Source organism: Methanobrevibacter sp. (assembly GCF_017431965.1).
GTDB lineage: Archaea > Methanobacteriota > Methanobacteria > Methanobacteriales > Methanobacteriaceae > Methanocatella.
The window spans coordinates 115,343-170,523 of record NZ_JAFRKB010000033.1 but is presented as its reverse complement, the minus strand read 5'-3'; the positions used below and the strand labels follow the sequence as shown (position 1 = coordinate 170,523).

The following is a 55,181-nucleotide window of genomic DNA, read 5'->3' as shown; positions in this document are numbered from 1 at the left end:
TTACATATTAAAGTAAGAGCTCCTGGTGGAAACGGACCTAGAAGTCCAGGACCTGGTGCACAAGCTACTATCCGTGCTTTAGCAAGAGCTGGAATTAAAATAGGAAAAATAGAAGATATTACTCCTATTCCTCACTATGGTACTGGAAGACCTGGTGGTAAAAGAGGAAGAAGAGTATAAGTGGAAGGGTTTAATATGGAGATAGAAGTTAGAAGTCAAAGCGACAATGAAATGGTATTCATTGTTCGTGACGCAGAAGTGCCTTTTATAAATGCTATTAGAAGATGCGCAATGGTAAATGTGCCTAAAATAGCTATTGAAGATGTAAATATTATTAGAAATGATTCTGCAATGTTTAACGAGGTACTTGCTCATAGACTTGGTTTAACTCCTTTAGTTTCTGATTTGGACGCTCTTGAAGGCTTACCATTACCTGAAGATGAAGAATGGGAAGATTTCAAAAGCGGAATATTGTTTGAGCTAAAAGAACAAGGACCTAAAGTTGTTTATTCTAAGGATTTAATATCTTCAGACTCAAAAATTAAACCAGTATACGACACAATTCCTTTAGTGAAACTTAAAGAAGATGAAATTATAGATATTGAAGCTTCTGCAAAAGTTGGATACGGTAAAGAACATGCAAAATGGATGCCAACTACAGTATGCGCATACAAACAATATCCTAAAATAACTTTTAATGAAGATGTGGAAATTGACTACGACTGTGCTTTAGCATGTCCTCGTGGCGTTTTAAAATCAGATAGAAGATCCAAAAAGATTAAAATTTTGGATATTGAAAACTGTGCCATGTGTAAAAGTTGCGTAAGAGCTTCTTCAAATGGTTATATTAATGTTGGATATCACGAAAACGATTTCATTTTCAGAATTGAAACAGATGGAGCAATGCCTCCTAAAGAAGTTTTATTAAAAGCTTGTGATGTATTAGGTGAAAAAGCTGATAAGTTTATCAAATTTAGTGAAGAAGGAGGAAGTAAATAATGGTTAAGAAAGTAGTTAAAACAAATCCTAACCTTATTGAACTTATTAATAAACTTTATGAACAATCAAGAAGTGAAGATGCAGCTATTTGGAAAGATGTTGCACAAAGACTTGAAAGGTCTAATAGAAGAACTGCTGAAGTAAATTTGTCTGATATTGCAAGACATGCTGAAGCTGGTGAAACTATTTTAGTGCCTGGTAAAGTTTTATCAAACGGTAATTTAGAAGAAAAAGTAGATGTTGTAGCATTAAAATTCTCAGCTAAAGCACAAGAAAAAATTGAAAGTGCTGGTGGAGAATGCATCTCAATTGATGAGATAATCGAATCAAATCCTAAAGGATCAAACATTAGGATCATTGAATAAGTAGGGTGTTATTATGATTATTGATGGAGAAGGATGCGTTTTAGGAAGATTAGCTAGTGTAACTAGTAAGAATCTTTTAGAAGGCGAAGAAGTAGTTATTCTTAATGCTGAAAAAATTATGTTAACTGGTAATAGGGATTGGGCTTATGCTAAATACAAACAAAGAGTTGACAGGGCAAGTATTTCTAACCCTCGTGACTTAGGTCCTAAATATCCTAGAAGACCAGATGATATATTTAGAAGAACTGTAAGAGGAATGTTACCTTTCAAAAAAGCTAAAGGTAAAACAGCATACAAAGGTTTAAAAGCTTTTGTTGGTGTACCTGCAGAATATGCAGATGCTGAACTCACTTCAGTTCCTGAAGCAGAATACAAGAATATTAAAAAAGGTATTGAGTTAGGAGAAATCTCCAAACTTTTAGGAGCTACCTTTTAGATGAAAAGGATGTGTGATTATGGTTAAAGTTATTCATACAAGTGGAAAACGTAAAACAGCTATCGCAAGAGGGACTGTTAAAGAAGGTACTGGTAAAGTAAGAATTAACAGAATTCCTTTAGAACTTTACTCTCCAGAGCTTGCTAACTTAAAATTACAAGAACCATTAACTTTAGCTGGAGATTTAGCTAATGAAGTTGATATTAATATCAAAGTTGTTGGTGGAGGAGTAATGGGTCAAGCTGAAGCTGCACGTATGGTAATTGCTAAAGGACTCGTTCAATGGTCTCAAGATATGGATTTAAAAGAAAAATTCATCCAATATGACAGAACTATGTTAGTTGGTGACCCAAGACGTTCAGAACCTAAAAAATATGGTGGTCCTGGAGCAAGAGCACGTAAACAAAAAAGTTACAGATAAATACTTCTGTAATTTTATATTTTATTTAAATTAAAAAAGATGATATAAATGATTCCTATAAGATGCTTAAGTTGTGGAAAACCTGTTTCAGCTTACTTTGATGATTATAACAAAAGAGTTGCTGCAGGTGAAAAGTCAAAAGATGTTTTAGATGACTTAGGTTTAAACAGATACTGCTGTAGAAGAATGTTAATTTCCCATGTTGAAACTTGGGAATAGATGTTTCAATTCGTAGGGATATTTTTAATTAAAAATATAATCTTGGTAAAATATGCCTAAAATGGAAGTAATATTCATGAATGTTGAAAAAAAATTAACAAGGTTTGAAAGAGCTAGAATTCTAGGAGCTAGGGCAATTCAAATATCTATGGGGGCTAAACCATTAGTTGATATTAAAGACTCTTTAGATCCGATTGACATAGCTTATGAAGAACTCAAAGCTGGAGTTTTACCATTAGATGTTATTAGAGATGAATAAATAGTTAAACTATTTATTCTAATAATTTATTTAAAAAAAATAAAAAATACCAACATAACTCTATAAAGAAACTTACTGATTTTTTAAAGAGTATAGATTATATGGTAATAAATTAAAGGGCACTGAGGTGTTTTTTTTGGATAGTATAATAGAAGATGTCCAAGTTCGTAAGATTTTGGACAGCAGAGGAAATCCTACCATTGAAGTGGATGTACTTACTTGGAATGGTTCCGGTAGAGCTGCTGCACCAAGTGGAGCTAGTACTGGTTCAAGAGAAGTAGTATCTTTCCCTGAAGGTGGCGTAGATAGGGTTGTAAGTGAAATGGAAGATTTCATTGCTTCTGAATTAATAGGTATGGATGCTGAAGACATAACTACCATTGATGAAGTATTGAAGGAAATCGATGGAACTGACAATTTATCTGCTATTGGTGGTAACACCACTGTAGCGATTTCTATGGCTGTAGTTAAAGCAGCTGCTTCCTCTTATAATATGCCATTATACAAGTACATTGGTGGAAATTTAGTTAATGAATTACCATTTCCTTTAGGAAATATGATGAATGGCGGAGCTCATGCAGGTATTAATGCACCTGATATTCAGGAGTTTTTAGTTGTTCCTATCGGAGCTACTAACGTTAGCGATGCTATCTTTGCTAATGCTTCTGTTCATAAAAGATTAAAGGAATTAATTCAAGCTAAAGACAAAAATTTCACCGGTGGTAAAGGTGATGAAGGAGGATGGGTACCTAACATTACTAATGATGACGCTTTGGAAATTCAGGCTAAGGCTTGTGAAGAAATTGGTGATGAATTAGGTATTGAGATTAGGCCTTCTTTAGATATGGCTGCTTCCGAATTATGGGATGCTGATAAACAGAAATATGTTTATGCTCAAGATGGTATTGAAAGAGATACCGGAGATCAAATTGATTTCGTAAAAGACATAATTGAAACATATAAAATGTTTTATGTTGAAGACCCATTTGATGAATCTGATTTCGAAGGATTCGCTCAATTAACTTCAAAAGTTGGTGATAAATGCCTTGTTTGTGGAGATGATTTGTTTGTAACTAACAAAGAACTCTTGGCTAAGGGCATTGAAATGAATGCTGCAAATGCTATTATCATTAAACCAAACCAAATAGGTTCTTTATCCGAAACTTATGCTACTGTAAAATTAGCAAAAGAAAATAATATAGTGCCGGTTGTATCACATAGGTCCGGCGAAACTACTGATGAGACTATTGCTCATCTTGCTGTAGGTTTTGCTTCTCCAATGATTAAAACTGGAGCTATTGGCGGTGAAAGAATAGCTAAATTAAATGAGCTGATTCGTATCGAAGAAGAACTTCCAAATTCTAAAATGGGGTCATTTTAAGTTAAAATATGGAGAAAAATTTATGGCTAAAGTAACTATTGATTACGATAAATGTGAAGGTGCAGACTGTGCTGAATGTGCTGATGTTTGTCCTATGGAAGTTTTAGTTCTTAAAGGAGACAAAATTGAAATTGTTGACCCTGATGAATGCAGTTATTGTGAAGTATGTATGGACGTATGTCCACAAGAATGTGTAAAAATTGAAGATGATGATTAAATAATGAGGTGTAATTATGGTAAATGATGAACTTTTAATAGATTTAGATAACTATTTAGCAGCAGGTTTACATATCGGAACCCAACAAAAAACTAGCGATATGGAAAAATACATATTCAGAGTAAGATCTGACGGTTTATATGTATTGGATATTCAAAAAACTGATGAAAGAATCAGACAAATTGCAAAACTTTTAGCAAAATACGACCCAGAAGACATTTTAGTAGTAGCAACCAGACAATATGGTCAAGCTCCTGTTAAAAAATTCGGTGAAATTACCGGTGCAAAAACTATCCCTGGTAGATTCATCCCTGGTACTTTAACAAACCCAAATTATGCTAAATTCATTGAACCAAAAATTATTGTTGTAACTGACCCACGATCTGATGCTCAAGCAGTATTGGAATCTAAACAAAATGGTATTCCTGTTGTTGCATTATGTGATACTGAAAACTTACTCAGTTTTGTTGACATTGCAGTACCTGTAAACAACAAAGGTAGGAAAGCTATCGCTTTAGTTTACTGGTTACTCGCAAGACAAATCTTAAGAGAAAGAGGAACTATTCCTGAAGATGGTGACTTAGATATTGATGCAACTGAATTTGAACTTAAATTTTAAGTGAGTTAAATGTTAAGAAAACCTGCTGTTAACGGATTATTTTATCCGGATAATCCCGATAACCTTATAAAAGTGATTGAAAATTGCTTTTTAGATGAGTCTGGAGTTTCTAAAATTCCAAAACTCAATATATTTGACGGTGATGATTATCCTATTCATATAATGGTTCCTCATGCAGGTTATCAATATTCTGGTGCAATAGCTGCTCATGGTTATTGCAACATAGTTCAAAATGGTTTTCCTGAAGTTTTCATTATTCTGAGTCCAAACCATACTGGTCTTGGCAGTGAAGTTTCTGTTTTCAATGAGGGTGAGTGGATTACTCCTTTGGGAAGCGTTGAAGTTGACAATGAATTTGCTGATGAGATAGTTTCTATTTCAGATATTGCAACTTCTGATTTTTCTGCTCATATTCGTGAACATAGTATAGAAGTTCAGCTACCATTTCTACAGTATTTTTCTAATGATTTTAAAATTGTTCCCATTACTATGGGTTCTCAAACTTTCACGGCTTCCAGTGATTTGGCAAAAGCAATTTTTGAAGCCGGAAAAAAATTGGGCAAGTCTTACTGTGTTATTGCAAGTACAGATTTATCTCATTTCAATAATCAAGAGAAAGCTAATAAAGTTGATGGTTTTGTTTTAGAAGATATTGAAGAGATGAATGAATTTAAACTTTTTGAGGAAGTGATTCAGTATAATATCACAATGTGTGGTTATGGTCCGGTAATGACTGCTATTTCCCTTTCTAAAATGTCCGGAAAGAACAATTGTGAAATTTTAGCTTATAGGACTAGTGGTGATGTTACTGGAGATTTTAGCTCTGTTGTTGGTTATGCTTCAGGTATTTTTAAGTAAGGTGTGTTTATGATAGCTAAAGCTTCTGCTCCCGCAAAAACTATTTTATTTGGAGAGCACTCAGTAGTTTATGGCGAACCTGCTATTGCAGGAGCAGTTAATAAAAGGGCTTATATTACAATTAAAGAGTCTGATAGTAATTTTTCTGTATTTAAAGCTCCAGATATTGGTTTTGAAGCGGAATTGTTAACTCGCCAAAAGAAGTATATTTTAACAAAAGGGAAACCAGGTATTATTAGATATATTTTAGAAGCTCTTTACGTTGCTCACGACCATTCTCCAATTGAGATTACTTTATCATCAAAAGTACCTATTGGTTCTGGTCTTGGATCTTCTGCTGCAGTTACTGTAGCCACTCTTGCAGCATTATATAGATATCATAATGTTCGTTTTAATAAAAAATCTCTTGCCCATGATGCTCATATGGTTGAACAAGCGGTTCAGGGTGTTGCTAGTCCTTTGGATACGTTAGTTTCTACTTATGGAGGATTAGTTTACCTATCAAGAAATAAGAAAGTTGAGCGTTTTAATGTAAATTTCAATGTTCCTTTTGTTGTAGGATATACCACAAAACATGGTAATACCGGCAAAATGGTTAAGGATGTAAGGAATTTGAAAACTAAAAATCCTAAGATAATCAATCCTGTAATTACAGCAATGGGAAATTTAACAAATTATGCAAAACAAGCCATTATAAAAAGAGATTTTAACAAAGTCGGTGAATTGATGAATATCAATCATGGATTTTTGGATGTGTTGGGAGTAAATACTTTAGAATTATCTCGTATGGTTTATAATGCAAGAGAAGCAGGAGCTATTGGTTCAAAAACTACTGGAGCAGGCGGAGGAGGCAGTATTATTTCACTTTGCCCAGGCAAAGTAGATGAGGTTGCAAATGCCATTGCGCAAGATGATAATGTATTAAAAATTAGATTTACTCAAAAAGGAGTTTCTTCAAGGGTTTATAAGTGATTTTATGATTATTTTAAAGATTGGTGGGAGCATATTGACTAATAAAGATTCCACTGAGAGTGAAGTTGATATCGATAGTCTTAAAAGAATCGCATCTGAAATCAAGGCTTCTTTAGATAACTCTTATAAAGAATTGGTCATTGTCCATGGTGCAGGCTCTTTCGGACACCCTCCAGCTAAAAAATATAAGATTGGCGAAGCATTTGATGAGTCCGAATTTCCTCAAAAGAGGATTGGCTTTTGCGAAACTCAAAATGCTGTTAAGAAATTAAATATGTATATTTGCGAAGCTTTTATTGAAAAAGGTTTGCCTGTGGTTGCTATTCCAGCATCTAGTTTTATGACTGCTTCAAATAAAAGAATCGTTGAAGGTAATCTTGATAGTTTTAAAAAATATTTAAACAAAGGGTTCATTCCAGTTATTTACGGGGATGTTGTTTTGGATGAGGAACTTGAAATTTGTGTTATTTCAGGCGATCAGCTCATTCAGTATTTGGCAAAAAATCTCAGTCCCGACATGGTTGTTTTGGGAACTGATGTTGATGGGGTTTACAATAAAAATCCGAAAACTCATGATGATGCAATATTTTTCGATAAGTTCTCATCTTTAGATGATTTAGATACTTTAGAAGGAACAACAAATGTTGATGTAACTGGCGGAATGGTTGGAAAAATTAAAGAACTTCTATATTTAGCAGATTTAGGAATCGAATCTAAGATAATAAATGCTGAAGTTGAAAATAATATTTTCAAAGTTTTAGAAAATGAAGAAGTAAAAGGAACTATAATTTCAAGGGGAACTTAATATATGATTTCAGATAGAAAATTAGAGCATTTATTGATTTGTGAAAATTATGATGTTGAGTTTAAAAATAAAACAACTGGATTTGAAGACATTGAATTAATCCATAATGTCTTACCTGAAATAGATAAGCAGGAAATTGATTTATCAACTTCTGCTTTCGGTAAAAAATTAGACTCTCCTTTATTTATTACAGCTATTACTGGTGGCCATCCGGCTGCAAAAAATATTAACAAACAATTGGCAATTGCCGCTGAAAATAATGGAATTGCTTTAGGGGTGGGATCTCAAAGGGCTGCTTGTGAACACCCTGAACTTGAAGATACTTATACTGTTGTACGTGAAAATGCTCCTGATTGTCTGCTTGTAGGCAATATTGGTGCACCTCAGTTGAATCTTGCTGAAAAAGCTGTAGAAATTTTGGATGCAGATATTTTGGCAATTCACCTTAACCCTCTTCAGGAATCTATTCAACCTGAAGGTGATTTGGATGCAAGAGGATATCTTGATTTGATTAAACAAATAACTAAATCTGTAAATATTCCAGTTATTGCAAAAGAGACAGGCTGTGGAATATCTGCAGAATCTGCCAAATCACTTGTTGATGCAGGGGTCGATTATATTGATGTTGAAGGTGCCGGAGGAACAAGTTGGGCAGCTGTTGAAACATATCGCGCTGAAGACAGGTATCTTGGTGAAATATTTTGGGATTGGGGAATTCCGACTGCTGTTAGTACAGTTGAAGTCCTTAATGCAGTAAATGTTCCGGTTATTTCATCCGGAGGTATTCGTTCTGGTCTTGAAGCAGCTAAAGCTATTGCTCTTGGTGCAGATGCTGTAGGTATGGCATTACCATTTTTAAAGAATTCTGCTTCTCAGGAACAGTTAAACAAATTTATTGATAGATTCAATGATTCTTTAAGAATTGCAATGTTTTTAGTTGGAGCTAATAATATTGAAGAATTAAAAAAATCTAATATTGTCATTCGTGGAAAAACACGAGAATGGCTTAACGAAAGAGGAATTAACACAAAAATTTATTCAAGGAGATGAAACATGAGCGTAGAAGTTATCGCCATTGGGGGATATCAGGAAGTCGGAAAAAACATGACTGCTGTCAAGATAGGCGAAGATGTTATTATATTTGATATGGGAATACATCTTGACAGAATCAGTATGCATGAAGATACAGATATTGACAGAATGCATAGTTTAGACCTTATTGAAAGAGGGGTCATTCCTGATGATACATTAATGAAGGATGTTGATGGTAAAGTTAAGGGAATTGTATTTTCCCACGGTCACTTGGACCATATTGGTGCAGTAGCTAAATTGGCTCACAGATATGATGCTCCATTAATTGGAACTCCATATACTGCTGCACTGATTGAAAAACAAATCAAAGGGGAACGTAAATTCAAAGTAACTAATCCAATCAGACCATTAAATCCTGGAAGTAAAATGGACCTTTCCAAAGATATCACTTTGGAATTTGTCCAGTCAACACACAGTATTCCTCAAGCAGTATTTCCAGTTTTACATACTCCTGAGGGAGTCATTGTTTATGCATTAGATTTTAAATTTGATAATCATCAAAAAGTATCTCCACCGCCTGATTACAAAAGGTTAAGGGAATTAGGAAGAAAAGGAGTGCTTGCATTAATTGTTGAAACAACTAATGCTATAAATTATAGTGAAGTAAAAACACATTCTGAAAGAATTGCACGAAATATTCTTGAAGATGTTATGAGAGGGCCGTTACAAGAGAAGACAGGTATGATTGTTACTACATTTTCATCTCATGTTGAACGTGTCCAGGCTATTGCGGATATAGCTAAAAAAAGTCATAGAGAAATATTTTTCCTTGGAAGATCAATGGAAAGGTTCTGCGGTATCGCACAGAACTTAGGTATTTTAAAGTTACCGAAAAATGCAAGTATATTCGGCTCTCCTAAAGCAGTTAATAAGGCATTAATGAAAGCTGATGAAGACAGGGCAAATTATTTGCTTGTAACTACTGGACACCAAGGTGAACCAGATGCTTTGCTTCCAAGAATTGCAAATGGAAGAACTCCATTCAATATCAAGAAAGGAGACAATGTTATTATCTCTGCGCCGATTATTCCAAATCCAACCAATGCGGCTAATAGGCATATTATGGAGAGAAGGTTAAAATTAAAAGGTGCCAGAATTTATCCAAATGCTCACGTTTCTGGTCACGCTGGAAGAGAGGACCACAGGGAATTTTTACGTATGTTAAAACCACAACATATCATTCCAGCTCACGGAGACTTATCTATGCTTTCAGCATATGCGGAGCTTGCTGAAGAGGAAGGTTATAGAATTGGTTATGACATTCATATTCTAAGAAATGCTCAAGCACAAGTTTTTAAAAGTTAGGAGAGGGAATTTAAATGAGTGATGTAAAAGAAGTACTTGGAAGTTATTCAACTGACATTACAAAAACAATTGAAGATGAATTATCCACAATTGTTCCGGATAATCTTGCAGAAGCTTCAATTTACTTAACAAAAGCTGGAGGAAAAATGCTTAGGCCAGCTTTAACATTGATTACCGCGGAGGCTGTTGGTGGTAATCGTGAAGATGCTTTAAAATCTGCAGCCGCCATTGAACTTATCCATACATTTTCACTTATCCATGATGATATAATGGATGATGACGATATGAGGAGGGGAATGCCTTCTGTACATAAAGTATGGGGTGAAGATGTAGCTATTCTTGCAGGAGATACGCTATTTTCAAAAGCATTTGAAATAATTATTGGAACTGAAGGCACTACATCTGAACAAAACAACCAGGCACTAGCTACAGTTGCTGATGCATGTGTCAAAATCTGCGAAGGTCAGGCATCTGACATGGGTTTTGAAGACAGATTTGATGTAACTGAAGATGAATACATGGAAATGATTTTCAAAAAAACTGGTGCTTTAATTGCTGCTGCTACAAAAGCAGGAGCTATTATGGGCGGTGCTACCCAAGAAGTCATTGATGCAATGTATGAATATGGTAGATTAATTGGTCTTGCTTTCCAAATCCAAGATGATTACCTGGATATTGCAAGTGATGAAGAGACATTAGGTAAGCCTATCGGATCTGATATTGGAAAAGGAAAAATGACTATTATCGCAATCAATGGTCTTGCATCTGCAGGTGAAGATTCAGAAAAATTACTTGAAATCTTAAAAGATGACAATAATTCACAAGATGATATAGACTTAGCGGTTGAAATTTTAACAAAATGTGGGGCTATTGAATATGCTCACAATTTGGCATTAAAATCTGTTGATGAAGCTAAAGAAGTACTTGAAATATTACCTGATTCTTCATCTAAACAGGTGCTTGCAGACATTGCAGATTTTGTACTTGAGAGAAGCGCATAATTTCTCTCAATTTTTTATTCTTTTTTTTTAAATTTTTTCATAAAATAGAAGAAAAGAAGTTTTTAAACTACTTTTCTTAGCAATACACTTGTATTATTTGAGTTTCCTATTGGAAGCAACATTATTTCTTTGTGGAAACCTCTAAGAATTGTATCGGTTAAAGGAGCGTAAAGAATAGCTCTCATACCACTATAAGTTCTAACAAGAAGAGGTGTTTTCTCATCAATAATTTCCCAAACATTTGCGAATACTCTTTCTTTAGGCTCGGCGAATGCCGCAACCATCAGTATGTCAAAATCAATGTCCTTAAGTAATGTTTCATCTCCAACCAAGATTTCGATACCGTCATCAAGACCCAGTTTTTTAATAACCTCTCTGGATAATTCAGCTATGTCTTCCTGAATTTCAATACCTATGCATTTACATCCGAATTTTTGTCTGAATAGTATTAATGTTAATGGTAAAGGACCGCTTCCTACAAATACGAAGGTTTTGTCTTCGTGCCAATGTGCTAATTTGGATTCATTTGTAAGCAGACCTTTGTATCTTTCATAGAAATGAAATTTATCTAAAGCCGCTTTGGGATCATCTGAATTGATTATTTCTTCTGCATTGCTTGTTTCCAATCTGGCTCCAATGTATAAATAGAATTTTCTGATTAATTTTAATGCTTGATTCATTTTTTTATCATCTAAAATGTGTTTTGCTGAATCGAAATCTATTGTGTTGTCATGTGCAATGACTTCTATTTCATCTAATAATTTTTTTATTTCATCCAAATCTACGGAATTCAGTGAAGAAATGTCGTCCAGTGAATCAACACCGTAATTTTCTAATTTACCAGCAATTTCTTCTATTTTTGGCCAGTATTTCCAACAACTCATATCTATCACTAATAACTTTTTATCGAAGTTATAATAAATAAACATTTAGTTTTTTTAAATTTTAATTTATTACTTCCTTTTTGTTTGCGTAATACTTAATATATTTAATTGATAAGCACAAATTATTATTATGAAAGGAATTATTGGTGCTATTGCCGGCGATATTATAGGTTCAACAAGGGAATTTAATCAAATTAAAACAAAGGATTTCAACTTGTTTGAAAGAAGATCTATGTTTACGGATGACACTATCATGACATTGGCCGTTGCAAACTGGCTAATTAAGGATAAGGTCTCTAAAAAAGTATTGGTTGATGAGTTGAAATATTGGGGGCTGAAATATCCTAACGCGGGTTATGGCGGAATGTTCATTAATTGGCTAAGCCAGGATTCTCCTCAGGCTTACGGAAGTTGGGCAAACGGTTCTGCAATGCGCGTTTCACCTTGTGCATGGGTTGGTGATTCCCTGGAGGAAGTACAAAACTTAGCTTATAAATCCGCTGCTGTAACCCATAACCATCCTGAAGGAATTAAGGGGGCATTGGCTACTGCAGATGCAATTTATCTGGCAAGAATAGGTGCCAATAAAGATGAAATCAGGCAGCATGTTGAAATAAGGTATGATTATGATTTGAGCAGGTCCGTAGATGAAATTCGCCCATCATATTCATTTGATGTTTCATGTGCAGGAAGTGTTCCGGAATCAATAATCTGTTTTTTGGAAGCCAGAAACTTTGAGGATACAGTAAGAAATGCTGTTTCTTTAGGGGGAGATGCCGATACTCAAGCGGCAATAGCTGGAAGCATTGCCTCAGCTTATTGGGATGTTCCGAATGAATTTGCTTATAAATCTATCAATCGCCTGGATTATGATTTGTTAGATGTTTTAATTGAATTTGAAGAAAAATTTATTTGATGAGGGGTATTATGAGAAATATTATTGTTGTTGAGTGCATATCAACAGGGAAAAATTTTATTGAAGATATTATCAATAGGGGATATAATCCAGTTGTTTTGCATTTAAATGATTCTGATACTGAAGAAGGAAAGAAATTCGGGAAACATATTTTGGAGGAATATGAAGCAATTCCTTATGATTTTGAAATGATTTACGAGAAGGATACTTTCGAAGAAACTCTTGAAGAAGTAAAAAAGTTTGATCCTCTTTTTATTGTGCCGGGTAATGAAAGGGGAGTAATTTTAGCAACTAAATTGTCTCATGAATTGAATCTTTTAGGCAATCCGATAGAAAATCTAGATGCAATGACTTTGAAGGATGAAATGCATAAAAGATTGGCTCAAAAGGGGCTTCGTTCAATAAAAGGAAAGGTTGTTCGCTCTCTTGAAGAGGCATTGGATTTTTATGATAGTGAAGGATTGAAGGAAGTTGTCATAAAGCCAGTTTATAGTGCAGGTTCTGCAAGCGTTAGAATCTGCATCGACAGGGCTGAGATGGTTGATTCAATCAAACACCTATTTGATAACGTAAATTATTATGGTGATCAAATTCAGGAACTTTTAATTCAGGAACGCATCAACGGCATTGAATACATAGTCAATACGGTAACACATAAGGGCGTTCATCGCGTTACTCTAATTTGGAAATATAATAAAGTCAGAACATCTGATGGAGCTATTGTTTATGATTCCTGTGAAACTGTAAACGAATTAAGTCTTGGCGAAGCTGAAATGGTGGAATATGCTTATAAAGTTGCAGATGCTTTGGGAATTCAATATGGTCCTGTTCATGGGGAATATATGATTGATGAAAATGGACCTGTTTTAATTGAGGTTAATTGCCGTCCATGCGGTGGAGGAATGCCTGCCAAATTTTTGGATAGAATTTCAGGTCAACATGAAACGGACAGTATTCTGGATTCCTATTTGAAGCCAGAAAGTTTTTATAATGAACTAAAGAAAAAGTATGAGTTATATGCTCACGGCACTTTAAAATTTTTCATTGTTCCCTTTGATATGGTTGCCCGTTCATCACCTATAGGTGATATGAGCAACAGATTAAAAGCGTATCATGATGCTGTATTAATTAGTGTTGACCAGTATGACATGTTTTTCCAAAAAACCGAAGACTTGAATACTGCCGCGGGATTTATTTTTTTAGTTCATGAAAATAAACATGAAGTGGATAAAAATTTAAACTTTTTAAGAGATGTTGAAAGAAATGCCTTTTCATTAATTCTAAGTGAAGATTCCGTCAATGTTGAAATTAGGGATGATGGGGAATATTTAAGTGAAATTAGGCCAATAATCGAGAAATCTTCAAGATATGGGACTGGACTATTTGTAACTGACCAATTTGCTGAAGATGTGAATATGGTACAAATTAAATCTAGTGAATTAAATGATTTGAAGGGCAATTTTGACTTTGTTGTTATCAATTTAAATAAAAGTTTGTTTGGTAAAAATGAGTCAGATAAGGTTTTACTCATTTTAGATATCTTCTCAAAAGTCAAAACTGGGGGCTTGGTTATTATTCCAAAAAATACATACCAATTGTTCTCCAGTGGAAGAAAAGGTATTGAAGCTTTAATTAAACTTTTGGATTATAAGATAGAGCTTCCGCCTTATGACATATATGATGTTATAATCGCTTCAAGAAGAATATAGTTCTTTTCATCTTTTAATTTTATTGTCCGCTTTTATTCCAATTATTGATGTGATTATGGCAAAAACACATGCAATGCTGCAAACTGCAAAGATTATCTGTGAAGACTGTACAATCATATTGGAATAGATTGGAGATAATTCCAGATTACCCATAATCCATGAGAACACTAATGTCAAAAGACCCAAGCTCATTGATTGGCCTATAGCTCTAGTTGCTAATTGCCCTGCAGATGCAAAAGCAGCATCTTTTTCATCGACAGAGCTCATGACGGCATTTAAATTTGGAGATGAGAATAATCCAGTACCAAATGCCTGTAGAGCCATTGCTAAAATAATGATATACAATGGAGTATTTTTATCTAAGAATGACAGGATAATCATGGAAAAAGTAGTTATTACCATACCAACAGTCGCGATTTTTTGAGGATGCATTTTATCTGAAAGTTTTCCAGCATATGGAGCGGTAATTGACATTACTATAGGACTTACAATTAATATAAAACCGGTTAATTCAGGATTAAACCCTTTTACATATTGGAAGTGATAATTGATTAGTGTTGTAAATACCATCGCAGCAAAATAACCAAACATTCCAGCTAGATTATATGCGGTAAATGCCTTAGTTCTAAATAAATTCACATCAAATACAGGGGATTTTTGTTTTAGTTCATATGAGAAGTATATTACTAGTATAATAATTCCCATAACAAGGGATATTTTCCCGGTTGTGGTAATCAATGCTGAAAATCCATAAATCAACAATGAAATACCCACCATGTATAGGACTGAACCAATCCTGTCAATTTTATCATTTTCATTTGTTTTCCATTCGGGGGTTATTTTCATTTTAAGTAAAATTACACATAGGGCTATGAATATTATTGAAAAAATAAATATTGATCTCCATCCAAAGTTATGAACTAAAAACCCGCAGATAACAGGGGATGCTGAAGTACCTAAGTAAACCCCAGTTATAATAATTCCTAAAGCCTTTCCCCTACTTTCTTTACTAATTGATAAAGTGATTATTGCTATTTCGCATACATTTACAAAAGCTATACCTATAGCCTGCACAATCCTTGAAATTAAAAAGGTTTCAGTTGAAAATGCAATGATTGATCCGATCAATCCAATTAAAAATATTGAATTTGCAATGCTTAATGTTCTTTTAAAACCATATTTGCCTGCAATCTGGCCGGCAGGAATTGTAAGCATTGTTCCAACTAATGTGAAAATAGTTAAAGTCCAATTTTGGGTAAGGTTACTCATTCCAAATTCTTTAGCAATTTCAGGAACCGCAAGAATCACTCCATTTAAGACAAACACTGTAAAAAATGAAGATATGAATGTGATGATTATCATATATTTTTCTATTTCGTTTCGCATAATTAACACCTATTTCCACATTTTTTTAGTTTAATCGTATACTATTTTATTATATTTATGATTGTTATATTAAAAATTTGATGTTTTAGATTTCTTTTTAATCTTTTGCAACTGATTCATAAAACGGTCGTCATAATTTTTAGCTATCTCTTCATATTTGTTCCAGATTCCAATTGCGGTTTCGGGAATAACATTCCTTTTGTCTTCGGTAAATTTAGTGTAGGTGTGCAGCATTTCTTTTGAATCGGCAATCATCACCTTAACAAATGGAATGTCTGCCTTTTGAATATTAATGTCATTTCGCTTGAAAAATTCAATTATTTCAAATTTTTCATTGTTGATGTAGCATGTTGGTGATGCCAAAATATTGACTTCTAAATTACGTCTATGTTTAAAGGCTTTTACAAGTGCCTCCCCTTCACCTTCAAACAGAAATCCAATTCTCATATTTAGGGTATTTTTTGCTCTTTTGATAATTTCCACTTCTTGGTCAATAATTTTTTCAACACCATATATTCTCCATATCGGGGCTTGAACTTGACTCATTCCGTTTTCATAGACATTTGTTAGTCTGGTGATTGTATCGTCCAATTCACTGTTAATTTTTTCTTTTTCACGGCTTAAAACTTCAACGGGGGATTTGACAATGTAGGTTAAAGGCCTCCCATCTTCAATTTCGATAAAACCCTTTTCGTGCAATCCTTTTAATACATCATATATTTTACTTCGGGGAATATTTGATTTTTCAGCTATTTCGGCAGCGGTTGACTCGATTAATGAAGTGAGTGTCACATATGCCTGCGCTTCATACATTGTAAGTCCAATTCCTTTTAAAACAGATATATTTTCATCCATGATTATACTTTAATATTCATGATATTTAAAGTATTGTTACGTTTCACCCTTGAATAGTGACAAAATGTTTATATGCTTTTAATTAATTAATTATTATTAACAATAAAATGAGGTAATTAAAATGGCAGATGGATTAGACATGTTTTGTTATCAATGTTCCCAAACCGCTAAAGGTACTGGATGTACCGTAAGTGGAGTTTGTGGTAAAAAACCTACAGTAGCAAGATTACAGGATAACTTAATCTTCACTATGAAAGGAATTAGTGCATACAACTACAACGCAAATGTTTTAGGCAAATTCAATCCGGAAATTGATGCATTTTTAACCAAAGGGTTGTACACTACATTAACCAATGTCAACTTCGATGTTGAAGACTTGGTTGCTTTAGCTTTAGAAGCAGGTAAAGTCAGTGTTGATGTAATGAGATTACTCAAAGATGCACACATTGAAGCTTATGGCGAACCGCAACCTGTTGAAGTAAAAGTTGGTGCACAGGAAGGACCAGCGATTATCGTAACCGGTCACGATTTAAAAGCATTAGAAGAATTATTAAAACAGGTTGAAGGAACTGACATTAAGGTTTACACTCACTCCGAAATGTTGCCTGCTCACGGATATCCTGGTTTAAACAAATATGAAAACTTGGCTGGTCAATTAGGTGGAGCATGGCATGATCAAAGAACAATCTTTAAAAAATACAATGCAGCTATTGTTGGAACCAGTAACTGTGTCTTACCGGCACTTGATGCATATAAGGAAAGAATGTTCACAATGGATGTAGCAAAACTTGAAGGTGTAAAAACCGTAGATGACTATGACTTCTCAGAAGTGATTGAATGCGCAAAATCCCTTGGCGGATTGGAAGCTGAAGAATTAACTACAATCACTACCGGTTGGAGCGCAGGAGCTATTGTTGAACACGCAGATGCAATCAAAAAATTAGTCGAAGAAGGCAAAATCAGAAGATTCTTTGTTGTTGGCGGATGTGACAAGGCTGCAAAACACAATGACTACTACAGAGAATTCGTAGCTAACTTGCCTGAAGACACTGTAATATTAACTTTAGCTTGCGGTAAATACAAATTCAATGATTTAGACTTAGGCGACATTGAAGGAATTCCAAGATTATTGGATGTAGGTCAATGTAACGATACTATTGTTGCAGTTGATGTTGCTGTAGCTTTATGCGAATTATTTGGCATGGAATTAAATGATTTGCCATTAACCATTGTCCTCAGTTGGATGGAACAAAAAGCAGCAGCAGTCCTTTGGGCTTTACTTTACTTAGGTAAAACCGACATGTGGATTGGCCCTGTGCTTCCTGCATGGTGTAATGAAGACATTTTAAATGTTTTGGTTGAGAATTACAATTTAACTCCAACATCCGGCAATGCATTAGTTGACATTAAAAGAATTATGGGGGAATAAGCTATGAGTGAGGATATTAAGGCAAAAGCTTTGGATATCCAGAAACTAGTCGACTATCAGGACGATACTGTTGTTAGTCGTGAAGTAATCAAAAAAGAGTTAGGGACTGTTACATTCTTTGCCTTTGATCAAGGCCAGGGTTTGTCTGAGCATTCAGCACCTTTTGATGCAATGGTTCAGGTAATTGACGGTGAAGCGGAAATTACAATTTCCGGTGAAAAACACACAGTTAAAGCAGGTGAAATAATTATCATGCCTGCCAATGAACCACATGCTCTTCAAGCTGAAAACAGCCCATATAAAATGATATTAACCATGATTAAGAGTGACTAGTTTTCGTTTTGTGGTTTCTAATCAAAACGTGTATGGTTGGAAGTTTATTCCAATCATATACCAAAATTAAATTATGGTGTTTTAAATGGCATGGATTTGTAAAGTTTGTGGTTTTGTTCTTGAAGAAGACGAATTACCAGAAGATTACATCTGTCCTTTATGTGATGTAGGCATAGAATACTTTGAAGAAGTGTAATTACTTTTTTTTTAAATTATTTTTTTCTAATATTAATATTAACTTATTTCAGAATTTAAATTTAAATATTTCAGTTTTTTTTATCTTTGCTTAATGGATTTTTGATTACTTCTGGCTGGAAAGAGCTTATTGAAATGGTGAAGTCAATGTATGTTTCTGAGGTAAAACAATTGTCTGATTTTGTTAAATTGGTGAGGTTTCAATAGGAAAATATATGTATCTTTATATTATAAACATTCAGTTTAAACTATTATAAAAGTTCATTTATAATCTTTGCAATAACTTCCATCATATAAAGAATGTCCTAATTCACAATAATACCGATACCCGTCATAATCCGGATCGTCAAGTGTTCTTCCACTAGCATCATAAAAATTTTCATGGTAATGTCTGCAACGTGAACTACAATAGCCTCCTCCATGTTGTCTGATATATTCTTCTTTTTGTTTTCTACGTTTTTCTGCCCGTCTTTCAAGTTCTTCGTCTACTCGTTTACGGTCAATTGCATTAATAATATTTATTTTGTGATAATTGTTTTCAGCAAATTCCCATTTAAGCCTCTCCCTATATTCAAACTGGGATTCTCCGATTGCAGGGGCTAAAGAACAGAAATAATCATTAAAAAATTTACGAGTCCATTTCAAGCTTACATCCCAAAATTTAGGTTCAACATATTTATTTTTAGTTTGAAGATAATTAACTCTTTTTTTATCAGCAAATAAACTCAATCCGCATTTTGTACAGGAGTGCTCGCTCGAATTCATTATATTAATACAATTTATACAATAACGGGGTGAAACCACTTTCCATCTAGAACATATTTCGCATAAATACTCATCTATTTTAGATTTAAAACTTTCTAAGTTCTTTAAGTTATTATTACTAAATAAGTATAACTCATAACATTCAAAAATTGTTTTAGTACGTTGCCGTTTGTATAATGATGTGTTGCGTAATGCATAGGGTAATTTTTCATTGAAAATGTGAGTTTCAAAAAGGCGTTTAGGATATTTATACTCATACACATCAGATGTCCAAAGTTTTTTCCCGCAACGGGTGCAGAATCTGTTTGTATATGAATTTTTTGCATTGCATTCTGGACAGTTTATGTCTCTAAAGTCATATTAGCATTCGCATTTTGCTTGGCCTATCTTAACAGGTCTTCCACAGTTAAGACAATATGGTTCGGGATCATCAAGACTTAATCTAATTTGTTCTTGTTCTTTTTTGATTTTATATTCAAGTATTAATTGATTCACCCTGAATTCTACCCCTGCACTTTTAATTTGACCGGAGCCAATTTCTTTTTCAACTTGTTTTATGATAGCTTCTCTATCATGGACAATATCTAAACCATTTTCGGCTAATGTATTAGAAAAATTTTTATTGTATATTAATCTTCCGCCAACCACTCTTTTAAGTTCTTTTTTAGCTTTATTTTTCTCCCTACTATCATAATATTGATTTAAAGATGGATTGTGTTGTTTTATATCAGATTTATCTATTTTAGCTCCGCAGTTAACACAAAAATTATCCTCTTTTCTTAATTTATTCCCACAGTTAGCACAAAAATTGGCCATATTATCTCTTCCAAATTAGTTTTCTTAAACAAATTTCAGTCAAAAAACTTATTTATATATTGTGCATATTTTGTTTAGTAAACTTCATGGACAAACATTCAGTAAACTTGTTTACAATTAGTACATATATTTTTCAGACAATATAATTTTCACCAAAATTATGTAAATCAGTTCTTAATTTCAATTATATATAGAATTAAGAAACTATTTTTAATTGGCACTAAAAGGAAAAAAGGTTTGTGTGGGGGTTTTTCTTCCACTAATTTTTATTGTTTTTTTATAAGGGTTTTTTTTAATAATGTTAAAATATTTTTTTTGGGGATTTAATTTAGTGTTAATATTGTTATGTTTCAATAAAATTTTTCATTCAATTAGGAATGTGTTTTTTCATAAAGTCGCAGTTTGAAAATATTTATTATTGATAAAAAATAATATTATTAAACAAGAGTCCATTACAAGTTGGTGATTTTATGGTTTTTACTATTGAAGATATCAGAAAAAGGATTGTTCCAATTGTTGTTAAATATGGAATCGATAGTTTTAGTCTTTTTGGCTCATATGCTCGAAATGAAGCAACTGAAGATAGTGATTTAGATTTTGTAATGGATGATGGTGATTTAAAAGGATTACAGTATGTTTCTTTAGTATTAGATTTGGAAGAGGAATTTAATTGTCATGTTGATGTGATTAGTAAAGGTAGTTCAAATAAAAATTTTTTAAATAAAATTAAAAATGATGAGGTGCTTTTATATGAAAGAAAAAGATAGGCGAACTGTGGAGACTATCGTTTATTATTGTGATAGATTAAATGATCATATAGCTTCTTGTGATAATAATAAAGAAATTTATATGTCTAATATTTTATATAAAGATGCTTGTGCCTTAGTGATTATTCAAATCGGCGAGTTTGTTGGAAGATTGTCTGATGAATTTATGGATGAGTATGATGGTGTGGAATGGCGCCAACTTAAGGGCTTAAGAAATATTATGGCTCATAACTATGAGGACATTATAGACCATATTGTATGGGACATTATTCATGAAGATATTCCAGAAATAAAAGAATATCTCGAAGATATTCTTGAGGAATAATGAACTTGTATAATTATTTTATAAAGTGTTCCTGTTTCCAATAACACTAGTTATTCTGATTAAATTTAGCAAATATGTAATAAATTTTTAATATATTTTGTTCTATAAGTCATAGTCTTAAAAAATAAATTGAAAAAACATTTTATCATGTTTTTTAATTAATTTGTGTGAAAATATATTAATTAATGATTATGGCTAGAAATTTCAGTTGAAATTGATTATTATTTATTAAAATTGAAGTTATGGTTTAAAAAAGTTTGTTTGAATAATATTTAACATTTAACAATGGTTTTGATATATGAAAGTAACTTTTGATAATATCATTTGTAGACATAATCTAAACCATGATTAAAAGTGATTAATTTCATTTTATTTTTTCTATTTTTTCCACCAAACCATTATCCAATCGGCTTTGTCTTTTTCATTGAACAATTTTCCGGTTTCTTCGTCTTTGATAAGGACTTCTGCCAAATATTTTTTAAGCTTCTCTTTTTGACTGTCTGAGTACAAATCGAGTCTGAATTTACCGTTGTTCATAGCATCTTCGATGCTGTCATATAATTTATAGTTTTTAAGGTCAAAACGTTCAACATTCGCGTAAATTCCCATATTGAATAATATGTTGAAGAAATAATTGTAATCCGGAAAGTCTTCTGTCTGTATACCCAGCCATTTATCAAAGTCTTTTTCTAATTTTTTGTTTTCAGGTCCAAAAATAGTTATGAAAACATATTTGTTGGCAATTTTGTTTAATTCAGCTAATGTTTCTTCAATTGGTATGATTGCATTCAGTGACCTTGAGCAGACAACGACATCAACATCTTCGATTTCATCGTATGTTATCTCTTCAATAGGTTTTAGAATAGTTTCAATGTTATCGATATTATTGTCGGATGCTCTTTTTTCGAGGTATTCCAGCATTTTTGGTGATGAATCAATTCCAATAACTTTTTTTACTTTTTTAGCTAATGGTACCGTAACTGATCCTTCACCGCATCCAACATCTAAAACAGTATCATTTTCACTAAGTATTAATTTGTCAAAAAGAGCAGTATTATAATCCTCTTTATGTGTTCTTTTATAAAAACCAGGTGCTGCTTCATCCCAGTTTTTCATAACTTTATCTTCAAGTCTTTCAGCCCAGTAACTTGCCCAATCAACATCATTCGGATTTTCAATGCACTGTTTCATTATTCCACCTTTGTTTTTCCAGATAAAACATTTTGATAATCTTCATAGTTTTCTTTTAAAAGTTCCGGAATATTTAATTCATAGGGGCATTTGTCAACGCATTCATAACATTCGACACAATCCAGAGTTTTTCTCATTATTTCCTGAGTTCTTTCATCTAAATTTGGTTCGGTTGGAAAACGTCTAATCCAAAGTGACATTCTGGCACACAAACTGACATTGATTTCTTCAGGACAAGGCATACAGTATCCGCAGCCTCTGCAGAAATTAACTCCAAGTTCCTTTTTGTCATATTCAATAATTGATTTTAACTCATCATCTAAATGTGTATTTTCGTTATATGATAAAAATTCGTTAAGTTCTTCAAGTTTTTGAATTCCCCAAATTGGTAAAACATTATCAAACTGATTTAAGAATGCATAACTGGCTTTTGAGTTTTTAATTAATCCTCCACCCATTGCTTTCATTGCAATAAAACCTGCATCCAAATTCTTGCATTTTTCAACAAGCTCAATTTCTTCTTGACCGCTTAAATAGGAAAATGGATATTGTAAAGTTTCATAAAGGCCTGAATCAAGGGCCTCATGAGCATGTGTGATTTTATGGGTTGTAATTCCAATATGCTTTATCATTCCATTGTCTTTTGCTTCAAGCATTGCTTTGTATAGGTCATCTTCCTCTTTAGGGCAGAATGAAATATTGTGGAATTGGTGCAAGTCAAGATAATCTGTTTTCATACTTTTAAGTGATGTTTCCAAATCACTCCAAAAGTCCTCTACAGTTTCTGCTCCACTTTTACTTGCAAGATATATTTCTTCGCGAACATCACTCAATGCACGACCAATTTTTTCTTCACTGTCAGTGTAGAAATGTGCTGTATCATAAAAGTTTATTCCATTCTCATAAGCTGTTTGGAGAATTTCAATCGATTCGTCCATTGTGCATCTTTGGATTGGTAAAGCACCAAATCCATTTTTGTTTACTTCTAAATTAGTTTTCCCTAGCCTCATTTTAAAAACCATTCATTTTTAAGATAAAATATAATATTAAAATAATTATTAATATGATAATTGATGTTTTTGCTGAAAAAAATCTGGTTTTTCTAAATTCCTTGTCTTCAACTTCTCCTTTTTTCAAGATTCTCTCTTTTTCGAAAGAACATTTCTGATAAATGGCTTCAATATCTTTTGGAAGTCTTCCATGCTCATTCAACATACTTATTGTTTTATTTAAGTATTTTATAGCTTCAGCATCGTCATCCATCTTAACACAACAAAAAGCGGCTTTATAATTAAAATTGGTAATCAATTCCAGGTCATCCTCGATTTTGCTTTCATAATGTAGACAGTTTTTATAATTTTTCAACGCTTCCTTGTATCGTTTAAGTTCATATAGCGCATCACCTTTTGCATTGAATCCTATAATTGTATCCTCTTCGAGCAGGGATTTATCCAAATATTCGAGCGCTTCTTCGTTTTTTCCTGTTTTTTGCAGCATTTGCCCTTTATATAAATCTGATTTTTGGTCTGCCCCAAACTGATTTTCATAATTGTTAAGATTTCTTAAGGCATCATCATACCTTTTTGCCTGGATTAACAGTTCGATTCTTGCCATAATAAGTTCTTTTTTTGTCAAACGTGGTTTTTCAATGTTGGAGTAGGATTTATACTTTTCATAAGCCTTGTCCATATACTTTAGCGCTTCATCGATTTTGCCTTTATTAAATCGGGACATTGCCTTATCACAAATGGCATTAATTGATTTGGGTTGTATTTCCAAATATTTATCAAAATATTTTTCACCGTAATCTCCATTATCATGATTGGGGTCATAATATTGGTAGTATAGGCCTTTTTCTTCGATTGCAGGCAAATAATCAATATCAATCAATAAGTCTAAAATAGATAAGTAAGAGTCAATATCATCTTTTCCATGTCTTTTTCTAGCTAATTTCAGAGCTTCGTCATATTTTTCTTCATTAATGAATTGTTTTGCATTTGAAATTGCATCACTCATTATATCAACCTAATTTTTTTATCTAGCTCCCAATTTTTTATAACTACTCTCATCAATATTTATATATCTTCAATTAAATAAATAATATTGCTTATTTTTATTGAATTAATTAAATTGTGATGATTAAATGAATGATTTAGAAAAAATTATTTATAAACATGCTTTATTAAATGCTGCAAAACATAAGGGAAGTGCAAATCCCGGTGCAGTAATGGGTTCTATCATGTCAAATGAACCGGAACTCAGAAGCAAGGCAAAAGAAATTGGACCGATGTCCGGTAAAATTGTGGCCAAAGTCAATGCTTTGAGTCCAGAAGAGCAAGCTAGTGAGATGGAAAAATACGGTGTTGAAGTTCAGGATAAAAAACCTAAAGCCAAAGAAGCAGGGCTTCGGGAGCTTCCTGGAACTCATGAAAATATTGTATTGCGTTTTGCTCCAAATCCAAGCGGACCATTGCATATAGGACACTCAAGAGCAGCCGTTCCAAATGCGGAATATGTAAAAAGGCATAACGGTAAGTTGATCTTGAGGATTGAGGATACTGATCCAAAAAGGGTATTTGAACCCGCTTACGAGATGATTCCGGAAGATTTGAAATGGTTGGGAATCAATCCTGATGAAGTAATCTATCAATCTGACAGGTTTGAAATTTATTATGATTATGCCCGTCAATTAATTGAAAAGGGTGCTGCATACATGTGCACTTGTGATGGAGCAACCTTCAAAGAGCTTAAGGATAATTGTAAAGCCTGTCCATGCAGAGACAATAGTGTTGAAGAAAACCTTGAGCTATGGGATAAATTTGACACCATGCAGGCTGGTGAAGCAGTACTTAGAGTTAAAACAGATATCAATCATAAAAACCCTGCAATCAGAGACTGGGTAGCTATGAGGCTAGTCGATGAAACTCACCCACGTTTAGGTAATAAATATAGAATTTACCCAATGATGAACTTCTCTGTTGCAGTGGATGATCATCTGATGGGATTAACTCACGTTTTAAGAGGAAAAGACCACTTAGCAAACACAGAAAAACAAAAATACTTATATGATGCTATGCAATGGGATGTACCTGAGTATATACACTATGGAAGACTTAAAATGGAGGATATAGCATTAAGCACATCCAAAGCAATGGCAGGAATTGAAGATGGAACTTACAGCGGATGGGATGATCCAAGACTTGGAACTTTAAGGGCTATTGCAAGGCGCGGAATTGATTCAAGAACAATTTACAATTTAATCACTGAAATTGGTGTAAAAATGGCTGATTCTGCCATTAGCTGGAAAAAGATTTATGGCCTAAATCGTAATTTCTTAGAACCTGTAGCTAATAGATACTTCTTCTGTGAAGATCCTCAACTGATTGAAGTTGAAGGTTACAGCGATGGTAAAGTGGACATTGAAAGGCCGCTTCATGCAGACCATTTGGATAGGGGAAACAGAATATTGCCATTTGACGGAAAGGCTTATTTGGCTAAAAGCGATATTAACAATGGAATTTTCAGATTAATGGATGCTGTCAATGTTGAAATTGATGGAGATAAAATTACCTATCATTCTACCTCTTTTGAAGATGCTCGTGAAGTTAAAGCGAGAATTATCCAATGGGTTCCGGTTGAAGACAATGTAAATGTCAAAATTGTTATGGATGATGCATCAATTAAATCAGGACTTGGCGAAAGTGCTCTTAAAGACTTGGAAGTTGGTGATGTAGTTCAATTTGAAAGGGTTGGATTTGCAAGACTTGATGAGATTGGGGATGATGAGCTAACATTTTACTTTGCACATAAATAGGTGATGAAATGACAATGTTTTCAAATGGTTTTGCAACACTTCAGATGCCTGAGGATTTTGAGGCTATTGCTACAAAAGATGAATTCAATGACATGTATTTGGTAAATACTAAAATCCCCATGTCCATTAAATTCTCCACTACCCCTACTCTTGTGGGGCTTCCGGCAATTAAGGAAGATATTGAAAAGAATATACAAAATAACGATAAGATTAATTTAATAGCTTCTGATTTTATCCCTGTCAATGATGATATCTATTATATGATTGTATCTTCTTTTTCAGATGGGGAAAATGAAATTCGCCGCAATGAATTTTTATATGTGGAAGACAATAATCTATATATTTTCGAATACACCTATCCCTATGCGGATAGAGAATTAGACGACTTCTATTTGGATGTGGTTCGTTCTTTAAAAATAATCGTTCCAAAGTATATAGTAGAGGATGGCAGTTATAAGCTAAATAAAAAAGATTAACTTTTTTTTTTAATTATGTGGTGTTTTGTAAAAAAGATATATTAATATACCTTTTTCACATCACTAGGTTTAATGGTAATGTTCTGTCTTCTGTATTTTACAGAGATGTCATCACCGTTAATTGCATAAACTTGGCTTGAATAAGTTTCTCCTAAGTGATTAAATATAATTTCGTCACCTTTTTTAATTACAAATTCATTGTTGTTAATTTGCACTTTGATGTTATCTCTTGATGGCTTATCTTTAATGGTTCCAATTTTTGATTCTTTAATCTCAGGTTCCGGAGAGTTCTGTGCCATGTTGAATATTTTCTGTGTGTTTTGTTGTCTTAATCTTTCATCATCATCAAGTAAATGGTACTCTTCGTAACTTGCTTCAAAATCGCTATGAGTTTCATTGATTATTGGTTCAAATTCATCTTCATATTCATTTACGTTTCTGATGTAGTTTTCTTCATAGGTATCATTTACTTCTATGTTATTAGGTTCGGAGATGAGTTTTTCTTTAACGTCTTGGAAAATTTTAGAACCTTTTATTGTATTTGTGATTTTAGCAAGGTCTTTTCTGTAATCTAAGTCACTATCATATTCGCCAAATGTATTAGTGCCTGTAATTTCATCATCTTTGTTTTCATTAACTTTAGTTGGTGTTTTAAGAATTGGCTCTTTGATTTCTTCTTCAGGTGTTTCAAGTAAAACATCAGTGATGCCTGAACTTTCGGAAATGCTTTCCACTTCTTCTTCAGTTTCTTGAGAGGCGGTATTGATCGCATCTTCAATATCTTGTGATGTAACAGTTGGAGCTTCTATTTCTGCGGTTTCTGCTTCTTCAGTTTCTTCAACAATATCACTAGTGGTGCCGACTAAATCAGTAGTTTCCTCTTTTTCTTCAGTTTTTATTTCATTTGAAGTGTCGTTAATTATTTCGTTAATAGTTTCTTCATGGTTTTCAATAATTTCTTCAATAAGAGCATCTTCTTTTTCATTGTTCTGCCTTTGTTTGATGCTTTCTTTCAATTCGTTAATTTCTTCATCATCCTCATGAGAGACTATTTCTTTTTCTCTTTCACTATCTTTTCTTTTGGATTCTTTAATCAATTCATCTATAGTGAATAAGTCTTTTAGTTCATGTTTTTCATTAGAAGGGTTGTTATTTTGACTCATAATATCCATCTGGCTTTGTTTAATTGGTTCTTGGAATTTTTCAACAGTATTTCCATAATCTACTGTTACTTGATTTGGAGATTCATATTTAATGTTGGCATTCTCATTAGTCACTTGTGCTTCATCCTGTGACTCATATGTGATGTTGCCTTTATTGTAATCGGTTTCAACGGAATATGCGATAGGCTCTTCATAGGTATCTTTAAAAGATATTTCATCGCTTCCAATATCATTAATGTTAAATTTATTAAGTTGGGTTGAATGATTGGATTTGGAATTATTGCTATTTCTTGATAATAAATTTTGCCCTGCATTAATTACCTTGTTAATGGACTGATTTCCATTTAATATTGATAATTCATTGTTTTCAAGTTTATTTCCACCATAATGCATTTTAACAGCTATTATTGAAATAATACCTATTATGGCTATAGCAATCCAAATTATTATTGTTAATCCATTCATGTTTCCAACTCTAAATTTTTATTAAATTAATAGTATCTTATATTTATGTAAAATAGTTAATTTAAATATTTTCATTATGGGCATTTATTATTTATAATATAATTTTTTTTAGAATTTCATTAATCATTCATTTTATATAATTGCAAAACTAAAATATAAATTAGATTAATATTTTATGAGGATTAATCATGGTTGTTAAAATTAATGAAAACTATCTTAAATTAAAAAGCAGTTATCTTTTTGTAGAAGTTGCAAGAAGAGAAGCGGAATTTAGTAAAGCGAATCCTGATGCCAATGTAATTAAAATGGGTATTGGTGATGTAACTAAACCATTAGTCCCGGCAGTTGTTGAAGCATTTAGAAATGCTGTGGATGAGATGGGTGATGCTGAAACTTTTATGGGTTATGGTCCAGAACAAGGTTATGAATTTTTAGCTAAAGCAATTATTGAAAATGATTATAATGAATACGGTATTGATTTGGACACATCTGAAGTATTTATAAGTGATGGGGCAAAATGTGATACCGGAAATATTCAGGAAATATTTGGTATAGACAATAAGATTGCAGTAACTGACCCTGTTTATACAGTTTATGTAGATACCAATGTAATGGCTGGAAGAACTGGGGAAATGAAAGATGATGGAATGTATGAAGGATTAACATACATTAAATGCAATGCTGAAAACGGATTTGTACCTGAACTTCCATCTGAACCTGTGGATATTATTTATTTATGTTATCCAAACAATCCTACTGGTACAACACTTACTAGGGATCAGTTAAAAGTATTTGTAGATTATGCAAAAGAAAATAAAGCAATTATTTTGTTTGATGCTGCTTATGAAATATTTATAAATGAAGATGATGTTCCTCACAGTATTTATGAAATTGAAGGTGCAAAAGAAGTTGCCATAGAATTTAAGAGCTTTTCAAAAACAGCAGGATTCACAGGAACTCGTTGCGCATATACTGTTGTTCCTAAGGAATTAATCGGATATGACAGTCAGGGAAATGAAGTGGAAATTAATCCATTATGGAACAGAAGGCAAACAACCAAGTTCAATGGTGCGTCTTATCCTGTGCAAAGGGCTGCTGAGGCAACTTACTCTCCTGAAGGTAAAAAGCAAATTAAGGAAGTTGTTGATTATTACATGGAAAATGCAAAGGTTATCCGGGAAAGCTTAACTGATATTGGTCTTGAAGTTTATGGTGGAGTAAGCTCTCCATATATATGGGTTAAAACTCCTAATGATATGGATTCATGGGCATTTTTTGATTTATTGTTAAATGAAGCTAATGTTGTTGGAACACCAGGTTCAGGATTTGGCCCTAGTGGTGAAGGATACTTAAGACTCACTGCATTCAATACATTAGAAAATACAAAAGAAGCAATGGATAGAATTTCAAAATTAGAATTTTAGGTGTTAATATTGAAAGTAATAGAAAAACCAGTAACTATAGAAGAAGATGATTCATTCAAGGTTATTCTATCAAAATATGGGGCTTTAGCTTTAGATAGGCAAGAAAATCTTTCGGAATTGATTGGTGAAACAGTTGGTCAATTAGATATTGAAAAAGGAACCATTACATTTGATGAGATCGTTATTCCGGTACAAATTTTAGGATTTTTTTCTCAAGACTTAAATCAGTGGTCTTGGGCATGGGATTGTGAAGAAATTTTTGGAGAAAATTTAATTAAATCATCAAAGCAAATTAAAACAATCGGAGATGAATTTGATATTATTGAGTTCAAATCTCCTGTTTTACAGACTGATTTCAATGCATGCCACACTTTGGCCATGACAGCTTCTTCCATACTTAATATGGATGCATATTATGCTGTTTCAGAAGATGGAATTGAGATTTTTGTTGCGTTTAAATCAGATTTAATTAAAGAAAATAATTCTGTAAAGAAATTCAGGGATACTTTCTACACTTTCCAAAAGAATTTCAAGATTTATCCGAGAATAGCTTTTGAATCCTATACCAAACTTAAAGGATATGGATTCAAACCTCATGATGATTTTGACCTAGCAAAAATAGGTGAAAGTCGTGTAATGGCGGGGTTTACTGAAAGAGGAAATGTCACCCGTATTTTGATATTTGGTGATGATGAAAGGTGAAGTTATGAATCCAGATTTAGTTGAGGAAATTGAATACATGATGGATATACTCACTAAATCCGGCTTTTTTAACACAGATGAAATCCTCGAAATATTGGAAGATGAATTCATTGAAGAAGATGTTGATTTCTCTCAATTCAAATTTTCTTTAAATGAATTCGATAATACTAATTTCAATAAATTGGAATCAGCTTTCAATTCTCTAGCTAATGAAAATATTGTAGCTATACATAATTGCGGCTATGATATTGAAGAGGGTGTTCAAGATGCTTTTGAATTATTTGTTCATTTAAGAAATAATGACTTTTATCCAAAAGGATTTTGTTTTTACACTTTTGAAGATATTGAAGAAGCAATAATTGATAAGAAGTTAAAAATAACCTTTGGCGATTTTGAAAATAGTGAAGATAAAGCTTTGGAAATTGGCAAAATTGTCAGTAACAGTTTGAAGTCTGAAAATTTTAATATTAATTGGGATGGGACTATTAACAACCAAATTGAAATTATCCTATTTAACTGGGATAAGGCTTATGATGATGAAAAAGAATTCGAAATTGAAGGAGCATATGATAACTTTGTAAAAAGGTGTTAAAATGAATGGGAGATCTCTAAAATTAATTCGTGAAGTGTTAATTAATTCAGGTAAACTGACTTCTATAGAAATATCTCAGGATTCCATATATTTGGAATTTAAAGATGTTGAACTAGGGGTTCCAAATGAAATGGAAGATTTTTCTCTAACAGTTCGTTTCGCATCTGATTCATTCATAACTATTTTTTATAATAATATTTGGGATATTGATTTTTTATCAAAATATGATTTTAAAAATCAGTTATTAAGTGAAGAGATATTTTTTGAAATTGAGGATATAAAGTTTGTTGACTTTGAATATCTCAACACATTTTTCTATGATTACAAAAAAGAAAAAACCATTTCTGTAATAGAAGATTTCAGCATTCATAATATCAGAAATGACTTTTTCATGCTAATTAAAACAAAAGAGATGGCTGTTGCTGTTGGTGGAAATCAAATGGATTTCTTTACTAAAGATGAGCGATTAACTGATGCTTCTTTGAGGGATTTGTCAAATCAGTGGATGTTATACTTTTTGAAATACCATCTTAAAAGAAATATAATTAAAGACCCTATGTGTGAAAACCATCCATTAGAATATAATAAGGATTAGTTTTAACTATTTTCAATTTAAGATAATTGCTATTTTGTTTAAATACATCCGATAATAGTTTGACGAATATTGGATATTGGAAAACTTTTTTAATTAGTAATGACATAATATAACTGTTACGGAAATTTTCTAATTTTCCTATCTTATTAATATTTAAGGAGTTATTAAATGACTTGTAGTATTTTAGTTGGTGGAGCATGGGGTGATGAAGGTAAAGGAAAATGTATTACTTACCTTTGTGATGCTGATAAACCAGATATTATTGCTCGTGCAGGAGTTGGACCAAATGCGGGGCATTCTGTTGAATTCAATGGAGAAAAATATGGTTTAAGATTAACCCCATCAGGTTTTGTACATACTGATGCAAAGCTTATGATAGGTGCCGGTGTATTAGTCAATCCGGATGTTTTATTTAAAGAGTTTGAAGATTTAAAAAAATATAATGTAAAAGAAAGAATGTGCATTGATCCTAGATGTGCAATAATCAGCGAGGATCATATGGAAAGGGATAAAAACTCCGAATATTTAGCTAAAAAAATCGGAAGTACAGGTTCTGGCTGCGGACCCGCTAATTCAGACCGTGTGATGAGGACAATTGATTTGGCCCGTGACATTCCTGAACTTGAAGAATACATTGCTGATGTGTCTTTAGCTTGTAATGAAGCTATTGATAACGGTGAAGATGTCTTTATTGAAGGATCCCAAGGTTTTGCACTTTCTCTTTATTATGGATCTTATCCTTTTGTAACCAGTAAAGATACAACCGCATCCACTTTTGCCGCGGATGTGGGTGTTGGACCAACTAAAGTGGACGAAGTCATAAATGTATTTAAATCTTATATTTCCCGTGTTGGTGAAGGTCCGTTTCCAACAGAAATGACTCAAGAAGAAGCTGAAAGTAAAGGTCTTGAAGAATATGGTGTTGTAACTGGACGTAGGAGACGTATTGGTTACTTTGATATGGAACTTGCCAAAGAATCATGTAGAATCAATGGGGCTACTCAAATTGCTTTAACCTGTGTTGATAGGTTATTTGATTGTGCTCGTGTACAAAACTACGATGAGTTATCTGCTGAGACTAAAGCTTTCATTGAAGATATTCAGACTGAAACAGGAGTTCCTGTAACCATTATTTCAACTGGGCCTGACTTAAAAGACACAATTGATTTAAGAAAAGAATTATTATAATTCTTTAACTTAAATTTCTTTTTTTTAACAAACAATATTAAACACAACTTATATTATAACTACTTAACATATCTATTATTAATGAGCAATATTTAGGTATTTTTTATGTTAGAGTGGACTATTTGTAAAAACTGTGGAAAAATCATTGATAACTCTAAGAATACATGTTCCTTTTGTGGAAGCGATGTTGAGAAAATTCAGATGGATTTTTTAACAACCTATTTGGCGGAATCCATGTTTATAATTAAAACACTTGATGTTTTTAAAGACCAGTGTCCTTCTATTTGTGATTTGGATTCGAATTTGGAAAGCATTGTGCTTGATGATTTGTTTAGATGGTTTAGCTATTTGGGGTTGGGTGATGGTAAAATCACAGACAATGAATTGGAATTTATAAATTCACTATTGAATACTTCTTATTTAAAAGAGGATATCTTAAATCTCACAAATTTCAAATTAGATGATAGTTTACCGTTATCATTTAAATGTTTACATGAAATTGATCTATTTACATTGGATTTCAACATGAGCAATGTCAATTCATGTTATTCATTATTTGAATGCTACAAATTCCTAGCCAAGTTTTTCATCACTGTTGATAATGATTTAAATGAAGATGTATTGGAGTTATATGGAAGCTATATAAAAAATATTGAGAATCAATTAATCAGTAATGGTGTTGATTTAAGCCCGTCAAGTAATGTTTTCATTCCACCAACTAAAAATAGTATTGAAGAAGAAACGGAAGATGTTCACTCACTTGATGAATATTTAGAAGAATTAAATAGGTTAATTGGTCTTGATAATGTTAAAAAGGATGTAAATTCACTAATTAATTTAGTGCAAATCAGAAAAATAAGAAAGGAAAGGGGCATCAAACAACCTCCAATGAGCCTGCATTTGGTTTTTTCCGGAAATCCTGGAACTGGTAAAACAACAGTAGCAAGGATTCTTTCCAAAATTTATCATGAAATAGGACTTCTTTCTAAAGGCCATCTAATAGAAACGGATAGAAGCGGTCTTGTAGGAGGTTATGTCGGTCAAACTGCAATCAAAACTCAGGAAGTTATTCAATCTGCTTTGGGTGGAATCTTATTTATTGATGAGGCATACAGTTTGGCATCTAAAAGCGAAAATGATTATGGGGCTGAAGCTATTGATACCATTTTAAAAGCAATGGAAGACCATAGGGATGATTTTATTGTTATTGTTGCAGGATATCCTGCTCTAATGGACAATTTCCTGCATTCAAATCCAGGGTTGGAGTCCAGATTTAACAAATTCATTTATTTTGATGATTATGATGACAAAGAGCTGTATAAGATATTCCTGCTGATGTGCAGCGATGCTAATCTGGTGTTAGAAGATGCTGCCGATGAATATGTAAAACAATACTTTAAAAAGATGTATGAAACCAAAACAGATAATTTTGCAAATGGAAGATCTGTTAGAAACTTCTTTGAAGAGGTAATTGTTGCTCAAGCTAATAGGTTGGCTCCTAAAGAGAATATTGCTGATGAGGAGTTAAACACTTTAACTTATGAGGATTTTTTGGTTGATTGAAATGGATTATAAAATATGTAATGACTGTGGGTGCAGGGTAGACATTAGTTCTAATTTCTGTCCTGATTGCGGAGGTAACTCTTTTAATAATTTACAAACTCCAAAAGTTGTAGATAGCTCAAAGCCAAGTTTGATACATTCTTTACTGTATTGGGATTATGAGGGATATTTTGTTATTTCAAAAACCAAATTTACAACTATTGTCCTATTTTTATTTTTCATGCTGATGGGAATTATATTAAACAATATTCTGGGAGCTGTAATTGTCGGTTCAATAGTTTGTCTTGTTGTATTCTGCATTGGTTTTTTAATTTATAAACTACTTCCTAAACCTTCCCAATTTAAACTTAAATATAATGATTATGGGTTATTAGTTGATTTAAAGCATTTTTTACTATTCTGGCAAAATAAAAACACAGGTGAATTTGTATTATCCAAAACAAAAATTATTTCACATTTGATATTTATTGCATTTGCGTTGTATGATGCTTTGGTTTTAATACCGCAAAATTTAGTTATATCTATTTTAATTGGTTTGACTTTTGAAACCCCTGCATTTTTAATAGGTTATGTAATTCATAAGTTAACTAATCCCAATCCGACAAATCCTAAAAAGGTTATTTCTAAACCGAAGGAAGTTCCAAAAACTAAAGAGGTTCCAAAAGCAAAAACTACACCAAAAGTCATCACTTCCGATTATCAAACAAATTCTGAATTTGAGGCATATGAAAAGCAAATTGATGATTTGGAAAGAGAGTTTTCATCTAAAGAGGTTAATGTTAGAAATTTAATAGAAAAACGTTTCAAACCACCTCAATTGACATATACCAAATTCATATCTGTTGTGGATAAATCTTCAGAGCTATTTAAGAATCAAGTTGAGGCATCCAGGACAATTATTAATCTATCAAGTGATTGTTCACCGAAAATTGAAAATGAATTAAACTCCAAAATCGATGTTTTAAAAACAATCATTGATAAATTGGATGATTTAACTAATGAATTGGTATTGGTGGAGGATAAGTCACAGGATGGAGATATTCATGAGCTGTTTGATGATATGGAGGACTTAATTAAATCAGTTAAAGAGTATGAATAATTTCATCAAAAATCTTTAATAATTTTTTAACCAAATTTATAATAGGTGATATAATGGACAATAAAATTATTGCAATTATTATAGCTATTGTCGTTATTGCTGTTGCAGGTGCATTTTTTTTACTGAATGGTGATGATGGTACTGTAACAATTGGTTATTTGCCTTCTGACCATGATGCTGCATTGTTTGTTGCAGATGCACAAGGACAATACGAAAAAGAGGGAATTAAAACTAAACTTGTTCAATTCAACAATGGTGGAGACTTAATGACTGCTATGGCTAGCGGTGAAGTCGATGTAGGTTATGTTGGAATTACTCCTGTTTTATCATCAATTGAAAAAGGAGTTCCTGTGAAGGTAATTTCAGCGGCTCAAACTGAAGGATCAGGTATTGTCGTATCACAAGACTCTGGAATTAGTTCAGTTGCCGATTTGGCAGGTAAAAAAATAGCTACACCTGGTGAAGCTTCAATTCAACATATGCTGCTCACTTATTATTTAAAAGAGAATGGAATGTCTATTGGTGATGTAAAGGTTTCAGCTATGAAAGTTCCTTCAATGAATGATGCCCTTAAAACTAATAAAATTGATGGTATGATTACATTTGAGCCATATGTAACAATTGCTAGTGAAAATGGGGCAAATCTGTTGGTTGATTCAGCCGATATATTGCCAAATCATCCATGTTGTGTTGTAGTGGCTTCAGATAAATTCATTGAAAATCATCCCAATGAAACTCAAAAAATATTGGATATCCATAAAAATGCCACTGATTATATCAATAATAACACTGATGAAGCGGCAGGACTTCTTCCTGATAATATTGTTAGTGATGTTGAAGTAGAGAAAAAAGCATTGTCTGGATTCCCATTCATATCTGGATTGGATGATAGCTTTAAACAGGATGTAATGGATTTCATGAATCTTGAAGTTGATTTAGGTGTTTTAAAACAATCAATTCCTCAAGATAAAATTTTTTGGCAAGGTAGTTAATTAATTTTAACTACTTCTCTTTTTGAAAATATTTAAATAATATGAATTATATAACAATTGTTATCACAGTATAACAATTGTGATAATAATTAATGGGAGGGATAATATGTGTGAAATTTTTTGTTTTAATTCGAATACGCCAAAACAAATAAATGAATGTTTACAATGTTTTTATAATCACTCAGAAGAACATCCGCATGGATGGGGATTGGCTAATATGCAATCTGATGAATTTGTTATAGATAAAGAGCCGATTAAAGCAACATGTAGTCAACATTTGAAAGATATATTATCCCACCCGGTTATTGGAAAAAATGTATTTGCCCATATTAGATTAGCTACTGTAGGTGAAATAATATCTCCAAATTGCCATCCTTTCACTGAATTTGATGATAACAACAGGTCTTGGATGTTAATTCATAATGGTACAATATTTGATTATCCGGAACTTGATAAATATAAAGGAGATGAAAAAGGTGATACGGATTCTGAAAGAATCTTATTGTATATTATTGATAAGGTTAATGAATTTGAACAAGCAAAAAATGCTCCTTCAACTATTAAGGAACGTTTTAATTTATTAACAGAAATTGTAGCGGATTTGTCTAAAAATAATAAACTTAATTTAATGATTTACGATGGGGATTTAACATATATTCATTCAAATATGAGGGATTCCTTATATTATCTAAAAAGCGATGAGGGATTTTTAGTTGCATCAACTCCATTAGATGATAATGAAAATTGGAAACCTGTAGAATTAAATAAGCTATTTGGATTAATCGACGGAAATATTATTTTTGAAAGCTTGGAACATGATAATGAATTTATTTTAACAGAAGAGCATGAAAAAGCTATTGAAGAATTTTTAAAATCAATAAACGGGGATAAAATTCATGATTAATAGAGAACTGATACGAAATAGGCTGTATGAAGAGTTTATTAAGCCAACTAATCAAAAAAAGAATTTCATTGGCATCGAAATTGAAATTCCAATTATCAATCTTAACAAAAAAGCTGTAGATTTTGATGTTGTTCATAAGGTCACAGATAAATTCCAAAAACAATATTCTGATTTCAAAGATGACGGGATAGATTATGATGGAAATGTATTTTCTCTTAAAAATAAAAATAATGATGATATTGTCTGTTATGATTGTTCCTATAACAATATTGAGTTTGCAATGGGTAGAGAAAAAGATTTGTTTTCGATAAATGACCGTTTTTGTGATTATTATTCATTTACAAAGGAATGTTTCGAAGAATTTAACCATACATTAACTGGAATGGGCATTAATCCCTATAGAAAATATAATGAACACCAGCCTATTCCCTCAGAAAGATATCTGATGTTATATCATCATTTGAAATCTTTTAAGGACTATAAAAATATTCCAATGTATTTTCATAGATATCCAGAATATGGAATGTTTTCATCAGCTTCACAAGTTCAGTTAGATGTACATAAGGATGAGTTAGTCAAAACTATCAATGTTTTCTCAAAAGTTGAACCTATTAAAGCGTTATTGTTTTCAAATTCAGTATTGTTTGATGAAAATAGTAATTTAGTTTGTTTTAGGGATCTTTTATGGGAATATTCAACTCATGGTGTAAATCCTCATAATATTGGAATGTATGATGTTGATTTTAAAGATATTAATGATTTGCAATCATATTTGGAATCATTAAATATCTACTGTGTAATGCGTGATGGAGCATATATTAATTTTCCTTCAATGAACTTGATGGAATATTTTAATAGGGATTATGTTCGTGGTGAAGTATATTGCAATGGAGATTATAAAAGAATAGATATAACACCATGCATTGACGATATAGAATATTTGCGCCCATTTAAATTTATCAATTTAACATTTCGGGGAACTGTTGAGTTCAGAAGTGTATGCACACAACCTATTAGAGATTCAATGTCAGTTGCAGCATTTCACTTGGGACTCAAAGAAAAACTTGATGATTTAGAAGAGTTAATAAATAATGATTATATTATATATCATAAGGGATATACTGCAACCGAACTTAGAAAATTATTAATAAGTAATGAAACTCCTTCTTTTATAGATAAAAAGGATTTATGTAGATTGTCAAAAGACATAGTTGATTTGGCATCATTAGGGCTTAAAGAAAGGGGATTTGGCGAAGAAATCTTTTTAAATCCATTATATGAAAGAATTAAAAAGCATACAAATCCTGGAAGGTATTTAATCTCATCCATACGTAAAGGAATTAAATTGGAGGATCTTATTCAGGATTATGGTAAATTGAGCAATGTGTATTAGATGTTATTTTGGGGGATTAAATGAATTTATTAAATCTATCAAATTTTTCTGCAGATGAAATTTTGGCTGGTTCATTTGGAATAGAATGGGAAAGCTTGAGGGCTCGTGATGATGGAAAGCTATCGTTGACAGAGCATCCTGAAATTTTTGGCGATAAGCTAACAAATCCTGTTGTCACAACAGATTTTTCTGAAAGCCAGATTGAGATAATAACTCCTACTTTTGACAATATTGATAAGGCATTTGATACATTCTCTCTACTTTCAGATATTGTTAATGCATCCCTTCCAGAAAATGAGTATCTTTGGTTTCAGTCAATTCCATGCATTCTGCCATATTGGGATCAAATTCCAATTGCCAAATACTCTGAAGAGGGTGAATCTTCTCAAAAATACCGTGAAGATTTGGCTAAGAAATATGGCGTTAAAAAACAAATGATTTCCGGTGTTCATTTTAATTTTTCATTTTCAGAGGATTTCTTAAAAAAGTTACATTCAATGAATAACGATGAGTTAACCTTTAGAGAGTTTAAAAATAAGGTTTATTTAAAAATTGCTAGGAATTATTTAAGATATTGTTGGTTGATTATATATTTAACCGGTTGTTCAATTGGATCCCATAAAACATTTTCTAATGATTGTATACATTTAATGGATGCTCAGGATAACTATGGCAGTTACTATTCAACTAAGGGACCTTCATTTAGGAATGCATCCTGTGGATATAAGAATTTAAAGGATTTGTATCCTTCATATGATTCGGTAGATGAATTCGTTTTCGATGTTGAGAAATTTATCGAAAATGGAGACTTATCTGAAGCAAAAGAGTTATATACTCAAATAAGATTAAAACCAAAAAACCCTCAAAATCTCTTAAAATCACTTAAAGAAGATGGAATTGAATATGTTGAAGTAAGAACATTGGATATTAATCCATTTTATAAATGTGGTCTTGTAAAACGTGACATGGAATTTTTACATTTATTTTTAATATATATGTTAGTTAAAAGCGAATCTGATTATGATAAATGGCAAATTGAATCTAAGATTAATGAAGAAAGAACTGCTGAAAGAGCATATGATAAGACAATGAGACTACTTAGGGATGGAAATGAAGTAACAATTAAAGATTGGGCATCTGAGATTATTAATGAAATGTATGGTATGTGTGAGGTATTAGGTATTGATGAGTTTCACACTTTAAATTTAATGCTTAATCGCATTTCAAATCCTAATTTGACATATGGCAAAAGACTTTTACATTTGATTAAGCAAAATGGTTACATTAATACTCATATTGAATTATCTAAAAACAATAAACAAACCAGTATTAACAATTTAAAGAATGTTGAGCTTAATGAGCATGAGGAATTTAAAAAATATGAGAATTTAGCTTTAGTTGACAAATGAGGGGTATTTTATGGATTTTATCAGACAGAGTGATGTTATTCAATGGAATGATGGTCAATATAAAAAAATTAAAGAAAATAGTGTTGATGATGAATATACTTACTTATTCATTGATTATTTGCCTCCCCGTAAATTTTCAACATATCCTAAAGATTTAGAAGATTTTGCTGTAGGTTATTGTCTTGGGGAAGGGTTAATTAAAGATTATTCTGACATTAACTCAATTAAATTAGACGGAACAAATGTTTTAGTTTCTACAAATCTTAACCATGATCCTGAAGAGGATTTGGAGCAAGAAGGCATCGTTCAAGAGAGGAAAGGTAATTGTGAACATGCTTGCGTGTGCAGATTACTTGAATATCAGGGTGTCAATTCAGATAATGCTGGTGGGATTCGTTCGGAGCTAAAAACAATTGAACCGAACATGTCTAATCTCACAGTTGATGCAACACAAGTCATCAATGATATAAAACATTTGACTAATGAAGCGAAAGTTTGGCAAAAAACTGCGGGAGTTCATGTTGCTCAGCTAAAATATAAAGATAATATTATTATTCGTGAAGATGTAAGCCGCCATGTTGCAGTTGATAAAGTAATTGGAGCGGCTGCAAAAGAAGGATATGATTTTTCAAAATGTTATATTTCATATAGTGGAAGAATGCCTGCTGACATGTTAATAAAAGTAATTCGGGTGGGAATCCCAATAATAATTTCAAATGCAGCACCTGCTTCATCAGGTATTGACGTGGCAAGAGCAGGTAATATTACAATGGTAGGATTTGTTCGTGATAATAGATTTACTGTATATACTGCTCCTGAAAGGGTAAATTTAGAAAAATAGATGATTTAAAGTTCATCTAGTGAAAATGAACTTAAATCTAATAAATCAAATGTTAATATTTTTGGAGCAACAGTTACTTTTCCAATTCCAGTAATGATTTTATATGCTTCAAAAGCTTCAAGACAACCAATTAAATTTGGTGTCGGACCAATTACTGGAGGGACTCCGGAAGTTACATTTTTTAATGATTCAATAACTTCTTCATTCAGTTCTTTTCCAATTGATGGAAGATTAAACATTTCTTCATATGTTTTTTCGCTATTTGGTAGAAATACTGTAATTTGACCTAAAGTTCCATGAATTGCACCATGAATGTAAGGTATTCCTTTTTCTTTTGCAGCCCTTGAGACAATGACTCTTGTTAAAACATTGTCAAGCGCATCAATCACAATGTCTGATGTTTCAATTACTTTAGTGATATTTGTTTGATCAATATGTTCGTTAAATGTAGTCACTTTAACATAAGGATTAATCAGCCTTACTTTTTCTTTAGCCACTGCACTTTTATCGAGGCCTAAATCTTTTATTGAAGCTAAAGTCTGTCTATTTAAGTTAGACAAATCAAAAGCGTCTTTATCTACTAAAACAAGTTCTCCAACTCCCATTCTAGCAAGCATTTCAATGGTTTCGCCACCGATTCCGCCACAGCCAATAACTGTAACCTTTGCATCTTTAAATTTTTCCTGTTCACTTCTTGTTACAATACTCATTTGACGGGAAGCAATTTCCCAGTATCCATCACCGATATATCTTGTTGGCACTTTTTCACCTATTTTTGTAATATAACAATAGTTATTTTTTTATATTATATAAATATTTGTGTATTTTTTTGGGTCGAAAATAGAAATATTTAAACCTTCTAAAAATTAATATAACAATTGTTAATTTTAATTAGTATAAACTTAATATTGGGGTATTGAGAAAATGGAATTCGAATTAAAGTTTAAAGATATTGATGAAAAAAGAGATTTAAAAGAAAACTTCACAATTCAAGATTTATTGGATGAATTGGGTTTATCAGCTCAAACAATCGTTGCAAAGCAAAATGGTGAATTAGCAGTTGAAGAAAGCATGATTAATGATGGTGATGAGGTTAAGTTAATTCAAATTATTTATGGAGGATAAGATTAAGTTTTGCTATTTTTTTTCAAAACATTTATATATTTTGGACATTTAATAGTTTAAATGGGGATTCAAAATATAACAATTGTTAATAATTGAAAAGTAATTTATTTATAGTATTCATTTAAAAGTAATATATTGTAAATAAGTTAACTTATTTAAACGGTGATTATAAATGAATAAAAAGATTACATTTGTTTTAGTGTTGGCACTTACTGCATTTTTAGTAATGGGTGCAGCTAGTGCAGGCTTCCTTGATTTTTTAGGTGGGGGAGATGACACTGTAAAGATAGGTTATTTACCTTCTGATCACGATGCTGCTTTGTTTGTGGCTGATGCTCAAGGTAAATTTGCTGAAAAAAATATTACTACTGAACTTGTTCAGTTTAATAACGGTGGAGACTTGATGACTGCTATGGCTAGTGGTGAAGTCGATGTTGGTTATGTTGGAATTGCTCCTGTTTTATCTTCTGTTGAAAAAGGAGTTCCTGTAAAAGTTATTTCATCCGCTCAAACTGATGGTAGTGGAATTGTTGTAACTAAAGACTCTGGAATTACTTCTGCTGCAGATTTAAAAGGTAAAAACATTGCAACTCCTGGTGAAGCTTCAATTCAATATGTTTTACTTACATATTACTTAGAAAAAAATGGATTATCAACTGATGATTTAAATATTTCTGCTATGAAAGTTCCATCTATGAATGATGCTTTAAAAACCAAACAGATTGATGGTATTATTACTTTCCAACCTTATGTAAGTATTGCGGCTAATAATTCTGACAACGTTGTTTTAGAAGATTCAGCTACAATTTTACCAAACCATCCATGTTGTGTGGTTGTTGCATCTGACGACTTTATCAAAAACCATGAAGATACTGTAAAAGATATTATCGCTATTCATGAAAATGCAACTGATTTCATTAATGATAATATTAAAGCAGGCAATGCTTCTGCTGTGGTAGAATTATTACCTGATGATATTGTTTCTGATGCTGATTTAGAAGCTAAATCATTACAAAGTTTCCCATTCATTTCTGGTATTGATGACGGTTTCAAAGCAGATGTGGATGCATTCCAAAAACTTGAGGTTGACATTGGTATTTTGAAGAATGTTATTCCTCATGATAAGTTGTTTTGGGAAGCATAGTTAGTTAACTATGCTTTTTTTTTAATTTTTTTCGTATTCCTCTTTGATAATTTTCATTGCTTCTTTTGTTTGACTATTTCCAATTCTTTGAATCATTCTATCATTTTCAATGACTCTATCCATATACTCTTGTCTTTTTTTATCATCAACAATCTTATATCTTGAAATATTAACAAGACATTCAATTATTCCACCGAGTCCACGATTAAATGCCTTAATGCTTTCATCTTTAATAACGATTTCTTGTATTTTACCTCTTATCATGAAAATGCTTTGGTCATTATCAATCGGTGTGTTTTCGGCTTTCTGCTCATCAATATCAATAACATCAACAATAATATATGATCCTGCATCCTTTAAAATAGCTATATCTCCATCATCAGTATAGTATTCCTCCGGAAGTTTGCTTATGGTTGATTTAGTAAAAATTGCAGGGTCTTGAGTAATGTTCACAACATATCTTTTTGTTTTTTGAATATTTTCTAAGGTTTTGGATCCTTCAAATATTCTACATCCAATGTCATCTTCACCGAAATACTTCAATCCAATGGCTGCAGAGTTTTTATTGCCTTCTTCGTCAATAGTTGTATAAATACATTCATATCTTTCTTCAGTATTAATTCCTATTTTTTCTAAATTTCTGTTCATTTTATCAGGTCCTCTTGAGATGGAAATGCAATTGCAATTTTGTTGAGATTTTCAAATATGTTTATCAAAGAATCCACATTTTCTTTAATTTCTTCAGTTTTAATTTCGTTTAATGTTTCAATGTATTGTGGAAATACATTTTTTCCATTTTCGAAAAATAGATAATAATCATTAAATTGTATGTCGTCTTGGTTTAAATCATTAATAATGTCTTCATATAACTCTTGGAAATTGTCTACAATTTCCTTAAGCGAATCATTTTCAGGGTTTTCTAAGGAATTGTTCAAACCTATAATGGAAATGGTATATAGTTCTAAGTCAAGTTCACCATTCATAGTATCACTTAATTAAATGGTTTAAAAAGAAAAAAGAGATAATAATTTCTCAAAAGAGAAATTATAATTTAATTTTAATATCGAGTGCAGATGAACCTTCTTCATAAACAAAGATTGGGTTAATGTCTAACTCGGAAATTTCTGGGAAGTCTAAAGTTAATCTAGCTACTCTTTTGATAGCTTCTTTAACTTCTTCAACATCGCAAGGTGCTTCTCCTCTGTATCCTGCAAGTAATTTGGATACTTTGGTACTTTCGATTTGTTCATCTATTTCCTGGGAGCTTAAACCTTTTGCTAAGTTGAATGAAACATCCTCAATGAGGTTTACATAGATTCCACCCATACCGAATGCAATCATAGGACCAAATTGTTTGTCCCTAATCATACCAACAATGACTTCCTCACCGGAATCCATCATTTTTTGCACTTCCACACCATCAGGAACAATATCTGGGTGTGCAGCCTTAGCATTTGCAATGATTTCGTCGTATGTTGCTTTTGCTTCTTCAGCACTGCTGATTCCGACTTTTACACCACCAATATCTGATTTGTGTAAAATTTTATCGGATGCAATTTTCAGTACAACAGGGAATTCCATTTCTTCTGCAAGTTGTGCCGCTTCATCAGCAGATGTTGATAATTTGATTGGTGCTGCTGAAATTCCGTAAGCTTCAGCTACAGCGTATGCTTCACTACCAAGCAATGTGTCTCTTCCATCAGATTTAACTTTATCGAATATTGCTTTTACTGCATCTTTGTCAACATCAGCAATATTGTCAACAACATCATCGTATTGTCTTTCCGGCAATTTTGCATATCTTGTCATTGCTTCAAGTGCAGTTACTGCAGTTTCAGGGAATACATATGTTGGCACTCCATTTGCTCTTAAAGCTTCGTTTGCAGCTTCAAATGATGGACCTCCCATATTTACCACAATGATAGGTTTATCAAATTCTTTTCGTTCTTCCAATATTGCCTGTGCAATTCCATCAGGATCTGCTGATGCAGTAGGACATACCATGATGATTAAGCTGTCAACATCTTCGTATCCTAAGACAATTTCTAATGATTCTTTGTATCTGCTTACTGGTGCATCGCCCAATACATCAATCGGATTTTTAGCACTACCTTCTTCAGTTACGCATTCTTTTAATTTTGCAGTAGTTTCTTCATCGAATTGGACAAGGTTTAAACCAGCTTTTTCCATAGCATCTACAGTTAAAACTCCTCCCCCACCGGCATTGGTAATGATAGCCACATTATCTCCTTTTGGAAGTGGTGCTTTGGAGAATGCTAAACCTAAGTCAAATAATTCTGCCATGGTTTCTACACGCATAATTCCGGATTGTCTAAATGAAGTGTCAAATGCCAAATCACTGCCAGCTAGCGCTCCTGTGTGTGAGGATGCGGCTGCTGCTCCAGCACTACTTGAACCTGATTTGAGGATAATAATTGGTTTTTTAACTGCAGTTTCTCTCATGGTTCTTACAAAGTCTTCATCTTCGGAAATAGATTCTAAGTAACAGATTATTACTGCAGTTTCATCATCTTCAGCCAAGTATTGTAACAATTCAATTTCACTTACTCCAGCTTTGTTACCTAAACTGATTACTTTACTGAATCCTATTCCGGAAGTTACGCTCCAATCGATAATAGCCACCATCATTGCTCCACTTTGGGAGATGAATGCAATGTTTCCTGTAGGAGGCATCATCTGTGAAAATGATCCGTTTAATGGTGTGTGTGAATCAGTGATTCCTAAACTATTTGGTCCAATAATGTTTATTCCATATTTTTCACCAAGTGCTGTTAATTCAGCTTCTAGTTTAGCTCCTTCTTCACCAACTTCCTTAAATCCAGCAGTGATAACAACCATGTTTTCAACACCTTTTTCTCCACATTCTTCAACGGCGGTGTTTACAAATGGGGAAGGGATTGTTATAATAGCTAAGTCAACATCTCCAGGAATTTCGGTTATGTTTGCATAAGCTTTTTTGCCTAAAATCTCTCCTCCTTTTGGGTTTACTGGATATATTTCGCCTTCGAATCCATCATTGATAAGATTGTCAACAATGATGTATCCTACTTTTCCAGGGGTATTGGAAGCACCAATAACAGCCACAGATTCAGGTTTAAACATTTTATTGAGATCTATCATAAGTTTCTCTCCTTTGTCATTTATTGTTAACATTATACTAATTTATAATGATAAATAATTAACAATTATTATAATTATAATATAGGTAATATTAATATTTAAATATATTGTTTCATTTTTAATTTTAAACTGTATAATTTTAAATATGCTACTTTGTGTAATTGTATTGGTTATTTTTGAAATTTTTAATAACTTTTTTTTAAGAAAAGGGAATATTAAAGATTTAGATTATCATAATTTTTTGCCTTAACTTTATAATATAGGATAATTATAATTATATATAATTAATAAACTTTTGATATTATAATTTTTTAATTATAATATATGAATTAAGGGGAATATTATGAGCTTAATTATTGCTTACATTGGAAAAAATGGATGTGTAATGGCAGCCGATAAAAGAAAGATTGGTTATTTCGGCGATAAAGAAAATTTGGAAATTTTAGAAAAAGAATTGTATAACGGTGAGATTAGTAGCGACGAAGAATTTTTAAAAAGAGCTGAAGATTTGGACATTTCAGTAAAAATTACTGATGATGCTAGTAAACTGAAAATTGTTGGGAAATGTGTTAGAGGAGAAGTAAGTACAAAGGGAACTTTTGAAACAAGACGTAGGAGGATTTATGGAACTACCAAAGGTTATCAATTGGTTGAATTATTAGGTTCCGAGGTTACTTCACGTAAAGCTGGTGAAAGTGGAATAATTATTTTTGGTAATGTTTTTGCCAAAAAAATGGCTGAAAATTTAGTTTCAAAGAGATTTAAACCTTCATCTAGTTTAAAATCAAAAGGAGAAATATTTGAACAAATTATAAAAGAAATTTCATCTGTGACTCCTACAGTTGGAAGCAATTGTGATGTATTAAGACAAGATCCTCTTTTCAGTACCTCTCAAGCTCAAAAGCATTTAAACTTAACAATTGACCATGATGTTAAAGTATTGGTTAAATTCAGGCAAAATTTAACAGAACAATTGGTTCAACAAAGTCTGGAAATAGAGATGTCCAGTAAAATCATTGATGAGGGTGATGTGGGCAGGGTTGTTTCTGTAGATGGAAATATACTATATGTCCAATTAAACGATAAAACGCAAGCAATGGATGAAAACTGGAAACAACTGGCGGGACCAGGTCAAAATGTAATCATGTTTACAGAAAATGATAATATAAAAATAGGGGATAAAGTCATTATTAAAAATGAAGATTTATGTCTTAAAAAGGATAAATCTTCCCTTAAATGTGATGTAATTTTATGTTCGTTATGATTGGGGATTTAAATGAAGTTAACTTTTTTAGGTAGTGGTGGTGGAAGATTTTCCGCTATCTCTCAAAGAAGGATGACTGGGGGGTTTAGGATTGATAATATCAATGGAAAAAATTATCATGTTGACCCTGGACCAGGCGCCCTTATAAGGACTTATCAATTTGGTTTTGATCCTCGCAATTTAAGTGGGGTATTTGTTTCCCATGCCCATACTGACCATTATAATGATGCTGAAATTCTAATTGAAGCAATGACAAGAGGAATGACCAGAAATCATGGAACTATTTTTGGAAGTGAAAGCGTATTAGACGGTTTTGAAAAATGGGGGCCTTGTATATCAGCTTATCACCAATCTAAATCTGATAAGGTAGTTTTAAAACCGGGGGTTGTTAGTGAAGTTGATGGCATCAAAGTCAAAGGAACTAAAGTAGTTCACGGCGACCCTAGGGGCATAGGTTTCCAGCTGGATTATAACGGATTTAAAGTATCATATACTTCAGACACAGGCTATTTTGATGAGCTGCATGAATATCATGAAGGTGCGGATATTCTTATAGCTAGTGTTTTAAGGCCGGGTAATAGGTCAATTCATGGACACATGTGTTCCCGTAATTTCATTGATTTAATAAATGAGGTCAAGCCAAAAGTTGCGGTCATGACTCATTTAGGACTTAAAATGATTTCTTCAAATCCGGTTACTGAAGCTAAAAAGATTTCTAAGGAGACTGGGGTAAAAGTAATTGCAGCATATGACGGATTGTCATTTAATGTAAATTATAATAATCCTAAAAGATTTAGACTAATCTCCCTTAAGGATGTAGAGTCCCAAAATCACAGCACTAGCCATTCACTTTATAACAGTGAGAGAAGAAATTCTTATCAAACCTCAATTAAAAACAATGAATTTGATGAAATTTCAATCATAAAAAGAAATTCAAATTAAAGTTCTAAATTTGAGGGGTGAATAAATCCTGAGCGAATCATATGGTCTGCAAGGACAATTGCGGTACATGATTCAGCAACTGCTGTCACTCTTGGGCAGATACAAGGATCATGTCTTCCTTTAATTTCTATTTTTTCATTCTCTCTTTTTTCTAAATTAATTGAATCTTGACATTTGGAAATTGATGGTGTTGGTTTAACGGCAATTCTTGTGATAATTGGCATTCCGTTGCTCATTCCACCAACAATCCCTCCGGAATTGTTAGTTTTAGTAGTAATTTTATCATTTTCAATTTGGTATTCATCATTGATTTCGAAGCCAGTGTGGTTTGCCACATCAAATCCAAGGCCTATTTCAACACCTTTTACGGCACCAATATTCATCAGAATTCTTGCAAGGTCACCATCCAACCTTTCAAAGACGGGTTCTCCAAGTCCTGCCGGAAGGCCAATGGCTATTGTTTCCATAATTCCTCCAACGGAATCTCCTTCACTTTTTTTAGATAAAATTAATTCTTCCATTTCACTTGCGGCTTTCAAGTCTGCGCAGCGGACTGGATTTTTTTCAATATTTTCTTTTATGGTATTGAATTCTTGAGGTTCTGCCTTAATATCTCCAATTTGAGTAACATGGGATACTATTTCAATACCTTTTGTTTTTAAGAGCTTTTTAGCTATTGCTCCACCAATTACATGGCCAATAGTGACCCTTCCGCTTCCACGTCCTCCGCCATTATAGTCATAATTTCCGTATTTCATCATCCAACCAAAGTCACCATGGGACGGGCGAGGAGTATTTTTAAACATGGAGTAATCTTTTGAATGTTGGTCGTTATTAAAAATGATTCCGGTAATCGGTGTTCCGTCAGTTTTTCCTTCAAAAATTCCAGACAATATTTGAACTTCATCTGATTCTTTTCTGGGTGTTGTAACACTGCTTGTTCCCGGTTTTCTTTTATCAAGCTCTTTTTGAATATCTTCTGCGGATAATTCAAGGTTTGCAGGGCATCCATCAACAATTGCACCTAAAGCTTTTCCATGGCTTGTCCCAAAACTTGTTATTCTAAATTTTTCTCCAATTGAATTTGACATTTTTTTCCTCTTTGGTTGTAATTATTGCATTATTTGTCTTTTTAATTATATTAATTTAATTCAATTTAATAAAAAGAAGTATTGGTTCAAGTTATTATAATATCTCATAATTTTTGAACTAATGTTGAGTTTTTTGTATTTGAACAATAGCCATAAATTTAATTAATAATTCCATCCAAATTTTATATATAAATGTTATTGAGAACAGTTGCAATCAACTGATATTAAGTGATTATTATGGAATTTCCCACAACAAGAATGAGAAGATTAAGAAAAAATGCTAAAATAAGAGATATTGTTCGTGAAACTAAACTTCAAAAAGAAGATTTAATTTATCCGATTTATTTTAAAGAAGAGCTCACCGGAATGCAAAAAGAAGAAATTTCATCTCTTCCAGGTGAATTCAGATACTCTTTGGATTCTGGTGTTGAATTTGCAAAACAGCTTGAAGCCAAAGGTTTAAAATCAATCATTGTATTTGGAATACCAAAGGAAGATACAAAAGATGAGATAGCAACTCCTGATTATTCATCTACTGGAATTGTTCAAAAAGCCATCAGAAAACTCAAAAAGGAAACCAATTTGGTTATTATCAGTGATGTTTGTTTATGCCAATACACTTCTCACGGTCATTGTGGAATGATTAAGGAAAACGAAGATACTGACGATGGAATCGAAATATTGAATGATGAATCACTTCCATATATTGCTAAAGTTGCCCTTTCTCATGCAGAAGCTGGAGCAGATATTGTTGCGCCTTCAGACATGATGGATGGAAGAGTCGGTGCAATAAGGCAAACTTTAGACGATGAAGGATATGAGAATGTCATGATAATGTCATATTCTGCCAAATATGCATCTGCATTTTATGAACCGTTTAGGGTTGCAGCCTGCTCATCACCGCACTTGGGTGATAGAAAATCCTATCAAATGGATCCGGGAAATGCCATTGAAGCAATCCGTGAATGCGAATTGGACGTCATTGAAGGTGCTGACTTTTTAATGGTAAAGCCTGCACTTCCGTACTTGGATGTTGTGCGTATGGTTCGCGATGAATTCATGCTTCCTTTGGTTGCATATAATGTAAGCGGTGAATATTCCATGATAATGGCCGCTATTGAAAAGGGATATCTGACTGAAAGAGCCATTTTGGAATCTTTGCTTTCTATCAAAAGAGCAGGAGCAGACTTAATAATCACTAACTTCGCACCTTACTTACTTTTAAATGAGTTGATATAAATGGAAGCCAATGAAATTGCTAAAATTGCACAGATTGCCTCTGCTTTGGAGGTAAGCGGATATCCAAAACCTGGAAATGTTCACAGGACCCGCGATTATGATGATATGGAATTTGAAGACTTTGTAATAAGCGGGATTGTTATTGGAGATGCTATCCGTGAAGCATGCAGTGATGTGGATATTGAAAATCCTAAATTGGGAAAATATATTCTTCAGGCAGTGGCGGAAACTGACAAATGGATTAAAAACAACACCAATTTGGGCATTGTAATGATGACCACTCCAATTGCCGTTGCGGCTGCTATCAGTGATTCCTTTGATGAAATCCGAGAAAACGTAAAAGTGGTAATGGCAAATACTTCAGTTGATGATGCATGTGATTTATACGATGCAATCAATATTGCCGATGCCGGTGGAATGGGTGATCAGGACGAATATGATGTGTCAAGTGACAATGCTAAAAATGAGTTGAGAGAAAATGGCCAGACTATGTTTGATGTTTTAAAAATTTCCGCTCCATGGGACATGCTGGCTCGTGAGATGACTTCAGACATGCCTGCAGTATTTGAGATAGGCTATCCGACCTATCATAAATTAAACGAAGAAAAATCTCAAAATGACGCCTGCGTACTGACTTTCTTAACAATATTGTCACAGGTTCCGGATACCTTAATTTCAAGAAAATACGGTTCCGATGAAGCTTTAAAGATATCTATGATGACAAGGGATTTGCTTAATTTAAAGGATGAAGCTGATTTTAAGGATAAGCTTAATGAATTTGATGACTATCTGTTTAAAAATAAGTATAATCCAGGAACTACTGCAGATTTAACTGCAGCATCTATTTTTGTAAGTTATTTGAAATCTAATTTTGAATAACTTCTTTTTTTTAATTTATTCATCTATTATTTCTTTTAGAATTTTTGAAGCTGATTCAACCATTTTTGGGCATAATTCCTTAAATAAATTGTTTTCAACTGCTGATTTCACGCCTTCAGGAGTTGAAATATCGCAGCCGAGCAGGTCATTGCAGATGTAAGATCCGTTTTCCTTTTTAAATTCGTCTAAGAAAGCTTCGCATGTTTCATTACTTTTTTCTTTACTTTCACCGTATTTCAAGCCTAAAACCATAAGCGCACCTGTACAGGCACCACAAACTTCTCCTTTTCTCATCCCGCTTCCAAAACAAGCCCCAATTTTCAATGCCAATTGTTTATCAAGACCCAAATTCGGGGAAAATGCTGCAAACACTGCTTGGGAGCACATATAACCGTTTTCAAATAATTCGACAGATTCATTAATTTCAGACATAATTAATTATTTTTCTTTTCTATTAAATTAAGTTATTTTTCTGTAATTAACATCATATTTATAAATGTTTTTTAACATATATTATTATATTATTAATCTTAAAATTATGGTGTTTAAATGAGTGAGGATATTAAAAAAACCATTAGTGAATTACATATTTATGAAAAGAAACTTTTAAAAGAGCTTGAGGCTAATCCTGAAGCCACTCCTGAAGAGGTTGCCAAAAATGCTGGTATGGATATTAAATCTGTAATGAGTGCGGCAGGTTCACTTGCATCAAAAGATATTATTGAAGTTGAAAAGGAAGTTCAAAAAACTTATTCTTTAACTGAAGATGGTCTTGAATATGCCGAAAAAGGACTTCCAGAACGTAGAATTTTGGATGTTTTGGCTGATAAGAAACAAATTCAGATGAAAGATTTAGCAGATGAAACTGGGGTGGATAAAAAAGAAACCAATATTGCGATTGGCTGGTTACGTCGTAAAAATTGGGCTGAAATCGATAAGGGAATGGTTAATATCACAGAATTCGGTAAAGATTTTGTATCCCAACTTGATGTTGATGAAAAAACCTTAAATTATCTTAAAACAAATGCTGATGGCGTTAAACTTTTCACTGATGACTTGATGAATGGAGTCAAAAAACTCGCCAGCAGAAAAAACATTTTAAACATTAAAAAAGAAACCTCACATTCTTTTAAAATTCTGCCTAAGGGTGAAGCTATCCTAAAAGAAGGATTTACTATTCAAGAACAAGCTACTCAATTAACACACCAACAATTAAAGGATGGAGAATGGAAAAGTTTGGAATACCGTCCATATGATATTAATGCAGAGGCACCTATAGCATTTGCTGGCAAAAAACACCCGCTAAGAGTCATTATTGATGAGATAAGAGATATCTTTTTAGATATGGGGTTTGTTGAAGATAAAGGGGAGTATGTCGAATCTGCATTCTGGAACTTTGATTCTCTTTTCCAACCGCAGGATCACGCTGCCCGTGAAATGCAGGATACCTTTTATCTGAAAAATCCGTTGACTTGTGATTTGCCGGATGATGATTTGGTAAAATTGACTGCAGAGACTCATGAAACCGGTGCAGATACTGGTTCAATAGGATGGAAATATGATTGGAGTGAAGATATTGCGCGCCAAAGTGTTTTAAGAACCCATACTACTGGAATTTCAACAAAACACTTGTTTGAACATGAACCTCCAATAAAAATGTTTTCTGTTGGAAGGGTATTCAGAAGAGAAACCTTCGATTATAAACATTTGCCTGAATTCCACCAAGTTGAAGGATTGGTTTGCGGTGAAGGAATCAGTTACCAAAATCTTTTAGGTGTTTTAAAAGAGTTTTACAAAAAATTAGGTTTTGAAGTAAGGTTCAGACCTGCTTATTTCCCATATACTTATTTATCTACCGAAACTGAAATTTATCTGGAAGAAAAGGAAAGCTGGATTGAACTTGGTGGTGCTGGAATGTTCAGGCCAGAAGTATTAAAACCATTAGGCATTAATCAGCCTGCTTTAGCTTTCGGTTTGGGTATTGAAAGATTGGCAATGATAAGATATGATGTAGAAGACATCCGTATGCTTTACAAAAGTGATATCAAATGGCTTCGTGAAGTTCCTCTTGATAATGGGGTTGAATTGTAATGTCTATTAAGCTAGTTTCTTGGAATGTAAATGGTATTAGGGCAGTTGCAAAAAAGGATGAATTTTGGGACTGGTTTGATGGCTGTGATGCAGACATTATCAACTTTCAGGAAGTTCGTGCAGATAAAGATAAAATTCCTAAGAAATTAGTTGATGTAGACGGATTTGACTCATTTTTCAATGAAGCTGAGAAGAAGGGTTATAGTGGTGTTGGAACTTACTCAAGAATTGAACCTGTTGAAGTTACAAGGGGTCTTGGTGTAGAGGAACTTGACGGGGAAGGTAGAGTTTTAAGAATAGAATATCCTGATTTTATTTTATACAATATTTACTTCCCGAATAGTGGAATGAATGCTAAAAGATTAGATTTTAAAGTTGATTTCTGCAATGCATTACTAAAACAGCTTGTTGAGCTAAAAAATCAGGGAAAAAATATTGTTATAACAGGTGATTATAATATTGCTCACAACCCGATAGATGTGTATAATCCAAAAAATTGTGAAGGAAAATCCGGTTATTTGCCGGAAGAACGTGCATGGTTAGATGAACTGGAAGAAGCCGGTTTTGTTGATACATTTAGAATGTTTGATGAAGGTGAGAATAACTTTACCTGGTGGAGTTATAGAACTCGTGCACGTGAAAGAAATGCTGGTTGGAGACTTGATTATTTTTATGTAAATGAAGAAATCAAGGATAAAGTTAAATCAGCAGAAATCTTAAATGAGATATATGGTTCTGACCACTGTCCTGTAACATTGGAACTTGATTTCTAAAAATAAGTAATTTGGTGATTATAATACAGTTTTCACATCACCAATATTGCCGATAATTGTAATATCTAATTTTTCTTTTTTAATGTAGTCCCTGTCTTCTTCAGTAATGTCTGAATTTACAAGAATTGCACTTAAACCGGCATTAACTGCACCTAATGCATCCTCTTTAAATTTATTTCCAATCATCACTGATTTTTCAGGATTTCCTTTCATTTTCCTTAGGGCAACATCGTAAATTAGCTTGTCAGGTTTTTTCTTGCCCACTTCTTCGGAAGTAATCACTGCATCAAAAAAGGAGTATACATTTAATCTGACTAACTTTTCCCATTGTTTTATTGTAATACCATTTGAA

The 55,181-nt window shown here is 32.8% G+C and carries 61 protein-coding genes (1 of these 61 cut by a window edge); 45 read left to right on the top strand and 16 right to left on the bottom strand.

The features are described 5' to 3' along the window. The 16 genes from rpsK to idsA form a co-directional block, all read left to right on the top strand. On the top strand, positions 1 to 180 hold a 180-nt coding region (gene rpsK, locus IJI93_RS04740), incomplete at its 5' end, for a 30S ribosomal protein S11 (protein ID WP_292820654.1). A 15-nt stretch (positions 181 to 195) separates the two neighbouring features. Then, positions 196 to 999: a DNA-directed RNA polymerase subunit D gene (locus IJI93_RS04735; RefSeq protein WP_292808863.1), complete on the top strand. Its 804-nt coding sequence runs from the start codon at positions 196 to 198 to the stop codon at positions 997 to 999. Next, positions 999 to 1,364, top strand: coding sequence for a 50S ribosomal protein L18e (locus IJI93_RS04730; RefSeq protein WP_292808865.1), 366 nt, complete (start codon positions 999 to 1,001; stop codon positions 1,362 to 1,364). Before IJI93_RS04735 ends, IJI93_RS04730 begins: the two co-directional genes overlap by 1 nt. Positions 1,365 to 1,377: 13 nt before the next feature. Further along, positions 1,378 to 1,800: a 50S ribosomal protein L13 gene (locus IJI93_RS04725; RefSeq protein WP_292808867.1), complete on the top strand. Its 423-nt coding sequence runs from the start codon at positions 1,378 to 1,380 to the stop codon at positions 1,798 to 1,800. A 19-nt stretch (positions 1,801 to 1,819) separates the two neighbouring features. Continuing rightward, complete coding sequence (locus IJI93_RS04720; RefSeq protein ID WP_292820651.1) at positions 1,820 to 2,221, top strand: 30S ribosomal protein S9; 402 nt, start codon at positions 1,820 to 1,822, stop codon at positions 2,219 to 2,221. Between the two features lie 48 nt (positions 2,222 to 2,269). Beyond that, positions 2,270 to 2,440 (top strand): DNA-directed RNA polymerase subunit N, encoded by a 171-nt coding sequence (locus tag IJI93_RS04715; protein ID WP_292820648.1) that lies wholly within the window; start codon positions 2,270 to 2,272, stop codon positions 2,438 to 2,440. Between the two features lie 61 nt (positions 2,441 to 2,501). Further along, entirely contained in the window at positions 2,502 to 2,699 is a 198-nt protein-coding gene (locus IJI93_RS04710; protein ID WP_292820668.1) for a DNA-directed RNA polymerase subunit K, read from the top strand. Between the two features lie 136 nt (positions 2,700 to 2,835). Next, positions 2,836 to 4,080 carry a phosphopyruvate hydratase gene (gene eno / locus IJI93_RS04705; protein ID WP_292820645.1) on the top strand — a complete coding sequence of 415 codons (1,245 nt, stop codon included), beginning with the start codon at positions 2,836 to 2,838 and terminating at the stop codon, positions 4,078 to 4,080. 22 nt (positions 4,081 to 4,102) lie between these two features. Beyond that, complete coding sequence (locus IJI93_RS04700; protein WP_292820642.1) at positions 4,103 to 4,297, top strand: 4Fe-4S dicluster domain-containing protein; 195 nt, start codon at positions 4,103 to 4,105, stop codon at positions 4,295 to 4,297. A 16-nt stretch (positions 4,298 to 4,313) separates the two neighbouring features. Next, positions 4,314 to 4,916: a 30S ribosomal protein S2 gene (gene rpsB / locus IJI93_RS04695; protein ID WP_292820639.1), complete on the top strand. Its 603-nt coding sequence runs from the start codon at positions 4,314 to 4,316 to the stop codon at positions 4,914 to 4,916. Positions 4,917 to 4,925: 9 nt separating this feature from the next. Next, positions 4,926 to 5,774 (top strand): AmmeMemoRadiSam system protein B, encoded by an 849-nt coding sequence (gene amrB / locus IJI93_RS04690; protein ID WP_292820636.1) that lies wholly within the window; start codon positions 4,926 to 4,928, stop codon positions 5,772 to 5,774. 9 nt (positions 5,775 to 5,783) lie between these two features. Further along, complete coding sequence (mvk, locus tag IJI93_RS04685) at positions 5,784 to 6,746, top strand: mevalonate kinase (RefSeq protein WP_292820633.1); 963 nt, start codon at positions 5,784 to 5,786, stop codon at positions 6,744 to 6,746. A 4-nt stretch (positions 6,747 to 6,750) separates the two neighbouring features. After that, positions 6,751 to 7,551 carry an isopentenyl phosphate kinase gene (locus IJI93_RS04680; protein WP_292820630.1) on the top strand — a complete coding sequence of 267 codons (801 nt, stop codon included), beginning with the start codon at positions 6,751 to 6,753 and terminating at the stop codon, positions 7,549 to 7,551. A 3-nt stretch (positions 7,552 to 7,554) separates the two neighbouring features. Continuing rightward, a complete protein-coding gene (gene fni / locus IJI93_RS04675; RefSeq protein ID WP_292820627.1) occupies positions 7,555 to 8,601 on the top strand; it encodes a type 2 isopentenyl-diphosphate Delta-isomerase in 1,047 nt (348 codons plus the stop codon). 3 nt (positions 8,602 to 8,604) lie between these two features. Further along, complete coding sequence (locus IJI93_RS04670) at positions 8,605 to 9,948, top strand: RNase J family beta-CASP ribonuclease (protein WP_292820623.1); 1,344 nt, start codon at positions 8,605 to 8,607, stop codon at positions 9,946 to 9,948. A gap of 14 nt (positions 9,949 to 9,962) precedes the next feature. Continuing rightward, entirely contained in the window at positions 9,963 to 10,949 is a 987-nt protein-coding gene (gene idsA, locus IJI93_RS04665; protein ID WP_292820620.1) for a short chain isoprenyl diphosphate synthase IdsA, read from the top strand. A 62-nt stretch (positions 10,950 to 11,011) separates the two neighbouring features. On the opposite strand, the gene IJI93_RS04660 is transcribed toward idsA, so the two are convergent. Next, positions 11,012 to 11,833, bottom strand: coding sequence for a nicotianamine synthase family protein (locus tag IJI93_RS04660; RefSeq protein WP_292820617.1), 822 nt, complete (start codon positions 11,831 to 11,833; stop codon positions 11,012 to 11,014). Between the two features lie 130 nt (positions 11,834 to 11,963). Here IJI93_RS04660 and IJI93_RS04655 point away from each other — a divergent pair, with 130 nt between their 5' ends. Together IJI93_RS04655 and IJI93_RS04650 are read left to right on the top strand one after the other, a co-directional pair. Continuing rightward, positions 11,964 to 12,749: an ADP-ribosylglycohydrolase family protein gene (locus IJI93_RS04655; protein ID WP_292820614.1), complete on the top strand. Its 786-nt coding sequence runs from the start codon at positions 11,964 to 11,966 to the stop codon at positions 12,747 to 12,749. An 11-nt stretch (positions 12,750 to 12,760) separates the two neighbouring features. After that, entirely contained in the window at positions 12,761 to 14,458 is a 1,698-nt protein-coding gene (locus IJI93_RS04650; protein WP_292820611.1) for an ATP-grasp domain-containing protein, read from the top strand. 6 nt (positions 14,459 to 14,464) lie between these two features. Here the strand turns inward: IJI93_RS04650 and IJI93_RS04645 are convergent, their stop codons facing one another. Continuing rightward, positions 14,465 to 15,844, bottom strand: coding sequence for an MFS transporter (locus tag IJI93_RS04645; protein WP_292820608.1), 1,380 nt, complete (start codon positions 15,842 to 15,844; stop codon positions 14,465 to 14,467). A gap of 69 nt (positions 15,845 to 15,913) precedes the next feature. Further along, the gene (locus IJI93_RS04640; protein WP_292820605.1) at positions 15,914 to 16,699 is read right to left on the bottom strand and encodes a TrmB family transcriptional regulator; all 786 of its coding nucleotides are present in this window, start codon (positions 16,697 to 16,699) and stop codon (positions 15,914 to 15,916) included. Positions 16,700 to 16,820: 121 nt separating this feature from the next. On the opposite strand from IJI93_RS04640, the gene hcp reads away from it, so the two are divergent. From hcp to IJI93_RS04625, 3 genes are all read left to right on the top strand, one after another. Beyond that, complete coding sequence (gene hcp / locus IJI93_RS04635) at positions 16,821 to 18,128, top strand: hydroxylamine reductase (protein ID WP_292820602.1); 1,308 nt, start codon at positions 16,821 to 16,823, stop codon at positions 18,126 to 18,128. Positions 18,129 to 18,131: 3 nt separating this feature from the next. Further along, positions 18,132 to 18,461: a cupin domain-containing protein gene (locus tag IJI93_RS04630; RefSeq protein WP_292820600.1), complete on the top strand. Its 330-nt coding sequence runs from the start codon at positions 18,132 to 18,134 to the stop codon at positions 18,459 to 18,461. A gap of 85 nt (positions 18,462 to 18,546) precedes the next feature. Beyond that, the gene (locus IJI93_RS04625) at positions 18,547 to 18,657 is read left to right on the top strand and encodes a rubredoxin-like domain-containing protein (RefSeq protein ID WP_292820597.1); all 111 of its coding nucleotides are present in this window, start codon (positions 18,547 to 18,549) and stop codon (positions 18,655 to 18,657) included. Positions 18,658 to 18,917: 260 nt separating this feature from the next. Here the strand turns inward: IJI93_RS04625 and IJI93_RS04620 are convergent, their stop codons facing one another. Further along, positions 18,918 to 19,421, bottom strand: a complete 504-nt coding sequence (locus tag IJI93_RS04620; RefSeq protein ID WP_292820594.1) for a hypothetical protein — start codon at positions 19,419 to 19,421, stop codon at positions 18,918 to 18,920. Positions 19,422 to 19,781: 360 nt separating this feature from the next. Then, positions 19,782 to 20,237 carry a zinc-ribbon domain-containing protein gene (locus tag IJI93_RS04615; RefSeq protein WP_292820591.1) on the bottom strand — a complete coding sequence of 152 codons (456 nt, stop codon included), beginning with the start codon at positions 20,235 to 20,237 and terminating at the stop codon, positions 19,782 to 19,784. Between the two features lie 470 nt (positions 20,238 to 20,707). Between IJI93_RS04615 and IJI93_RS04610 the strand changes: the two genes are divergently transcribed. After that, positions 20,708 to 21,004 carry a nucleotidyltransferase family protein gene (locus IJI93_RS04610; RefSeq protein ID WP_292820589.1) on the top strand — a complete coding sequence of 99 codons (297 nt, stop codon included), beginning with the start codon at positions 20,708 to 20,710 and terminating at the stop codon, positions 21,002 to 21,004. Then, positions 20,988 to 21,329 (top strand): DUF86 domain-containing protein, encoded by a 342-nt coding sequence (locus tag IJI93_RS04605; RefSeq protein WP_292820586.1) that lies wholly within the window; start codon positions 20,988 to 20,990, stop codon positions 21,327 to 21,329. Before IJI93_RS04610 ends, IJI93_RS04605 begins: the two co-directional genes overlap by 17 nt. Positions 21,330 to 21,707: 378 nt before the next feature. Here IJI93_RS04605 and IJI93_RS04600 read toward each other — a convergent pair whose 3' ends face one another. Genes IJI93_RS04600 through IJI93_RS04590 form a run of 3 tightly spaced genes read right to left on the bottom strand, consistent with a single transcriptional unit; the run spans position 21,708 to position 24,536 of the window. Next, on the bottom strand, positions 21,708 to 22,520 hold the full coding sequence (locus IJI93_RS04600; protein WP_292820583.1) for a class I SAM-dependent methyltransferase: 813 nt from the start codon (positions 22,518 to 22,520) through the stop codon (positions 21,708 to 21,710). Continuing rightward, positions 22,520 to 23,530 carry an aldo/keto reductase gene (locus IJI93_RS04595; protein WP_292820580.1) on the bottom strand — a complete coding sequence of 337 codons (1,011 nt, stop codon included), beginning with the start codon at positions 23,528 to 23,530 and terminating at the stop codon, positions 22,520 to 22,522. The genes IJI93_RS04600 and IJI93_RS04595 overlap by 1 nt, the downstream gene beginning before the upstream one ends. A 1-nt stretch (position 23,531) precedes the next feature. Next, the gene (locus IJI93_RS04590) at positions 23,532 to 24,536 is read right to left on the bottom strand and encodes a tetratricopeptide repeat protein (protein ID WP_292820577.1); all 1,005 of its coding nucleotides are present in this window, start codon (positions 24,534 to 24,536) and stop codon (positions 23,532 to 23,534) included. A gap of 127 nt (positions 24,537 to 24,663) precedes the next feature. On the opposite strand from IJI93_RS04590, the gene IJI93_RS04585 reads away from it, so the two are divergent. Beyond that, the gene (locus tag IJI93_RS04585; protein ID WP_292820574.1) at positions 24,664 to 26,334 is read left to right on the top strand and encodes a glutamate--tRNA ligase; all 1,671 of its coding nucleotides are present in this window, start codon (positions 24,664 to 24,666) and stop codon (positions 26,332 to 26,334) included. Positions 26,335 to 26,342: 8 nt separating this feature from the next. Then, a complete protein-coding gene (locus IJI93_RS04580; protein WP_292820571.1) occupies positions 26,343 to 26,810 on the top strand; it encodes a hypothetical protein in 468 nt (155 codons plus the stop codon). Between the two features lie 41 nt (positions 26,811 to 26,851). Here the strand turns inward: IJI93_RS04580 and IJI93_RS04575 are convergent, their stop codons facing one another. Beyond that, positions 26,852 to 28,438: a hypothetical protein gene (locus tag IJI93_RS04575; protein ID WP_292820569.1), complete on the bottom strand. Its 1,587-nt coding sequence runs from the start codon at positions 28,436 to 28,438 to the stop codon at positions 26,852 to 26,854. 188 nt (positions 28,439 to 28,626) lie between these two features. Here IJI93_RS04575 and IJI93_RS04570 point away from each other — a divergent pair, with 188 nt between their 5' ends. From IJI93_RS04570 to fdhD, 12 genes are all read left to right on the top strand, one after another. Beyond that, complete coding sequence (locus IJI93_RS04570; RefSeq protein WP_292820566.1) at positions 28,627 to 29,862, top strand: LL-diaminopimelate aminotransferase; 1,236 nt, start codon at positions 28,627 to 28,629, stop codon at positions 29,860 to 29,862. Continuing rightward, positions 29,863 to 30,564 carry a DUF6882 domain-containing protein gene (locus tag IJI93_RS04565; RefSeq protein WP_292820563.1) on the top strand — a complete coding sequence of 234 codons (702 nt, stop codon included), beginning with the start codon at positions 29,863 to 29,865 and terminating at the stop codon, positions 30,562 to 30,564. A gap of 4 nt (positions 30,565 to 30,568) precedes the next feature. Then, a complete protein-coding gene (locus IJI93_RS04560; protein ID WP_292820560.1) occupies positions 30,569 to 31,156 on the top strand; it encodes a DUF6891 domain-containing protein in 588 nt (195 codons plus the stop codon). A 1-nt stretch (position 31,157) separates the two neighbouring features. Next, positions 31,158 to 31,751 carry a hypothetical protein gene (locus IJI93_RS04555; protein WP_292820557.1) on the top strand — a complete coding sequence of 198 codons (594 nt, stop codon included), beginning with the start codon at positions 31,158 to 31,160 and terminating at the stop codon, positions 31,749 to 31,751. A gap of 168 nt (positions 31,752 to 31,919) precedes the next feature. Next, complete coding sequence (locus IJI93_RS04550; protein WP_292820554.1) at positions 31,920 to 32,939, top strand: adenylosuccinate synthetase; 1,020 nt, start codon at positions 31,920 to 31,922, stop codon at positions 32,937 to 32,939. 105 nt (positions 32,940 to 33,044) lie between these two features. Next, the gene (locus IJI93_RS04545) at positions 33,045 to 34,502 is read left to right on the top strand and encodes an AAA family ATPase (RefSeq protein ID WP_292820551.1); all 1,458 of its coding nucleotides are present in this window, start codon (positions 33,045 to 33,047) and stop codon (positions 34,500 to 34,502) included. A 1-nt stretch (position 34,503) separates the two neighbouring features. Next, the gene (locus tag IJI93_RS04540) at positions 34,504 to 35,601 is read left to right on the top strand and encodes a hypothetical protein (RefSeq protein WP_292820548.1); all 1,098 of its coding nucleotides are present in this window, start codon (positions 34,504 to 34,506) and stop codon (positions 35,599 to 35,601) included. A 53-nt stretch (positions 35,602 to 35,654) separates the two neighbouring features. Then, positions 35,655 to 36,593: an ABC transporter substrate-binding protein gene (locus IJI93_RS04535; RefSeq protein ID WP_292820545.1), complete on the top strand. Its 939-nt coding sequence runs from the start codon at positions 35,655 to 35,657 to the stop codon at positions 36,591 to 36,593. A gap of 106 nt (positions 36,594 to 36,699) precedes the next feature. Then, a complete protein-coding gene (locus IJI93_RS04530) occupies positions 36,700 to 37,497 on the top strand; it encodes a class II glutamine amidotransferase (RefSeq protein WP_292820542.1) in 798 nt (265 codons plus the stop codon). Next, positions 37,490 to 38,890, top strand: coding sequence for a hypothetical protein (locus IJI93_RS04525; protein ID WP_292820540.1), 1,401 nt, complete (start codon positions 37,490 to 37,492; stop codon positions 38,888 to 38,890). Before IJI93_RS04530 ends, IJI93_RS04525 begins: the two co-directional genes overlap by 8 nt. A gap of 20 nt (positions 38,891 to 38,910) precedes the next feature. Then, positions 38,911 to 40,299 carry a glutamate--cysteine ligase gene (locus IJI93_RS04520; protein ID WP_292820537.1) on the top strand — a complete coding sequence of 463 codons (1,389 nt, stop codon included), beginning with the start codon at positions 38,911 to 38,913 and terminating at the stop codon, positions 40,297 to 40,299. Between the two features lie 10 nt (positions 40,300 to 40,309). Beyond that, entirely contained in the window at positions 40,310 to 41,140 is an 831-nt protein-coding gene (gene fdhD / locus IJI93_RS04515) for a formate dehydrogenase accessory sulfurtransferase FdhD (RefSeq protein WP_292820535.1), read from the top strand. A 5-nt stretch (positions 41,141 to 41,145) separates the two neighbouring features. Here fdhD and IJI93_RS04510 read toward each other — a convergent pair whose 3' ends face one another. Beyond that, on the bottom strand, positions 41,146 to 41,901 hold the full coding sequence (locus IJI93_RS04510) for a HesA/MoeB/ThiF family protein (RefSeq protein ID WP_292820532.1): 756 nt from the start codon (positions 41,899 to 41,901) through the stop codon (positions 41,146 to 41,148). 163 nt (positions 41,902 to 42,064) lie between these two features. Here IJI93_RS04510 and IJI93_RS04505 point away from each other — a divergent pair, with 163 nt between their 5' ends. Together IJI93_RS04505 and IJI93_RS04500 are read left to right on the top strand one after the other, a co-directional pair. Further along, a complete protein-coding gene (locus IJI93_RS04505) occupies positions 42,065 to 42,265 on the top strand; it encodes a MoaD/ThiS family protein (protein ID WP_292820529.1) in 201 nt (66 codons plus the stop codon). Positions 42,266 to 42,437: 172 nt separating this feature from the next. Continuing rightward, complete coding sequence (locus IJI93_RS04500) at positions 42,438 to 43,409, top strand: ABC transporter substrate-binding protein (protein ID WP_292820526.1); 972 nt, start codon at positions 42,438 to 42,440, stop codon at positions 43,407 to 43,409. Between the two features lie 21 nt (positions 43,410 to 43,430). On the opposite strand, the gene IJI93_RS04495 is transcribed toward IJI93_RS04500, so the two are convergent. From IJI93_RS04495 to acs, 3 genes are all read right to left on the bottom strand, one after another. Continuing rightward, complete coding sequence (locus IJI93_RS04495; RefSeq protein ID WP_292820523.1) at positions 43,431 to 44,057, bottom strand: DUF447 domain-containing protein; 627 nt, start codon at positions 44,055 to 44,057, stop codon at positions 43,431 to 43,433. After that, positions 44,054 to 44,392, bottom strand: a complete 339-nt coding sequence (locus IJI93_RS04490) for a hypothetical protein (RefSeq protein WP_292820520.1) — start codon at positions 44,390 to 44,392, stop codon at positions 44,054 to 44,056. Before IJI93_RS04490 ends, IJI93_RS04495 begins: the two co-directional genes overlap by 4 nt. Before the next feature lie 61 nt (positions 44,393 to 44,453). Then, entirely contained in the window at positions 44,454 to 46,550 is a 2,097-nt protein-coding gene (gene acs, locus IJI93_RS04485) for an acetate--CoA ligase alpha subunit (RefSeq protein WP_292820517.1), read from the bottom strand. Between the two features lie 343 nt (positions 46,551 to 46,893). On the opposite strand from acs, the gene IJI93_RS04480 reads away from it, so the two are divergent. Together IJI93_RS04480 and IJI93_RS04475 are read left to right on the top strand one after the other, a co-directional pair. Continuing rightward, a complete protein-coding gene (locus IJI93_RS04480; RefSeq protein WP_292820514.1) occupies positions 46,894 to 47,814 on the top strand; it encodes a DUF2121 domain-containing protein in 921 nt (306 codons plus the stop codon). A gap of 12 nt (positions 47,815 to 47,826) precedes the next feature. After that, complete coding sequence (locus tag IJI93_RS04475; RefSeq protein WP_292820511.1) at positions 47,827 to 48,756, top strand: MBL fold metallo-hydrolase; 930 nt, start codon at positions 47,827 to 47,829, stop codon at positions 48,754 to 48,756. On the opposite strand, the gene aroC is transcribed toward IJI93_RS04475, so the two are convergent. Continuing rightward, complete coding sequence (gene aroC / locus IJI93_RS04470) at positions 48,753 to 49,847, bottom strand: chorismate synthase (protein WP_292820508.1); 1,095 nt, start codon at positions 49,845 to 49,847, stop codon at positions 48,753 to 48,755. The genes IJI93_RS04475 and aroC overlap by 4 nt on opposite strands. Positions 49,848 to 50,084: 237 nt before the next feature. Here aroC and hemB point away from each other — a divergent pair, with 237 nt between their 5' ends. Both hemB and IJI93_RS04460 read left to right on the top strand, forming a co-directional pair. Beyond that, on the top strand, positions 50,085 to 51,086 hold the full coding sequence (gene hemB, locus IJI93_RS04465; RefSeq protein ID WP_292820505.1) for a porphobilinogen synthase: 1,002 nt from the start codon (positions 50,085 to 50,087) through the stop codon (positions 51,084 to 51,086). After that, the gene (locus IJI93_RS04460; protein ID WP_292820502.1) at positions 51,087 to 51,965 is read left to right on the top strand and encodes a triphosphoribosyl-dephospho-CoA synthase; all 879 of its coding nucleotides are present in this window, start codon (positions 51,087 to 51,089) and stop codon (positions 51,963 to 51,965) included. A gap of 15 nt (positions 51,966 to 51,980) precedes the next feature. Here IJI93_RS04460 and IJI93_RS04455 read toward each other — a convergent pair whose 3' ends face one another. After that, entirely contained in the window at positions 51,981 to 52,397 is a 417-nt protein-coding gene (locus IJI93_RS04455; protein WP_292820500.1) for a C-GCAxxG-C-C family protein, read from the bottom strand. Positions 52,398 to 52,514: 117 nt separating this feature from the next. On the opposite strand from IJI93_RS04455, the gene IJI93_RS04450 reads away from it, so the two are divergent. Beyond that, a complete protein-coding gene (locus IJI93_RS04450; RefSeq protein ID WP_292820497.1) occupies positions 52,515 to 54,056 on the top strand; it encodes a phenylalanine--tRNA ligase subunit alpha in 1,542 nt (513 codons plus the stop codon). Further along, positions 54,056 to 54,829: an exodeoxyribonuclease III gene (locus IJI93_RS04445; protein WP_292820494.1), complete on the top strand. Its 774-nt coding sequence runs from the start codon at positions 54,056 to 54,058 to the stop codon at positions 54,827 to 54,829. The genes IJI93_RS04450 and IJI93_RS04445 overlap by 1 nt, the downstream gene beginning before the upstream one ends. Positions 54,830 to 54,847: 18 nt before the next feature. Here IJI93_RS04445 and IJI93_RS04440 read toward each other — a convergent pair whose 3' ends face one another. Further along, a protein-coding gene (locus IJI93_RS04440; RefSeq protein ID WP_292820491.1) for a TIGR02253 family HAD-type hydrolase crosses the window boundary here: on the bottom strand, positions 54,848 to 55,181 show its end. Its footprint extends 359 nt past the window's final position; only the last 334 of its 693 coding nucleotides appear in the window; its start codon lies off the right edge, out of view; its stop codon occupies positions 54,848 to 54,850.

What these genes read in the sequence shown, in the direction of transcription:
- IJI93_RS04620 (WP_292820594.1), bottom strand. Translation starts at nt 19,421, where the DNA reads ATGAATTCGAGCGAGCACTCCTGTACAAAATGCGGATTGAGTTTATTT.
- IJI93_RS04585 (WP_292820574.1), top strand. Translation starts at nt 24,664, where the DNA reads ATGAATGATTTAGAAAAAATTATTTATAAACATGCTTTATTAAATGCT.
- IJI93_RS04475 (WP_292820511.1), top strand. Translation starts at nt 47,827, where the DNA reads ATGAAGTTAACTTTTTTAGGTAGTGGTGGTGGAAGATTTTCCGCTATC.
- fdhD (WP_292820535.1), top strand. Translation starts at nt 40,310, where the DNA reads ATGGATTTTATCAGACAGAGTGATGTTATTCAATGGAATGATGGTCAA.
- IJI93_RS04530 (WP_292820542.1), top strand. Translation starts at nt 36,700, where the DNA reads ATGTGTGAAATTTTTTGTTTTAATTCGAATACGCCAAAACAAATAAAT.
- IJI93_RS04545 (WP_292820551.1), top strand. Translation starts at nt 33,045, where the DNA reads ATGTTAGAGTGGACTATTTGTAAAAACTGTGGAAAAATCATTGATAAC.
- IJI93_RS04600 (WP_292820583.1), bottom strand. Translation starts at nt 22,520, where the DNA reads ATGAAACAGTGCATTGAAAATCCGAATGATGTTGATTGGGCAAGTTAC.
- IJI93_RS04715 (WP_292820648.1), top strand. Translation starts at nt 2,270, where the DNA reads ATGATTCCTATAAGATGCTTAAGTTGTGGAAAACCTGTTTCAGCTTAC.
- IJI93_RS04575 (WP_292820569.1), bottom strand. Translation starts at nt 28,438, where the DNA reads ATGAATGGATTAACAATAATAATTTGGATTGCTATAGCCATAATAGGT.
- IJI93_RS04500 (WP_292820526.1), top strand. Translation starts at nt 42,438, where the DNA reads ATGAATAAAAAGATTACATTTGTTTTAGTGTTGGCACTTACTGCATTT.
- IJI93_RS04595 (WP_292820580.1), bottom strand. Translation starts at nt 23,530, where the DNA reads ATGAGGCTAGGGAAAACTAATTTAGAAGTAAACAAAAATGGATTTGGT.
- IJI93_RS04505 (WP_292820529.1), top strand. Translation starts at nt 42,065, where the DNA reads ATGGAATTCGAATTAAAGTTTAAAGATATTGATGAAAAAAGAGATTTA.
- IJI93_RS04560 (WP_292820560.1), top strand. Translation starts at nt 30,569, where the DNA reads ATGAATCCAGATTTAGTTGAGGAAATTGAATACATGATGGATATACTC.
- IJI93_RS04580 (WP_292820571.1), top strand. Translation starts at nt 26,343, where the DNA reads ATGACAATGTTTTCAAATGGTTTTGCAACACTTCAGATGCCTGAGGAT.
- IJI93_RS04630 (WP_292820600.1), top strand. Translation starts at nt 18,132, where the DNA reads ATGAGTGAGGATATTAAGGCAAAAGCTTTGGATATCCAGAAACTAGTC.
- IJI93_RS04615 (WP_292820591.1), bottom strand. Translation starts at nt 20,237, where the DNA reads ATGGCCAATTTTTGTGCTAACTGTGGGAATAAATTAAGAAAAGAGGAT.
- IJI93_RS04450 (WP_292820497.1), top strand. Translation starts at nt 52,515, where the DNA reads ATGAGTGAGGATATTAAAAAAACCATTAGTGAATTACATATTTATGAA.
- IJI93_RS04540 (WP_292820548.1), top strand. Translation starts at nt 34,504, where the DNA reads ATGGATTATAAAATATGTAATGACTGTGGGTGCAGGGTAGACATTAGT.
- amrB (WP_292820636.1), top strand. Translation starts at nt 4,926, where the DNA reads ATGTTAAGAAAACCTGCTGTTAACGGATTATTTTATCCGGATAATCCC.
- IJI93_RS04610 (WP_292820589.1), top strand. Translation starts at nt 20,708, where the DNA reads ATGGTTTTTACTATTGAAGATATCAGAAAAAGGATTGTTCCAATTGTT.
- IJI93_RS04660 (WP_292820617.1), bottom strand. Translation starts at nt 11,833, where the DNA reads ATGAGTTGTTGGAAATACTGGCCAAAAATAGAAGAAATTGCTGGTAAA.
- IJI93_RS04680 (WP_292820630.1), top strand. Translation starts at nt 6,751, where the DNA reads ATGATTATTTTAAAGATTGGTGGGAGCATATTGACTAATAAAGATTCC.
- IJI93_RS04655 (WP_292820614.1), top strand. Translation starts at nt 11,964, where the DNA reads ATGAAAGGAATTATTGGTGCTATTGCCGGCGATATTATAGGTTCAACA.
- IJI93_RS04645 (WP_292820608.1), bottom strand. Translation starts at nt 15,844, where the DNA reads ATGCGAAACGAAATAGAAAAATATATGATAATCATCACATTCATATCT.
- IJI93_RS04725 (WP_292808867.1), top strand. Translation starts at nt 1,378, where the DNA reads ATGATTATTGATGGAGAAGGATGCGTTTTAGGAAGATTAGCTAGTGTA.
- IJI93_RS04520 (WP_292820537.1), top strand. Translation starts at nt 38,911, where the DNA reads ATGAATTTATTAAATCTATCAAATTTTTCTGCAGATGAAATTTTGGCT.
- fni (WP_292820627.1), top strand. Translation starts at nt 7,555, where the DNA reads ATGATTTCAGATAGAAAATTAGAGCATTTATTGATTTGTGAAAATTAT.
- IJI93_RS04735 (WP_292808863.1), top strand. Translation starts at nt 196, where the DNA reads ATGGAGATAGAAGTTAGAAGTCAAAGCGACAATGAAATGGTATTCATT.
- IJI93_RS04720 (WP_292820651.1), top strand. Translation starts at nt 1,820, where the DNA reads ATGGTTAAAGTTATTCATACAAGTGGAAAACGTAAAACAGCTATCGCA.
- IJI93_RS04525 (WP_292820540.1), top strand. Translation starts at nt 37,490, where the DNA reads ATGATTAATAGAGAACTGATACGAAATAGGCTGTATGAAGAGTTTATT.
- IJI93_RS04555 (WP_292820557.1), top strand. Translation starts at nt 31,158, where the DNA reads ATGAATGGGAGATCTCTAAAATTAATTCGTGAAGTGTTAATTAATTCA.
- mvk (WP_292820633.1), top strand. Translation starts at nt 5,784, where the DNA reads ATGATAGCTAAAGCTTCTGCTCCCGCAAAAACTATTTTATTTGGAGAG.
- IJI93_RS04480 (WP_292820514.1), top strand. Translation starts at nt 46,894, where the DNA reads ATGAGCTTAATTATTGCTTACATTGGAAAAAATGGATGTGTAATGGCA.
- IJI93_RS04445 (WP_292820494.1), top strand. Translation starts at nt 54,056, where the DNA reads ATGTCTATTAAGCTAGTTTCTTGGAATGTAAATGGTATTAGGGCAGTT.
- hcp (WP_292820602.1), top strand. Translation starts at nt 16,821, where the DNA reads ATGGCAGATGGATTAGACATGTTTTGTTATCAATGTTCCCAAACCGCT.
- IJI93_RS04640 (WP_292820605.1), bottom strand. Translation starts at nt 16,699, where the DNA reads ATGGATGAAAATATATCTGTTTTAAAAGGAATTGGACTTACAATGTAT.
- IJI93_RS04670 (WP_292820623.1), top strand. Translation starts at nt 8,605, where the DNA reads ATGAGCGTAGAAGTTATCGCCATTGGGGGATATCAGGAAGTCGGAAAA.
- IJI93_RS04455 (WP_292820500.1), bottom strand. Translation starts at nt 52,397, where the DNA reads ATGTCTGAAATTAATGAATCTGTCGAATTATTTGAAAACGGTTATATG.
- IJI93_RS04710 (WP_292820668.1), top strand. Translation starts at nt 2,502, where the DNA reads ATGGAAGTAATATTCATGAATGTTGAAAAAAAATTAACAAGGTTTGAA.
- IJI93_RS04590 (WP_292820577.1), bottom strand. Translation starts at nt 24,536, where the DNA reads ATGAGTGATGCAATTTCAAATGCAAAACAATTCATTAATGAAGAAAAA.
- aroC (WP_292820508.1), bottom strand. Translation starts at nt 49,847, where the DNA reads ATGTCAAATTCAATTGGAGAAAAATTTAGAATAACAAGTTTTGGGACA.
- IJI93_RS04550 (WP_292820554.1), top strand. Translation starts at nt 31,920, where the DNA reads ATGACTTGTAGTATTTTAGTTGGTGGAGCATGGGGTGATGAAGGTAAA.
- IJI93_RS04650 (WP_292820611.1), top strand. Translation starts at nt 12,761, where the DNA reads ATGAGAAATATTATTGTTGTTGAGTGCATATCAACAGGGAAAAATTTT.
- idsA (WP_292820620.1), top strand. Translation starts at nt 9,963, where the DNA reads ATGAGTGATGTAAAAGAAGTACTTGGAAGTTATTCAACTGACATTACA.
- IJI93_RS04605 (WP_292820586.1), top strand. Translation starts at nt 20,988, where the DNA reads ATGAAAGAAAAAGATAGGCGAACTGTGGAGACTATCGTTTATTATTGT.
- hemB (WP_292820505.1), top strand. Translation starts at nt 50,085, where the DNA reads ATGGAATTTCCCACAACAAGAATGAGAAGATTAAGAAAAAATGCTAAA.
- IJI93_RS04495 (WP_292820523.1), bottom strand. Translation starts at nt 44,057, where the DNA reads ATGAACAGAAATTTAGAAAAAATAGGAATTAATACTGAAGAAAGATAT.
- IJI93_RS04730 (WP_292808865.1), top strand. Translation starts at nt 999, where the DNA reads ATGGTTAAGAAAGTAGTTAAAACAAATCCTAACCTTATTGAACTTATT.
- rpsB (WP_292820639.1), top strand. Translation starts at nt 4,314, where the DNA reads ATGGTAAATGATGAACTTTTAATAGATTTAGATAACTATTTAGCAGCA.
- acs (WP_292820517.1), bottom strand. Translation starts at nt 46,550, where the DNA reads ATGATAGATCTCAATAAAATGTTTAAACCTGAATCTGTGGCTGTTATT.
- IJI93_RS04490 (WP_292820520.1), bottom strand. Translation starts at nt 44,392, where the DNA reads ATGAATGGTGAACTTGACTTAGAACTATATACCATTTCCATTATAGGT.
- IJI93_RS04625 (WP_292820597.1), top strand. Translation starts at nt 18,547, where the DNA reads ATGGCATGGATTTGTAAAGTTTGTGGTTTTGTTCTTGAAGAAGACGAA.
- IJI93_RS04700 (WP_292820642.1), top strand. Translation starts at nt 4,103, where the DNA reads ATGGCTAAAGTAACTATTGATTACGATAAATGTGAAGGTGCAGACTGT.
- IJI93_RS04570 (WP_292820566.1), top strand. Translation starts at nt 28,627, where the DNA reads ATGGTTGTTAAAATTAATGAAAACTATCTTAAATTAAAAAGCAGTTAT.
- IJI93_RS04460 (WP_292820502.1), top strand. Translation starts at nt 51,087, where the DNA reads ATGGAAGCCAATGAAATTGCTAAAATTGCACAGATTGCCTCTGCTTTG.
- IJI93_RS04535 (WP_292820545.1), top strand. Translation starts at nt 35,655, where the DNA reads ATGGACAATAAAATTATTGCAATTATTATAGCTATTGTCGTTATTGCT.